This is a genomic window from Glutamicibacter sp. BW80, assembly GCF_002332385.1.
In the GTDB taxonomy this organism is placed as follows: Bacteria; Actinomycetota; Actinomycetes; order Actinomycetales; family Micrococcaceae; genus Glutamicibacter.
In genome coordinates, this window is record NZ_NRGV01000032.1 from 1 (window position 1) to 57671 (window position 57671).

Annotated in this window: 50 protein-coding genes; 25 read left to right on the forward strand and 25 right to left on the reverse strand. The window is 60.4% G+C overall.

Features of this window, described 5'->3' with window-relative positions; genetic code table 11:
- Nucleotides 1-318 precede the first annotated feature (318 nt).
- Both CIK76_RS10245 and CIK76_RS10250 read left to right on the forward strand, forming a co-directional pair.
- Nucleotides 319-1173 (forward strand): TdeIII family type II restriction endonuclease, encoded by an 855-nt coding sequence (locus CIK76_RS10245; RefSeq protein WP_096286072.1) that lies wholly within the window; start codon nt 319-321, stop codon nt 1171-1173.
- On the forward strand, nt 1163-1876 hold the full coding sequence (locus tag CIK76_RS10250) for a SinI family restriction endonuclease (protein ID WP_096286074.1): 714 nt from the start codon (nt 1163-1165) through the stop codon (nt 1874-1876). The genes CIK76_RS10245 and CIK76_RS10250 overlap by 11 nt, the downstream gene beginning before the upstream one ends.
- Nucleotides 1877-1930: 54 nt before the next feature.
- Here the strand turns inward: CIK76_RS10250 and CIK76_RS10255 are convergent, their stop codons facing one another.
- The gene (locus CIK76_RS10255; RefSeq protein WP_217990372.1) at nt 1931-3367 is read right to left on the reverse strand and encodes a DNA cytosine methyltransferase; all 1437 of its coding nucleotides are present in this window, start codon (nt 3365-3367) and stop codon (nt 1931-1933) included.
- Between the two features lie 518 nt (nt 3368-3885).
- On the opposite strand from CIK76_RS10255, the gene CIK76_RS10260 reads away from it, so the two are divergent.
- The 4 genes from CIK76_RS10260 (at nt 3886) to CIK76_RS10275 (ending at nt 8079) form a co-directional block, all read left to right on the forward strand.
- Nucleotides 3886-4968: a nucleoside hydrolase gene (locus tag CIK76_RS10260; protein ID WP_096286078.1), complete on the forward strand. Its 1083-nt coding sequence runs from the start codon at nt 3886-3888 to the stop codon at nt 4966-4968.
- Between the two features lie 119 nt (nt 4969-5087).
- Nucleotides 5088-5894: a glycosyl transferase family 9 gene (locus CIK76_RS10265; protein WP_096286080.1), complete on the forward strand. Its 807-nt coding sequence runs from the start codon at nt 5088-5090 to the stop codon at nt 5892-5894.
- Nucleotides 5895-5905: 11 nt separating this feature from the next.
- Nucleotides 5906-6661, forward strand: a complete 756-nt coding sequence (locus tag CIK76_RS10270) for an energy-coupling factor transporter transmembrane component T (RefSeq protein ID WP_096286082.1) — start codon at nt 5906-5908, stop codon at nt 6659-6661.
- Entirely contained in the window at nt 6658-8079 is a 1422-nt protein-coding gene (locus CIK76_RS10275) for an ABC transporter ATP-binding protein (RefSeq protein WP_096286084.1), read from the forward strand. The genes CIK76_RS10270 and CIK76_RS10275 overlap by 4 nt, the downstream gene beginning before the upstream one ends.
- A gap of 105 nt (nt 8080-8184) precedes the next feature.
- Here the strand turns inward: CIK76_RS10275 and CIK76_RS10280 are convergent, their stop codons facing one another.
- From CIK76_RS10280 to CIK76_RS10290, 3 genes are all read right to left on the reverse strand, one after another.
- The gene (locus tag CIK76_RS10280) at nt 8185-9519 is read right to left on the reverse strand and encodes an amidohydrolase family protein (protein WP_096286086.1); all 1335 of its coding nucleotides are present in this window, start codon (nt 9517-9519) and stop codon (nt 8185-8187) included.
- Nucleotides 9520-9705: 186 nt separating this feature from the next.
- The gene (locus CIK76_RS10285; protein WP_096286088.1) at nt 9706-10209 is read right to left on the reverse strand and encodes a very short patch repair endonuclease; all 504 of its coding nucleotides are present in this window, start codon (nt 10207-10209) and stop codon (nt 9706-9708) included.
- Between the two features lie 164 nt (nt 10210-10373).
- Entirely contained in the window at nt 10374-11882 is a 1509-nt protein-coding gene (locus tag CIK76_RS10290; RefSeq protein ID WP_096286090.1) for an AAA family ATPase, read from the reverse strand.
- Nucleotides 11883-12132: 250 nt separating this feature from the next.
- Between CIK76_RS10290 and CIK76_RS10295 the strand changes: the two genes are divergently transcribed.
- Nucleotides 12133-12780, forward strand: a complete 648-nt coding sequence (locus CIK76_RS10295; protein WP_096286092.1) for a 4a-hydroxytetrahydrobiopterin dehydratase — start codon at nt 12133-12135, stop codon at nt 12778-12780.
- A gap of 110 nt (nt 12781-12890) precedes the next feature.
- On the opposite strand, the gene CIK76_RS10300 is transcribed toward CIK76_RS10295, so the two are convergent.
- From CIK76_RS10300 to CIK76_RS10315, 4 genes are all read right to left on the reverse strand, one after another.
- Entirely contained in the window at nt 12891-13550 is a 660-nt protein-coding gene (locus tag CIK76_RS10300) for a GntR family transcriptional regulator (protein ID WP_096286094.1), read from the reverse strand.
- A gap of 126 nt (nt 13551-13676) precedes the next feature.
- The gene (locus CIK76_RS10305) at nt 13677-14669 is read right to left on the reverse strand and encodes a transketolase C-terminal domain-containing protein (protein ID WP_096286096.1); all 993 of its coding nucleotides are present in this window, start codon (nt 14667-14669) and stop codon (nt 13677-13679) included.
- Entirely contained in the window at nt 14670-15554 is an 885-nt protein-coding gene (locus CIK76_RS10310; protein WP_096286098.1) for a transketolase, read from the reverse strand. It abuts the gene before it with no gap.
- 51 nt (nt 15555-15605) lie between these two features.
- On the reverse strand, nt 15606-16943 hold the full coding sequence (locus CIK76_RS10315) for an MFS transporter (protein ID WP_096286100.1): 1338 nt from the start codon (nt 16941-16943) through the stop codon (nt 15606-15608).
- 245 nt (nt 16944-17188) lie between these two features.
- On the opposite strand from CIK76_RS10315, the gene CIK76_RS10320 reads away from it, so the two are divergent.
- Both CIK76_RS10320 and CIK76_RS10325 read left to right on the forward strand, forming a co-directional pair.
- Nucleotides 17189-17962 (forward strand): SDR family NAD(P)-dependent oxidoreductase, encoded by a 774-nt coding sequence (locus CIK76_RS10320; protein WP_096286102.1) that lies wholly within the window; start codon nt 17189-17191, stop codon nt 17960-17962.
- 274 nt (nt 17963-18236) lie between these two features.
- A complete protein-coding gene (locus tag CIK76_RS10325) occupies nt 18237-19310 on the forward strand; it encodes an alkene reductase (RefSeq protein WP_096286105.1) in 1074 nt (357 codons plus the stop codon).
- A gap of 91 nt (nt 19311-19401) precedes the next feature.
- Here the strand turns inward: CIK76_RS10325 and CIK76_RS10330 are convergent, their stop codons facing one another.
- The 7 genes from CIK76_RS10330 to CIK76_RS10360 all read right to left on the reverse strand — a co-directional run bounded on the left by CIK76_RS10330 (nt 19402) and on the right by CIK76_RS10360 (nt 27441).
- Nucleotides 19402-20241 (reverse strand): transporter substrate-binding domain-containing protein, encoded by an 840-nt coding sequence (locus tag CIK76_RS10330; protein ID WP_096286107.1) that lies wholly within the window; start codon nt 20239-20241, stop codon nt 19402-19404.
- 115 nt (nt 20242-20356) lie between these two features.
- Nucleotides 20357-21883 carry an ABC transporter ATP-binding protein gene (locus CIK76_RS10335; RefSeq protein ID WP_176484167.1) on the reverse strand — a complete coding sequence of 509 codons (1527 nt, stop codon included), beginning with the start codon at nt 21881-21883 and terminating at the stop codon, nt 20357-20359.
- Nucleotides 21876-22727: an ABC transporter permease gene (locus tag CIK76_RS10340; RefSeq protein ID WP_096286111.1), complete on the reverse strand. Its 852-nt coding sequence runs from the start codon at nt 22725-22727 to the stop codon at nt 21876-21878. Before CIK76_RS10340 ends, CIK76_RS10335 begins: the two co-directional genes overlap by 8 nt.
- Nucleotides 22720-23673 (reverse strand): ABC transporter permease, encoded by a 954-nt coding sequence (locus tag CIK76_RS10345; protein ID WP_096286113.1) that lies wholly within the window; start codon nt 23671-23673, stop codon nt 22720-22722. Before CIK76_RS10345 ends, CIK76_RS10340 begins: the two co-directional genes overlap by 8 nt.
- 1 nt (nt 23674) lies before the next feature.
- The gene (locus CIK76_RS10350) at nt 23675-25219 is read right to left on the reverse strand and encodes an ABC transporter substrate-binding protein (RefSeq protein ID WP_096286115.1); all 1545 of its coding nucleotides are present in this window, start codon (nt 25217-25219) and stop codon (nt 23675-23677) included.
- A 216-nt stretch (nt 25220-25435) separates the two neighbouring features.
- Entirely contained in the window at nt 25436-26719 is a 1284-nt protein-coding gene (locus tag CIK76_RS10355) for an MFS transporter (protein ID WP_096286117.1), read from the reverse strand.
- Nucleotides 26720-26949: 230 nt separating this feature from the next.
- The gene (locus tag CIK76_RS10360; RefSeq protein ID WP_096286119.1) at nt 26950-27441 is read right to left on the reverse strand and encodes a very short patch repair endonuclease; all 492 of its coding nucleotides are present in this window, start codon (nt 27439-27441) and stop codon (nt 26950-26952) included.
- A 228-nt stretch (nt 27442-27669) separates the two neighbouring features.
- On the opposite strand from CIK76_RS10360, the gene CIK76_RS10365 reads away from it, so the two are divergent.
- Nucleotides 27670-28731 (forward strand): 2,3-butanediol dehydrogenase, encoded by a 1062-nt coding sequence (locus tag CIK76_RS10365; RefSeq protein WP_096286121.1) that lies wholly within the window; start codon nt 27670-27672, stop codon nt 28729-28731.
- Nucleotides 28732-28861: 130 nt separating this feature from the next.
- On the opposite strand, the gene CIK76_RS10370 is transcribed toward CIK76_RS10365, so the two are convergent.
- Entirely contained in the window at nt 28862-30214 is a 1353-nt protein-coding gene (locus CIK76_RS10370) for an APC family permease (protein ID WP_096286123.1), read from the reverse strand.
- Between the two features lie 45 nt (nt 30215-30259).
- A complete protein-coding gene (locus tag CIK76_RS10375; RefSeq protein WP_096286125.1) occupies nt 30260-31138 on the reverse strand; it encodes a carbon-nitrogen hydrolase family protein in 879 nt (292 codons plus the stop codon).
- Nucleotides 31139-31217: 79 nt separating this feature from the next.
- Between CIK76_RS10375 and CIK76_RS10380 the strand changes: the two genes are divergently transcribed.
- The 3 genes from CIK76_RS10380 (at nt 31218) to CIK76_RS10390 (ending at nt 34681) form a co-directional block, all read left to right on the forward strand.
- Nucleotides 31218-31991 (forward strand): FCD domain-containing protein, encoded by a 774-nt coding sequence (locus tag CIK76_RS10380; protein ID WP_096286127.1) that lies wholly within the window; start codon nt 31218-31220, stop codon nt 31989-31991.
- A 518-nt stretch (nt 31992-32509) separates the two neighbouring features.
- The gene (locus tag CIK76_RS10385; protein WP_096286129.1) at nt 32510-33169 is read left to right on the forward strand and encodes a dihydrofolate reductase family protein; all 660 of its coding nucleotides are present in this window, start codon (nt 32510-32512) and stop codon (nt 33167-33169) included.
- A 141-nt stretch (nt 33170-33310) separates the two neighbouring features.
- Nucleotides 33311-34681: an NAD-dependent succinate-semialdehyde dehydrogenase gene (locus CIK76_RS10390; protein WP_217990373.1), complete on the forward strand. Its 1371-nt coding sequence runs from the start codon at nt 33311-33313 to the stop codon at nt 34679-34681.
- A gap of 65 nt (nt 34682-34746) precedes the next feature.
- On the opposite strand, the gene bcp is transcribed toward CIK76_RS10390, so the two are convergent.
- Nucleotides 34747-35226, reverse strand: a complete 480-nt coding sequence (gene bcp / locus CIK76_RS10395; protein ID WP_096286133.1) for a thioredoxin-dependent thiol peroxidase — start codon at nt 35224-35226, stop codon at nt 34747-34749.
- A 277-nt stretch (nt 35227-35503) separates the two neighbouring features.
- Here bcp and CIK76_RS10400 point away from each other — a divergent pair, with 277 nt between their 5' ends.
- Nucleotides 35504-37237, forward strand: coding sequence for an ABC transporter ATP-binding protein (locus CIK76_RS10400; protein WP_096286135.1), 1734 nt, complete (start codon nt 35504-35506; stop codon nt 37235-37237).
- Nucleotides 37238-39325, forward strand: a complete 2088-nt coding sequence (locus tag CIK76_RS10405) for an ABC transporter ATP-binding protein (protein WP_096286137.1) — start codon at nt 37238-37240, stop codon at nt 39323-39325. It abuts the gene before it with no gap.
- A gap of 278 nt (nt 39326-39603) precedes the next feature.
- Here CIK76_RS10405 and CIK76_RS10410 read toward each other — a convergent pair whose 3' ends face one another.
- The 4 genes from CIK76_RS10410 to CIK76_RS10425 all read right to left on the reverse strand — a co-directional run bounded on the left by CIK76_RS10410 (nt 39604) and on the right by CIK76_RS10425 (nt 43228).
- Entirely contained in the window at nt 39604-40899 is a 1296-nt protein-coding gene (locus CIK76_RS10410; RefSeq protein ID WP_255248431.1) for a Fic family protein, read from the reverse strand.
- A gap of 258 nt (nt 40900-41157) precedes the next feature.
- Nucleotides 41158-42006: a nucleotidyl transferase AbiEii/AbiGii toxin family protein gene (locus CIK76_RS10415; RefSeq protein WP_096286141.1), complete on the reverse strand. Its 849-nt coding sequence runs from the start codon at nt 42004-42006 to the stop codon at nt 41158-41160.
- On the reverse strand, nt 42003-42587 hold the full coding sequence (locus CIK76_RS10420) for a type IV toxin-antitoxin system AbiEi family antitoxin domain-containing protein (RefSeq protein ID WP_255248432.1): 585 nt from the start codon (nt 42585-42587) through the stop codon (nt 42003-42005). The genes CIK76_RS10415 and CIK76_RS10420 overlap by 4 nt, the downstream gene beginning before the upstream one ends.
- A gap of 347 nt (nt 42588-42934) precedes the next feature.
- The gene (locus tag CIK76_RS10425) at nt 42935-43228 is read right to left on the reverse strand and encodes a DUF4287 domain-containing protein (RefSeq protein ID WP_096286143.1); all 294 of its coding nucleotides are present in this window, start codon (nt 43226-43228) and stop codon (nt 42935-42937) included.
- Between the two features lie 314 nt (nt 43229-43542).
- On the opposite strand from CIK76_RS10425, the gene aqpZ reads away from it, so the two are divergent.
- The 5 genes from aqpZ (at nt 43543) to CIK76_RS10450 (ending at nt 49533) form a co-directional block, all read left to right on the forward strand.
- Entirely contained in the window at nt 43543-44295 is a 753-nt protein-coding gene (gene aqpZ, locus CIK76_RS10430) for an aquaporin Z (protein ID WP_096286145.1), read from the forward strand.
- Nucleotides 44296-44445: 150 nt separating this feature from the next.
- Nucleotides 44446-45219, forward strand: coding sequence for a type II CAAX endopeptidase family protein (locus CIK76_RS10435; RefSeq protein WP_096286147.1), 774 nt, complete (start codon nt 44446-44448; stop codon nt 45217-45219).
- A gap of 1 nt (nt 45220) precedes the next feature.
- Nucleotides 45221-46405 carry an MFS transporter gene (locus tag CIK76_RS10440; protein ID WP_096286149.1) on the forward strand — a complete coding sequence of 395 codons (1185 nt, stop codon included), beginning with the start codon at nt 45221-45223 and terminating at the stop codon, nt 46403-46405.
- 150 nt (nt 46406-46555) lie between these two features.
- A complete protein-coding gene (locus CIK76_RS10445; protein ID WP_096286151.1) occupies nt 46556-48001 on the forward strand; it encodes an APC family permease in 1446 nt (481 codons plus the stop codon).
- Between the two features lie 209 nt (nt 48002-48210).
- Nucleotides 48211-49533 (forward strand): YjiH family protein, encoded by a 1323-nt coding sequence (locus tag CIK76_RS10450; RefSeq protein WP_096286153.1) that lies wholly within the window; start codon nt 48211-48213, stop codon nt 49531-49533.
- 1 nt (nt 49534) lies between these two features.
- Here the strand turns inward: CIK76_RS10450 and CIK76_RS10455 are convergent, their stop codons facing one another.
- Both CIK76_RS10455 and chrA read right to left on the reverse strand, forming a co-directional pair.
- Entirely contained in the window at nt 49535-50359 is an 825-nt protein-coding gene (locus tag CIK76_RS10455) for a hydrolase (RefSeq protein WP_096286155.1), read from the reverse strand.
- 67 nt (nt 50360-50426) lie between these two features.
- Nucleotides 50427-51650: a chromate efflux transporter gene (gene chrA / locus CIK76_RS10460; RefSeq protein WP_096286157.1), complete on the reverse strand. Its 1224-nt coding sequence runs from the start codon at nt 51648-51650 to the stop codon at nt 50427-50429.
- 131 nt (nt 51651-51781) lie between these two features.
- Here chrA and CIK76_RS10465 point away from each other — a divergent pair, with 131 nt between their 5' ends.
- Nucleotides 51782-53122, forward strand: a complete 1341-nt coding sequence (locus CIK76_RS10465; protein WP_096286159.1) for an MATE family efflux transporter — start codon at nt 51782-51784, stop codon at nt 53120-53122.
- Between the two features lie 16 nt (nt 53123-53138).
- On the opposite strand, the gene CIK76_RS10470 is transcribed toward CIK76_RS10465, so the two are convergent.
- Nucleotides 53139-53798: a GntR family transcriptional regulator gene (locus CIK76_RS10470; protein WP_096286161.1), complete on the reverse strand. Its 660-nt coding sequence runs from the start codon at nt 53796-53798 to the stop codon at nt 53139-53141.
- A gap of 173 nt (nt 53799-53971) precedes the next feature.
- Between CIK76_RS10470 and CIK76_RS10475 the strand changes: the two genes are divergently transcribed.
- From CIK76_RS10475 to CIK76_RS10490, 4 genes are all read left to right on the forward strand, one after another.
- Complete coding sequence (locus CIK76_RS10475; RefSeq protein ID WP_096286163.1) at nt 53972-55285, forward strand: MFS transporter; 1314 nt, start codon at nt 53972-53974, stop codon at nt 55283-55285.
- Between the two features lie 40 nt (nt 55286-55325).
- Entirely contained in the window at nt 55326-56546 is a 1221-nt protein-coding gene (locus CIK76_RS10480) for an alpha-hydroxy acid oxidase (protein WP_255248433.1), read from the forward strand.
- A gap of 76 nt (nt 56547-56622) precedes the next feature.
- Nucleotides 56623-57198: a DUF308 domain-containing protein gene (locus CIK76_RS10485; RefSeq protein WP_096286165.1), complete on the forward strand. Its 576-nt coding sequence runs from the start codon at nt 56623-56625 to the stop codon at nt 57196-57198.
- Between the two features lie 41 nt (nt 57199-57239).
- Entirely contained in the window at nt 57240-57536 is a 297-nt protein-coding gene (locus tag CIK76_RS10490) for a hypothetical protein (RefSeq protein WP_255248434.1), read from the forward strand.
- The last annotated feature ends 135 nt before the right edge of the window (nt 57537-57671 follow it).

Genomic DNA, 57671 nt, shown 5'->3' on the forward strand with positions numbered 1-57671 from the left:
GCGACTTTGCGGAAGCCCTGTGGTCCTACCGAGGCTTTGAACGACAGGTTGGAGCATCTGCGGGGTTATCGCTTTGGGGTTCAAGAATTTGGCGCACTATATCGCACGGTCGCTATTGGAGACTGGTGGGTTTAGGCAGTGTTTACACCCTCAATCCTGAAGAGCCCACAAACCTCCAACAGCCTTGAGCCGGATATTTTATGCCGTTATTTGTTTCTGAAAGAATTTAGTTCTAGTTAGCTGTTACATGAGAAGCTTATAGCTGCGTGATACCATTTTGTAATCAATTTATTTTTATTAAAAAGGAGTTTCACGAGGATGGAAGCCAGCGTGCGAGACAAAATTTACGAACTTTTCACGGATTGTGTAAATAGAACTTTATCCCGGCTTGCGAACGACGACACCAATAGACCGTTCCATGCCGCATTGCTGAGCCCGGAAGTCGTTTTTTGGAGTAGGTTTGAGAGATCTTTTTCTACATCTTTTGGTCAGGCTGTCATCGAAAAAATTTCAAGAATTATCTGCGAAGGATCTGGGGCAACTGAAAGCGCTTGCCAAAAAGATACACTAGTCAGTCTTACAACTGTTCAATGGGACGAGATTGAAACAATTGCTCGTGAATCTCGGACCGGCAATTCAGGATACAAACCCAATTGGGAGAACGATCTGGAGCGCGTGTTAGTTGCCGGAAGGTATGGAACGCCTGATACGCGACGTGTCCGAACGGATCTGTTTTGGGTTAAAGACGGTGTTGAAAATTTCATGAGCATTAAAACCGTTAAGCCTAATTTAGACCAGACCGCCGAAGCTAAACGCGATTTACTCAAGATCGCGGCCGATGATTCGAGTAGAAACGTATACTTTGGATTATATTATAATCCATATGGTGAAACACGCGAATCTTACAAGTTTAGTCCACCGAAAAGACTATTTGACTTCGTTAATGATAAGCCGATTCTGCTAGGTGCCGATTATTGGAATACCCTGGGAGGCATTGGTACTTATGAGCTGATCCTTGGCATCGCTGAAGACGTAGGAATGAGCACACGTGCGCTTATCAGTGGGTATGGTATTGAAAACCTCGCGCGTACCGGAGTGTCACCAGCTGATTTGACGATTACTGCAAATGACTTGAAGGTAAACCTGTCAACAGAGCGCACCCGTGGTATCTGATTCTCCGTCAGATTTCGCTTACGCTTCGGAGCTGGTCTATTTTGACGAGAAGGTCATTGAGCGATGCATAGCACCCGTTTTGCATCGAGAACTACATACCAAGATTAGGCATCTGTTTTCATTCTTGCGAAACAATATTGACCTAATACCCAAGCCCCGTAAAAAGAGTGTTGAAATGGGCGATGAATATCACGCGGTTTCGTTGATTTCTAAATTTGTAAAAGGCCGGGAGGCTCGTTCGATCTCCCTTCCGCAGACTGAGAGTGACCCCGTAGTTTCTATCATAATGCAGCATCATTTTGGCGTTTCTATTGAACAGCTAGATGAGGCTATTGAATGGCATCGCAATGCCATGGCTTCGGAAAATGTACTTGGTTCCCTCTTGGAAATGTATATTGCAGAGAATCTGGAACCAGTTGGTTGGATTTGGTGTTCCGGTGAGACTGTTCGTGCCGTCGATTTTATTTATCCGAAACGAGATGCAACCTGGACTGCTATTCAAGTTAAGAACCGAAGTAATTCTGAGAATTCTTCTAGTTCTAGCGTGCGGAATGGGACTGATATTGAAAAATGGCACCGCTTCAACGCCAAAGACGCCGAAACATATTGGGACAAGTTAAATGAAATATCTCAGTCAAAGTCTCGCTTGCTATCAGAGGAAGGATTTGCAGAATTTGTCCGAAGGTATATTGGTGCTTATTAGGTATGTTTGCGGCAGGCGGTTCTAATTTAATTATTAGAACCGCCTGTTCGCTCGTTACTGGGCTACAACCAACGGTGAAAATTCAATTTCCGGAAAGTTTTTTTCCTCTAGATGGCGATCTGACGTGTTCTTGTATCTAGAATATGGGAATCCGTCTAGCTCGTCCCAAATTTCGTCCGCCTCGTGCGCAATCAAAGCTCTGCCTATTGCTTCGCCCAGTCGAACTGGAACCGCGTTTCCTAGTTGCTTGTACTGCGCGAGCAAGGGGCCACTTAATTGCCAGGAATCATCAAAATCCTGTAGCCGCTTGTATTCTTGCACACTCAATGGGCGTAATTCTTCAGGATGGGCTAAGTCGGTCGCTGGCATCGCAGGATGCGTCACTAAAGTTGGAGACGGTTTATCCCAGGCAAGCCGCCTCAAGAACCCGGTCTTGCCGCCACCACTGAAATAGCTTTGTCCGAGTGCTTCTTTCTGTAGATTCTCGGGTAGATGTTTCCAGTATTGACCTGAACTGAGCATTCTGTAGTATTTTAGGCGCTTTTCTGGGAATGCTAGATGATCGTGAGTTTGGATAGCTTCCGGGGTAGAAACGGCATCATTGAAGGTGCGCCATGGGGTTAGCCCAAACCCTCCGTCTTTCGAATGCGTCGGAGGTAGGTATGGAACTCTTTCCCCATCCCGAGTACAGATTACGACGACTCTTTCTCGGACTTGAGCGCTTCCGTAATTCGCTGCGTTGTATAAGTTAAATGAAACGGTATACCCCGCAGACTTTAGTTTTTGAACAACAAACGCTAATGCGCCGCCCGGTTGCTCGTCGGGTTCAAGAGCTGGAAAACCTTTGCCACGTTGATCAAGTGGTCGATGCCTGAGTGCTGCCGATAGTAATCCTCTAACATTCTCGAGTACTGCGTATCTTGGCTTGAGCTCGGCAATTAGATCTATGAAGTGCAAGAATACGTTTCCTCGTATGTCTGCAAAGCCGCGGCGCGCTCCGGCAGTGCTAAACGCCTGGCATGGAGGCCCCCCGGCAATGACATCGATTTCGTCATCGGGGCCAAGGCCGGCAGTGTCCCGGATCTGGTCAGGCGTGTACTGCCAAATATCGCCTAGGAGTGGGAGTCCGGGGCGGTTTGTCATTATGGTTTGCCGGCACCATTTGTCGAATTCGCATGCCAAAATAGTCTCTAGTCCTGCTCGCTCAAGACCAAGGTCTAGTCCCATTGCGCCCGAGAAAAAACTAAGTACCTTCATCTTTTCTGAAGGAACCTTTTCTCGTGTTTGATTTTCGGTCACAACTACAGCGCCGGTCTCACGAGCCAGTGCAGCAAGGGCTGAGCTATCAATGCACCATGTGCGGCCAATCTGAATACCAGTAAGCCGCCCCTCACGGAGATATCGTCGAATTATTTGCGGGCTTACCTTGAGCAGCTCGGATGCTTCTCGAACGCCAACGGCCTGTGATGGTTTCAAACTTGTTTCTTCCACGAAACTTATTCTATACCATTTGCTGAGGGGTGGTGTGCGTTGCCCTGCGACGGAGTTAAATTCTATCTGCAATGATCTGGGGAGAATGCCATTTCGAGATGATCGAGTCAAACCTAACCGAAATGTCACCTACTGAACGAAGGAGATAAATCTCTTTTCCGCCTCCAGGAAATAGCTTGCATGCAATACTCGACTCATGCCTCGTGTGAGGCTGCTTGCCAGTATTAGGGTTCAGGGTATCGGATGAAATATTTTTAATATTTTTAATCCTCGCTGCTGACGTTGAGCCAGGTACCGTGATACTAGGCTGATCCTGAATTTTGAGTATATGGTATTGAGGGAATTTAGGCATTGCAGGGTGCCAGGTACCATTTGAACCTGTGGCGGATTGGTTCGCACGTTCATAGGTGAAGTTTTCAATAGGCGAGGCGGGGAAGCCCCGTTCCAACCACAGAGAAGCTGAGTCAGAATTTGGTATCGAATATTCGTGTTCGATTGGAGCGAGGTGGGTAAAAATTATGAGCCAGATTGACCAACTTTTACCTGAGCATGTGCGCTTTCTGGTTGACTGCGACACCGGCATTGACGACGCACTAGCGGTGGCCTATCTCTGCGCCCTCGAGCACGTGCAAATCAAGGCAGTCACCAGTACCCCTGGCAATGTTGACGTTGACCAAGTCGCGGCAAATAATCGCGCTCTGTTGCGACTTTGCGGAAAGCCGCACGTGCCGGTGCTTATCGGTGCACGCGAGCCACTAGAAATACCTCTGGTAACCACCCCCGAAACTCACGGTCCCCAAGGAGTCGGCTACGCCACGCTGCCAGGCTCGCCCGCCGAAACTTCGCCCGATACTGATGCCGTGGACTACTGGATCGATGCAGCTCGGGCCAACCCTGGTGAGCTCACGGCTCTGCTCAGCGCACCACTCACCAATTTTGCTCTGGCGCTACGCAGTGAACCAAAGCTTCCCTGGTTGCTGCGCAAGGTAGTCATCATGGGCGGTGCCTTCAATTACCAAGGCAACACCACACCTACCGCGGAGTGGAACACCCACGTTGATCCACACGCTGCGAAGGAAGTTTTTGCTGCCTATTCAGAAGCCGCGGAACAAGGTTTGCCTTCCGAGAAACTTCCCATCGTGTGCTCACTGGATACCACTGAGCGGTTCGAAATGCAGCCGGAATTCTTGACTCACTTGGCGGTGGAAGCCGGGTGCTCGGAGCCCGAACTTGTATTGGCAAGCGACCCGGAAGGAACTCTGAGCACTGCATCCAATCCGCTGGTGCGCTATCTGTCAGATGCCCTGCGGTTCTACTTCGAGTTCCACCGGCACTACGAGCAAGGCTACATTGCCCATGTCCACGACTACTTTGCCGCAGGTGTAGCCGCTGGAACTCTCGACTATCAAAGTCGACCCGCCACCGTGGACGTGGAAACTGAATCTAAGCTCCTCTTCGGAACCACCGTGGCCGATTTCCGAGGGCTGTGGGGCAAGCCAGCAAATGCGCACGTAGTCACCGGCAACGATCCGGAGGCCGGGTTTGCCGAACTCATTACGCGTTTGGGGAGCTTAGCGCGGAAATTGAAAACGGACTCCTGAACTCAGCTCAGGCTGAGCTAGAATTGTCTACCGGGCCGAGGTGACATTAGGCCCCGCACTCGCACGCACCCAGTAGTACTTGGGTGCACAGCCACATTCGTACCGAGGAATGCTTTTCTATGTCACCGAATCTGCTTTTGCCCGATGAAACCAGCTCCCAAGTTCTGCGTCGCAGGCTTTTGGCCGGCGCTGGCACCCTGCTCCTAGTCGGCACCTACCTGGCCCTAGTCATTACCCAACCCACGGGCATAGCCGAAGGACTGGGACAGGGCGTCGCACTGGTTACCTTTGCTGCCTACTTGGCTGCCGCCGTCATGCTTTTGGTCGCAGTGCTTCCGGACTTGCCGGTATCCACTCTCACGCTGATCCCAGTAGCGCTGGCCCTGAACATCGTTTTGGGGCAATTCGTTGGATCCGTGATGGTCCCGCTCTACCTCGACTCGATTGGCACGGTGCTCGTAGGGTTCTTGGCGGGCCGCCGGGCCGGTGCAGCCACCGGTGTGCTCAGCACACTGATCTGGTCACTGTTCGCCCCCACCGTCTTGCCCTTCGCAGCTGGTGCTGCATTGGTCGGCTTCCTTGCGGGAACCGCCGCTCGTTTCGGTGCGCTGCGCCGCCCGTATCTTGCCCCAGTGGCAGGTGTCGTGGCAGGTGTTCTGGTCGGCGTGGTTTCAGCTCCGGTGGCGGCCTTTGTCTTCGGCGGAACTTCGGGTGTAGGCACCGGCGCAGTGGTTGCGGCTTTCCGCTCCATGGGCGACTCGCTGCTTTCGGCCGTGACCAAGCAGGCCTTGATCTCAGATCCGGGGGACAAGGCCATTGTCTTCCTCATTGCTGCTTTGCTGATTTACGCCCTGCCCAAGCGTTTGAGCGGAAGTTTTGACTTCATCCGCCGTTACCGGGTGCTAGGCCAGCGCGGAACCAAGTAAGCCCATCTGCTATGCCCAAGTCCATCAACTTGCACCCATTTACCGTACTGGCTCTGGCGGCAGCCGTCGTTACGATGACCACCGCCGCTGCCCTCTGGTGGTTGAGCTGCGCGGTCATCACTGCCTGCGTACTGGTTGCCGGTTGGACAGGACATCTGCGACGGCTGGCGGTCCTCAGTGCTGCCATCCTGATTCCTACGTTCGCGTCCTTGCTCTTGATCCATGGGCTCGTCTCCCAGGAGACGTCCGGGCTCATCGCTGCGGCCGGCCCGTTCAGGGTGACTGAAGGAGGGCTGGAAACAGCCATGGTTTTGGGTCTGCGCACTGCGGTGCTGGTGGTGGCAGGGTTGCTCTGCACCTTGCTGATCGATAAGCATCAGCTGGTGGCAGCCATAGACCTGTCTCCGGCACCGCCGCAGGTGGGGTACCTGCTGGCGGCCTCACTGTTCCTCTTGCCACATATGGCCGAGAAGCAGCGCACCATCGGCCAAGCGCAGGCACTACGCGGAGCGGGAACTGGACGCGGCCTCTCGGGCTGGTTCCAACGGTTGCGGTTGCGGGCGGTCCCGCTAGTGCTTGCCTCTCTGCAGGATGCCCACGACAGGTCGGCGCACCTGTCAGCCCGCGGATTTCCTGCAGCCAGATCCCACACCAGACTGCGAACCGTAGCAGATTCTGTCACCCAGCAACGTGTCCGGTGGATTGCCCTGCTCGGCGCCGTGCTGGGCCCGATAGCAATATTGGTACCCTTCTGGGGGAGTCCATGATAGAGAATCAAGAGAACTCACGCACGGGGAATTCTGTGCTGTTCGACCTCAACATTGAGCGCTTCCGCTATGCCGGCGCCGAGCTTGATTCCTTGCGGCGCATTAATATGAATTTGGCTCCGGGCTCATTGACAGTCGTTGTCGGGGAATCCGGTTCAGGCAAGTCCACGCTAGGCGAGGTGCTGGCAGGAATCTTGCCGCGGCAGGGCGCAGACCAATGCCTGGGAACAATAAACCTGGCTGGGCAACGGATCGAATATGCCGATCTGGAAAGCCAGCGCATTAATGTGGCCGGGTGGGCCAAGCACGTCGGTTTGCTGCCGCAGGAAGCTGGGCACTATCTTTCACGGATCCGTGAAACGGTGGCCGAGGAACTCGTGTTCTCACTCGAGAACGAGGGCATGCCACGAGATGCGTTGCGCCAGCGCATCGCAGGGCTTTCCAAGCACCTGAACTTGGACCATTTGCTCGAACGCGATCCTGCGAAACTTTCCGGCGGACAGGAACGACTCGTCGCCTTGGCTGCCTTGGCTATTTCGGAGCCTTCTGCCATGATTTTGGATGAGCCGCTGGCGGGTTTGGACTCCGAAGCGACGGTCGCAGTCACCGATATGATTTCCCGGCTTCGCGCTGACGGCACCGCAATGGTGGTCTTGAGCAGGACTGCTAGGCCGTGGGTCGACAACGCAGACGCATTGATGAAATTAGCGAATGGGCAGCTGAGCAAGTATTCGGCAGAAGATCAATTGCGGGACTCCGTCCATGTGCCAACCCAACGCCGTGTCATTCCTGCCATGACAGAGGTTCTCTTGGACTTCAGCGAAGTCCAACTGGGTTACGCGGGTGCCGAGCAGCTTGTTCTCGAAGGACTGGACCTGCAAGTGCGGGCCGGTGAATGCGTTGGACTGGCGGGTGCTAATGGGTCGGGTAAAACCACGGTGCTCAAAGCCGCCGCAGGGCTGCTGCAGCCAAATTCCGGCACCCTGGCGGTATCAGCTCCTACCGGGATGCTTCTGCAGAATTCCTCCGACCAGCTATTCGAACGCACCGTTTTGCGCGAAGTATCTTTCGGCCTTCCCAAGAAGGGAACACAACGACTGAGTGTCCCCGAAGTCCTCACGCGACTCGGATTGGAAGCTTTTGCCGAGACTCATCCCTATGAGTTGCCGGCGTCGGCTCGCCGACTCGTAGCCCTAGCGACCGTTCTGGTCCGCGAACCACAGATCCTCCTCTTGGATGAACCAACTGAGGCCTTGGATTCGGTGGGTATGGCGCGCTTGCAAGAGGTCATCGACTCGGTGCTGCTGCGTGGGGGAGCGGTGCTCCTCTCCACCCACGACAAGGATTTCATGCGCAGCACCACGCACCGGATCCATCAAATGCCCGGGAAGCCCGAGCCAATAGCCCGGCTTTCCTAGTCTCGGCAACCTTCGCTCAACTCAGGTCACGTGCAAATTGTGAGTCGAGCTAGGAGGTTGTCCAACGGCAACGTGCAGCGCTGTGCGGTGACCGGGCCCGGCGATTCAGTTCAACTCGTTGCGTACGATCTTCCCCTGTGCAATGACCACCTCTACCTTGGAGAGGGCCTGTGTTCCTTCGAGCGGGTTCGATCCCAGGATCACTGCATCCGCCACGCCCTTGCGAAGCAGCCGGCCCACGCCTTGGCGCTCGACGCCGATCAGCTTCGCGGGACGGGTGGTCACCGATTGCAGCGCCTGCAGCGCAGAGAGTCCGGCGTCTTCCAACGCCTGTGCCTCGACTCCGATCGGCATGACATCCGTGCCGAACGAGTCGGTCCCGGCGACCACCAGCACTCCAGCCTCATTGGCAGCGCGCACGGCCTGCGCCAGTACCGGGCCGAACTCGCGGCCGCGCTCGGCGATCACCGGATCCGATGAGTTGGCCATTCCGGCCACCCCGGCCAGGGTCGGAGTGAATGCGGTGCCTCGGCGGGCCATCTGGCCGATGGTCTGTTCATCCACGAAGACTCCGTGCTCAATGCTGGCCACTCCAGCGCCGACGGCTCCGGCAATGCCCTTGGCGCTGTAGGCGTGGCAGAGCACCCGGGCTCCGCGGGCCGCCTTCACGATGGCCGATAGCTGCTCCCGGTCGTAGACCAGCTCCAACGGGTCTTGCTCGGCCAGGCCCGCGCGCGGATTGGCGCGCGTCTTGATGACCGTTGCGCCGCGGCGCAGATTCACCCCGGTCAGATAGGCGAGATCCTTGACGTCGCGGATGTTGCCCTCCAAGGCGGCCAGCGGAGCCAGCTCGGGATCTGCGAGGATCGAGTCGCCTTGTTCGGGGGAGACGAACAAGCCTGCCGGATGCATGCGAGGCGAAAGCCCAGGATTCCATTTAGGCAGCGAGGCAAGCGCAATGTCCTGGTAGAAGGTGGATGATCCGCTGCGCACCGTGGTCGCCCCGCTTTGCAGGATCAGGCGGACGTCCTCCAGCCCATTTGCGTGCACGTGGGCATCCACCATCCCGGGGATGATGAACTTGCCGGTGGCATCGATGCGAGTTGCCTGCCCGGCCGCGTCCTTCACCGCCTTCCGGGTGGCCTCCCGGGTTCCAACGGCTTCGACCTTGCCGTCGCGCAGCACCACCACGCCGTCTTCCACTGTGTCTCCGGTGGCAGGATCGATGAGCGTGCCGCCCTCGATGATGATCGGGACTGTTTTCAACGCCGAGCCGTGGTAGCTCGCTGCAAGTGCGCCGCGCTCGCCGGAATCCGCCGAAGCGGGTGCCGCGAAGCCAAGCGCGCCCAGGCCCGCCAGCGCCGCCGCTCCGGCCATCACGCTGCGCCGGGCGAGGACTTGGTTGGGGACCGGGCCAGCGTTGTGGTCGTGTTCGCACATGGGTGTGATTGCCTTTCGACAAGGGAGGTTTTCCTGAAACTCTATAGCAGGGCATGCTGACCTGAGGTGCAAGTCACATTGTTAACGTCGGGAGCTGCCTCGGGTTTTGCGCGTCTTGGATTTCCCGGAGATGCCGCGCAGCAGAAGGCGTGGGCAGGCGAACGCGAGTGGAATCCGGGCCGTCAGCTAGCGACCGGTTTGAGGAGAAGCTGCCGTGCGCGGAGGTCCGAGGAATCCGGTGGTTTTGCGCAGTACCTCGTCGACCGAATGCAGTTCGCATTCCCAGAGCGTTAGCGATTCCCAGCCCAGAGAAGCCAGGGCATGGCGGTTGTGGAGATCGCGGGCGATATTGGCGTCCAGCTTCGGGTTCCAATACCCGGTATTGGACGAGGGACGGCGGCTACCCACGGGGCAGTCATGGCCATGCCAAAAGCAGCCGTTCACAAAAATCACCTTCTTCTTGGCCGTGAACACCAGATCCGGCGAGCCAGGCAGCTTGCCACCGCGCAGGCGGATGTCTGGATGCTCCGCACGGATTGCGGCTGACTTCCGCGCCGGCAGCGCGCCATGCAACTGGTAGCGGTAGCCTGCGGCATGCAGCAGTCTGCGCAAGGCAAGTTCAGGTTGGGTATTCTTGCTCGCAATGCGCGACATCATCCGCGAGCGCTGCTCGGCCGATACGGTGTCCATAATCCATTGTGCGCGCTTGCTTGCGGGGCGAGCCAGCTCGGTTGGCTGGCCACAGCGATTTCAAATTTGACCTGCCCAGCGTTGGAGCAAGGACAACGAAGCAAGAGGAACAATTGGCAGGATTTCACCTACCAATTCCCACTCGGCGCGACCCAAGCAACGGACTAGTCGTCTTTCGCTTCAGGCGACTCTTCGCCAGAAAGCGATTCGGTATCGGTGACAAATCCGAAGTCCCTCGTGTCAGGCAGTGGCGACCAACCGAAGGATCCATAGCTTTCCTCGTCCGGTTCCCCGCCGTTCAGATCTGGGTCTTCGGTGCCGCCGAGGAAGTTCCGGGTCAACGTCGCGGAATCGTCCATGAGGTCCGCCGCTGAAATGCGCACGTGCCGTTCGGTGACCGGCACTCCGGCGATGGACGCGGTCAAGATGGCCCGGCGGATTACCTCGCGGGTGAATGACGCGGTAGTGCCCTCGGTCAGCTGAGCCACCGAGTCCACCGTTTCCTGGGACAACTCCAGTTTTGAACCGTAGAGCCGCAGCAGCGCCTTGCGCCCGTCAAAATCGGGCCGGGGTATCTGGACCGCCAGATCGATACGTCCCGGACGCTGGACTAGAGCCCGTTCCAAGGATTCCACCCGGTTGGTGGTCAGCACAAATGACACGTCTGCGTCAGGATCCAGTCCATCCATTGAATCCAAGACCTCAAAGAGCAAGGGCTGCGGTCCATGGCCAAAGCTGCGGTCTTCGGCAATCAGATCGCAATCCTCGAGCACCACGATGGATGGCTGCAACGCACGAGCCATGGCTGAGGCCTGCGAAACCAAGGACAAGGTATTGCCGTTGAGCAAGATGACCGTATGATCCTTAGCCGCCGAAGCCAGATAACGAACCGTGTGGGTCTTGCCCGTCCCCGGCGGGCCATAAAGCAGCACCCCGCGTTTGAGATGGGAACCGTGGGCCAAGAGGGCATCACGGTGAATTCCGATGCCCAGAACCTGCTCTTCGATTCGTTCTCGCAGACCCGTTGGAAGGATCAGCTGCTCGTCACTGATTTCTTCGCGCTGGTGGAAGGTGATGCCGGCATTTGATTCGGAGTACTCGCTGGACTTGAAGGAGATGACTTGTCCGCGGTAGATGCTGGTGGTGTGCAGTCCCTCGCGGAAATCGGCGAGGAAGGAATCGACAAGCTTCTCATCAGTGCACAAGACTTCCAAAGTCGCTTCCGGTTTGCCGTATTCCGGGTTTGCCTGGCGCAACAGGATGACCATGGGTGTTTGCCCGGTGGTGAATAAGTGAATGCCAAAAGACAGGAATCGTTGCTGCCTTCCAGGACCCACCGCTAGCGTGGTGTAGGAAGGTTCGCCAAGGACGCCGAAGTTGCCTTGAACGCCAACCAAGTCGCTCAGGTCAAAATGATGCCGTTCCTGGCCTGCCAAACCGATGACTCTTGCCTGCGGATCAACGCAGATCAATCGTTCCAGGACAATGTTCGCGTCGGCCAAGCGGTGGGACGCGAAGTTTTCAACAACGAGGGAGAGCGTGCCAGGATCTAATCCTAGATGTTCAGCCAGTACAGGGGCCAGGAGCTGCCCCTTGTGGTGCTCTTGGTATTGGTCGGCGAGTCTCGCTAATTGAGCGAAAGACTTCATGAACCCGCGCAATTCTTCATCCATGAGCCGAGAATACCAGTGGATGCGACCAATGAACCAGAGCCTGACTTGGCTGGTTAATCAGTACGCCGGGATCCGCTGAGCGTTTACCTGATCCGGTGACCGGGGAACGCTGCCGGCCGCTACCGCAGTGAAGTCTGATTGAATCCGGCCAGCTCTTCACGCCTCGCCATGATGGTGGGAGACTATCGGTATGCGAGAGTCGTAGTTTCGCGGTGACCGCGAATTCGTGAATGCACGAGAGGCGAGGACCATGTCGGACAAAGAAGTCTTGGATCAGGCAACCCGAGAAGCCAAGCTATCGCAGCTGCCGCACTGGCGATACGTGCTGGGAGTTCTGCGCACGGCCTTCAAATGCCCCTCAGCTGCCGTCGCCTTGGAGTTCTTCGCCGAAATCGGCGCGTTGGCGGAAGCATCCAACCATCATCCGGATGTGGACTGGCGCTATGACACCCTGTTCGTGTCACTGGTCTCCCATGATGTCGGGGGAGTATCGCTACGCGATACCCAGCTGGCCGAAAAGATCTCTGAGCTTGCCGAGAAGCACGGTGCCCCGGCGAATCTGAATCTCATTCGGCCGGTGGAAATCGCCATCGATACCGATGACCGGGAACAGATCTCCGAAATCTGGCGCACGGCGCTGGGCTACAAGGAGCAGAGCGACGGCAGCCTCACCGACCCCTACGGACGTGGACCGGCCATCTGGTTCCAAAGCACCGATACCCCCAATGACAACCGATTCCACGTGGATGTCTCGGTGCCGCACTCCCACCATTGGGATATCATCGATGGGCTCAAGCTCGTCGGAGCCAGGCTGAACCACGACCATGCGCCGAGCTTCGTGGTGGCCACGGATCCGCAGGGAAACAGGCTCTGCGTTTGCACCGAGATGGGCCGCTAGGTAGGTCTGCCTTCACGCCGGTCACCCTCGCCTTCGCGTGGCGGGGCACAGGTTTACTGGACGGCTGCGCTATCGAGTTCTGACCAAAGCTGAGCGAGGCTTGAGCGCCGCTAGTCCATCAGGGTTTCGGCGGCAATGCGCATATGCTCGGCAATTTCCGCATTCACCGCAGCGCTGTCGCCGGCTTCGATGGTGTCCACCAATTTGAAGTGTCGCGCGACATCCATGTTGCGCACCCCGCGCTCGAATCCACCGAACATGATGGACATGCGGATGGAACCTTCGAGCTGTTCCCAGGCATGCAGCAAGGTGTCATTCTCTGAAAGCCGGCACAGAGTGCGGTGGAATTCGAGGTCTGCTTCGATCCGCTCCTCGATTTCGTTGCCTGCCAACCGGTCCATGTTGCTCACCGCCGCGCGCAGTTGGGCAAGGGCATCGGCCAGATCCTCGCGCTGCAGCAGTGTGGTGGCCGCGAGGCTTTCGAGCGAGGCGCGGACCGCAAAGATGTCTTGGATTTCCTTGTTGTCCAGGTGGCGAACCGACAGCCTTCCGCGTTCGCCGGCGGACACGAGGCCCTCTTGCTCGAGCTGGCGCAGTGCTTCCCGCAAGGTGCCTCGGCTGATTTGCATCGAGGCAGACAACTCGGTTTCCACCAGATGGGTACCCTGCTGCAACTCGCCGGTGGTAATGGCACGGCGCAACGCAATCAGCGCCTGCTCGCGCAGGCTCTTCTTGCGAAGCCCTACCAGGGAAGAATCGGCGATGGCCATTGAGTGCCCCTAAAGCTTGGAATCCAACTGTTGATTGTTAACTGTTGATTTTAGCGCGTTGGCTGGGTGCGGTGGAAACACCGCACCCACCCAAAGGCACATCAACCTGCTGGACAACTCGGTGAATCAGTCGAGCTCTGCCAGAACCTTGGTGACAATCGAGTTGATCGACAGCCCGTAGCGTTCGTGGAGGGTGGGCAAGGCGCCTGCATCCAGGAACTCATCGGGCAGGCCAATCGGCACAACCGTGGAGGAGACTCCGCCGCGAATCATGGTCGAGGCCAAGGTCTCGAACAACCCGCCGATGACCGAATGGTTTTCCAGCGTCACCACCAGACGGTCTCCGGCGACCTCCTTCAAGACCGTTTCCGAATCGAAGGGCTTGATGGTGGGGGAATGCACCACGGCGACATCCACATTGTGCTTGGCTAGTTCCTTCGCTGCGTCCAGCGCGCGCATGGTCATCAGCCCGCTGGATACGAAGACGACATCGTTTCCGCCACGCAGGACCTTGGCCTTACCCAGTTCAAAGGTGTAGCCGTATTCGTCCAGGACGGTGGGTACCTTGCCGCGTAGCAGGCGCAGATACGTCGGGCCTGCACAGGCGGCAAGTTGCGGCACCGACTGTTCGATATCGATCGAGTCGCAGGGGTCCACGATAGTCAGATTCGGCATGCCACGGAAAATGGCGATGTCTTCGGTAGCTTGGTGGCTTGGGCCGTATCCGGTGGTCAGGCCCGGCAATCCACCAACAATGTTCACGTTGAGGTTGGGCTCTGCCGCGTCCAGGCAGAGGAAATCATAGGCGCGGCGGGCAGCGAAGACCGAATAGGTCGAAGCGAAGGGTACCAGCCCTGTTTCGGCGAACCCCGCGGCGGCCCCGAACAAGAGCTGCTCGGCCATGCCCATCTGGAAGAAGCGGTCCGGATGCTGCTGGGCAAAGATATGCATATCGGTGTATTTGCCCAGATCGGCCGTCAGCCCCACGATGCGGGGGTCATTTTCGGCAGCCTTGGCCAAGGCATGGCCAAAGGGCGCCGCGGCGGTTTTCTGGCCGGGCTCCGCGAATGAGGCGATCATCGCGGAGGTTTTCAGGCGTGGTTTAGCGGTGGCAGACATTTAGTGGTTGCTCCTTTCGAAGCCTTCGGTCAGTTGCTCGCGGCAGATTTGCCATTCGTTCTCTTCGATGCGCATGAAATGTGCCTTCTCGCGGTTTTCCAGCAGGGGTACTCCACGTCCCACCTTGGTGTCGCAAAGGATGACCGAGGGGCGGCCGGTAATGGAAGCCTGGGCTTCGATATTGTCGAAGGCCTGCAGCAAGGCGCGCGGGTCGTTGCCGTTTACCCGTTGCGCATACCAGCCGAATGCTTCCCATTTTTCCGTCACCGGCTCGGTGCGTAGCACCCCTGCGGTAGCGCCATCGGCTTGCAAGGCGTTGATGTCCACCATCGCGATCAGGTGGCCCAGCTGATGGTGTGCGGCGCCCATGGCGGCTTCCCACGTGGAGCCCTCGTCTAATTCGCCGTCGGAGAGGAAGTTGATGATTCGCTGGTTCTTGTGCTGGTGGCGCAGCCCCAACGCCATGCCCACCGCGATGGACAGGCCGTGGCCCAGCGAACCACCTGAAATTTCCATGCCAGGGGTGTACGTGGACATGCCTGACATCGGAAGCCGGGAATCATCCGATCCGTAGGTTTCCAGCTCTTCTACGGGAACGATTCCGGCCTCGGCCAGTGCGGCGTAGAAGCCAATGGCGTAGTGGCCGGTGGAAAGCAAGAAGCGATCCCGGTCCTCCCACTCGGGCTCCGCGGGGCGGAAAGCCAGCTGGTCGGCATAAACGGAGGCGAACATATCTGCTGCGCCCAATGCCTGCCCCACGTAGCCCTGGCCTTGGACTTCGCCCATATTGAGCGCGTGATGGCGGATGCGGTACGCGGCGTCGCGTACTTTTTTGGTGCGCTGATCGAGATTCAACGTCTTGTCCTTGATGGCTGTGATTGCCACGGTATGTCCTTTCAGAAGTTATTTAGCATAGGCCCTGGTCGAATGGAGTTATTAGACGCTGCTCGTCTGCGGGTGGGCTGCGACGGCTTCGTCGGCTAGCTGGCGCTCACGAGGACCCCAGGTTTCCTTGGTGATCAATGCCGCCCAGAGGCCGATGGCCGCGTAGCCGATAAAGAGGGTTGCCGGGCCCATCCAGCCGAACTGGATGAACAGCAGCGTGGTGATGAACGGGGTGAAGCCGGAAACCATGGCTGAAATTTGGTAGGCCAGCGAGGCGCCGGAGGAGCGGGTTTTGGCTTGGAAGAGCTCGGGGAACCAGGCGCCTTGGGCTCCTGCCATCGAGTTTTGGCAAACGGCGTAGGCGATGACGATCGTGGCGATGATCATCAAGAACGAGCCGGTGTTCACCATGAGGAACATCGGGATGCCGAAGAGCGCCGCAAAGCTGCAAGCCAGAATGTAAACGGATCGCCGGCCTACCCGGTCGGTCAGCCTGCCCCAGCTGTAGGTGGCGAAGATGCCGATGGCCGAGGCGATGCTCAAGGCGGTGAGGGTCTCCCAGTTTGCCGCCAAACCGGTGGTGTGCAGGTAGGAGATCATGTAGGTGATGGAGACCGCGTAACCGGCGGTTTCAGCAATGCGCAGCCCAATGCCGCGCAGGATATTGCGCCAATCGGTGCGGATGACTTCCTTGATGGGTGACTTGACGATTTCGCCGGCCTTTTTGACATCGTCAAAAACCGGGGATTCCGGAACCTTCGAACGAATGACCAGTCCCACGATGACGAGCAGGATGCTGGCCAAGAATGGCACTCGCCAACCCCAGTCGCCTGGCAGTTGCACGCTGACCAGGAATACCAGGTTTGCCAGCAACAGCCCTACCGGGAAGCCGGACTGGACGATGCCGGTGAACCTTCCCTTGTGCTTCCACGGGGCGTGTTCGTAGGTCATCAGAATAGCTCCGCCCCATTCGGCGCCGAAGGCCAAGCCTTGGACGATGCGCACGAGGACCAGCAGGGCCGGAGCCAAGACGCCTACCTGCTCGTAGGTCGGCAGCAGCCCGATCATAAAGGTTGCCAAGCCCATGACGATCAGCGAGGTCACAAGCACCGGCTTGCGGCCGATCTTGTCGCCGAGGTGGCCACCAATAATGCCGCCCAAGGGCCTGGCCGCGAAGCCGACGCCCAAGGTGGCAAAGGCCGCGAGGGTGCCCGTCAAGGGGTCTGTTCCGGGGAAGAACGTATGGCCGAAGTAGAGGGCCGCCGCGGTCCCGAATCCGATGAAGTCATAGGTTTCAATGGTGGCTCCGACACTGGAACCTACCGCAACGCGCTTGGCGTCCTTGGTGCCGTGGATCGGACCGCGCATGTTTAGAGCTTCGCTGCTCATGAGTGGGTCCCTTCGTGGTTTGTGGGGAGAGGAAAGCATTCACTGTTGACAGTCAACACTATTAGAAGTGTGAGCGCCAGCACAAGTTCTGTCAAGGGCTAATTTAACAGTTGACTGTTAACAGTAAACTTAACTAAGGTGGTGTGCACCACATGTATCGAGGGTGCTCCGGCAAGACTGGGCCATCGCTCACTTAGGTTTTCCGAAGCATTGCAAGGAGAAGCCGAAACGAAAGCAGGAAAGCAATGAAGCAAATCCAGCGCACCGCCGTTCTGACGGGAGCCACTTCACCCCGTGGAATCGGCGTGAGCACCGCACGCCACTTTGCCAGCGAAGGCTGGGGCGTCGTGATCCTCGATCTCGACCACGCCGCATCCGAGCACGTTGCACAAGATATCGCCGAAGAATTCGGTGTTCCCGCGTTCGGCCACCGTATTGACGTTGCCGATGAAGCATCCGTAATCACCGCGCAGGCTGCCGTGGCAGCTCAGGTAGCTGCGGGAGATTTGCCGCCCACCGGAGCGGTAGTGAATATTGCCGGAATAACCTCTCCGGTCGATTTCCTCGAGACAACGCTTGAAATTTGGCACAAGGTCATGAACGTCAACGCCACCGGCACCTACCTGGTGTCCAAGGCCTTCCTGCCGGAAATGATTGAAAGCGGCTGGGGGCGGATTATCAACATGTCATCGGTTTCGGCCCAACGCGGCGGCGGAGTTTTTGGCAAGGTTCCCTATTCCTCGGCCAAGGCCGCGATTCTCGGCTTCACCAAGGCGCTGGCTCGTGAGATCTCAGCTACCGGAGTGACCGTAAACGCTATTACTCCGGGAGCGGTAGACACCAACATCCGCGTTGGCAGCACCGATGAACAAGAAGCCGCAATTGCCGCCGGAATCCCCATCGGGCGCACGGCAACCACCGGCGAAATCGCCTCGGTCATCGGTTTCCTTGCCTCGGACGGCGCCTCGTACCTGACCGGCACCACCATTGACATTAATGGTGGAAGCCACATGCACTAAGCGCGGCACCTCATCTGCAATCACCGGCATCTACCGCATCGTGACTGACGGATGCGCTCAGTATTAGTGATTCGAAACGAAGCGAGTAACGGCGCAACTTCCAGCGCCGTTGCTCGCTTTTATTCGTTGGACGCCCAGAGAAGATTCGCCACGGAAGCAGGTCTGCGCGCTGCGAAATCAGCGCGTAATCCATCTCACTTGAGGCGCCCAGCTGGAATATAGTTCCCGGCTGGCAGGTTGCACGAAGCAACTACAATCTTCAGGAGTCCTACCTATGGATCTGTTCTCGCCTCTTACGCTCGGAGATCTCAGCCTTTCCAATCGACTGGTGATGGCGCCACTGACCCGTTCACGCTCCCGCAAGGACGGGGTCCCGGACGACCAAGTGGTCGAGTACTATCGGCAGCGCGCATCGATGGGCCTGATCGTCAGCGAAGGCGTCTATCCCAGCGTGACCGGCCAGGGGTTTGTCCGCCAGCCTGGACTGGCCACGGCGGAACAGATCTCCGGCTGGAAGAAGGTGACCGACGCGGTCCATGCCGAAGGCGGACTCATTGTTGCCCAGGTAATGCATGCCGGGCGAGTGACACATCCGGGGACCACCGGGCAGGACCACATTGTCGCGCCCAGTGCCATCGCCGTGGAAGGCGAGTCACGAACCTACACCGGCAAGCACCCCTACCCGGTGCCTCGTGCCCTGGGCGCCGTTGAACTGCCGGGAATCATCGAGGAGTTCGTGCAGGGATCGCGCAATGCCATCGCCGCCGGATTTGACGGGGTCGAGCTGCATGGTGCCAACGGGTACCTGCTGCATGAGTTCCTCGCACCGAGCTCCAACACCCGCACCGATAACTATGGCGGGTCCCCGGAGAACCGCGCCCGCTTTGTCATCGAGGTAGTGAAGGCTGTGGCCAACGCGATCGGCGCGGGTAAGACCGGACTGCGCATCTCTCCCGAGCACAACGTCCAGGGTGCCACCGAGCTGGATCGAGCCGACGTCACCGCGACATACACGGCCTTGCTTGAAGGAATCGCCCCGCTAGGACTGGCTGCCTTGAGTATTCTGCATAAGGAACCCTCGGGGGACCTCGTCCAGGGTCTGCGTACCACCTTTGGCGGACCGGTGCTGCTGAATACCGGGTTCCAAACGGTTACCACTTATGAGGATGCCACCGCGGTCGCCGCCGGTGGCTGGGCAGATGCGGTTGTGGTGGGGCGCCCTGCCATCGCCAACCCCGATCTGGTGCGCCGCTGGCGCGAAGAGCTGCCGCTGAACGAACCGGATGCCTCCACCTTCTACACCGAGGGCGCCGAGGGCTACACGGACTACCCGTTCTGGCAGAACTAGCCGCTGGGCCAGCCAAAGATGGCATGAAACAAGTCGCATCTCTCCGGTATTCAACGGATGGATGCGACTTGTTCGCTTCAACCGGTATCGGCTAGCCGAACCATGGCTTCTCTGCGGCGGCAAGAGTGCCGTCATTCTTGGCCATGTTCAGCCACTGATCAACATATTCTTGGAATTCGTCGTCACCCAGCGGCAGCAGATAGGCCTTCTGCGAGAAATTAAATGGCTTATCCGGATGCACCGCGCACAGCTCGGGGTGCTCGTTGGCCACCCAACGCGTTTCCGAGGCATCGGTGGTCATCACGTCCGCACGCCCGGCGATGATCTCGTCGAAGATCGTGTTGTTGTCTTCGAAGCGGATGATTTCCCCTTCCGGATAATTGGCCTCCGCGAATTTTTCGTTGGTCCCGCCAATGGGGGTGATCGAGCGGACGCCAGGCTTGTTGATTTCCTTCACGGTGTCGTATTTTTCGACGTTTTCACACAGCGTGATCGGAGTCTTGCCTTCATCCAACGTGGCTTCGCTGTAGTAGGCCTGTTGGGCGCGTTCCATGGAGATGGAGACACCGCCCACGCCGATATCGCACTTGGAAAGGAAGTCCGGCATCAGGTCTTTCCACGTGGTCTGGACGAACTCGGCTTCGACATCCAGCGATTCGGCCAGATCTTTGGCCATGGTGATGTCGATGCCCGACCATTCGCCGGTGTCCGGATCCAGGTAGGTGAACGGACGGTAGTCGCCGGTGGTGCACACCTTGAGGATTCCCGATTCGCTGACGCTGGCCAGCCGGGTATCAGTTGCCGCGGGCGCCGCAGCATTGCTCTCACCCGGATTCGGGGTGGAGCATCCCGTGGTGAGCAACACCGCGCCGAGCGCGAACACCGGCAGGAGACGAGTTACGGACTGCGGCCTGGAAAAAGTTTTGGTCATAGCCCATCAATCTATAAGCCGACCTAGTCAGCGCGCAAGAGTTATGGAGAGTTCTCCGGTTGCCTTGCTTCTGCGTTTTGACATGGTGCCGACCAAGCGGAATAGGTGACGCTGTTTAAACCCCGCTCGTAGCACTGAGCGCGGCCACCAGATCCTGGCTGTGTTCATGTTCGGCGGAGGACAGGAACTCGTCAAGGCTGCGATGCTCAACGAGTTCGCCTTCGTAGAAAACGGCGACATTGTCGCTGACATAGCGGATCACGTCCATGTCATGGGAAATGACCACCAGGCACAACCCCAGCCGATCGCGCAGCTCCAGCAAGAGGTCCAAAATATGGCGCTGGGCCACGGAATCCAGCGCAGAGGTCGATTCGTCACAGATCAACACCTGCGGGGCGACCAGCAAGGCGCGGGCTATGGCTATGCGCTGCAATTGGCCGCCCGAACACTGGCCAGGCTTCCGGTCCAGCAGCTGCAGGGGAAGCCCAACCTGGGTCATGGCATTCTCAACGATTTTCGTGGCCTCTAGCACCGGCAATCGGTGCACCGCTGCACTAAGGCTCTTGCGAAGCGTCAGGGCAGGATCAAAGGAGGAAAAGGGCTCTTGCGCTATGACCTGAACGGCATTGGGGGTGAAGTGCTCATGATGAGTAAGGATCTGGCCGCTGGTTGGCTTCTCCAGGCCGGCGAGCAATCTGGCGAAGGTGCTTTTGCCTGAGCCCGAGCGGCCCACCACGCCAAGGATTTCACCGGCATGCAAACGCAGCGTGGTGGGTTCAAGGGCCGCGCGGCCCTTGGACCGGCGCGTGTAGTTCTTGCCGGCCGAACGGGCTTCAAGGATGCACCCGGAACTAATTTCGCGTCTCTGCCGCGGCCCGGCTTGGGTGGCATCAACCAGTTCACGTGTTTTGGCGTGCCGGTCCTTGGAGAAGATCATGGCAGTGGGGCACTGGTCAATGATTTCGCCGTCGCTGACCACCACGATTCGATCCGCAATATGCCGGACGCTGGCGATGTCGTGGGTGATGAGCAAAATGCCCAGTCCGCGTTCTTGCTGCTTGCGACGCAGCAATTCCAGGACCTCGGATTTCAGGATGGAATCCAAGGAAGAGGTGGGTTCGTCGGCCAGGATGAACTCCGGGTTCCCCGCCAAGGCAATGGCCAGCATGGCTCGCTGAGCCATGCCACCGGAAAGCTGGTCGGGACGCTTGCCGGCGATCTCCGCGGCTGGGGCGAGCCCCACCTCATGGAGCAAGGATTCGACCTGGGCCTCATGCCTGCGGGCCTTGCCGGCGCCGTGCGCGCCGAGGGCCTCGAGCAGGTGCGCGCGGACGGTGAGGCGCGGGTTCATGACTCGTTTGGGCTGCTGGAAGAGCATGCCGATGCGCCGCCCGCGCACGGCATCCATGCCTCGGTCATCAAGCTGGTCAATGCGTTCGCCGCCGAGCAGGATTTCGCCCTCGGCGCGCAGCTGGGCCGGCAGAAGACCCATGATCGCCTTGGTCAACAGAGTTTTTCCGGAACCCGAGCGCCCGACCACGGCAACGAGTTCGCCGGCACGAACCGAGAAGCTGACCTTGGAAAGCAGCGATTTGCTTCCGGCGCTGACCGATAATTCGATGATTTCAAGTTCTTTAGTCATTAAGATCTGCCTTGGCCTCGGCTGCGAGGACATCTTGCCCGTTGAGCGTTTGGGTAATGCGGTTGCCCAGCAGGGTCACGCAGAAACTCACCAAGAATATTGCCGCACCCGGTGCGATCAGTCCCCAAGGTGAACGCGTTGCATGGGGTTGCGCGTCGGCGAGCATGGACCCCCAGTCCGACTGCGGCGGCTGGACGCCGATGCCCAGATAGGACAGCGAGCCGAGCAGGACAAGCAACAGGCCAAAGCGCAACGCGGCCTGGGCCAGCACGGGACCGACGACAAACGGGAACACATGGTGGCGCAGGATGAACCAGCGCGAGGCACCCACATGCTTGGATGCTTCCACATGGTGGGTGGAGAGTGCCTGCACCGCCAGCGAACGCACCAAGCGTGCCGTAGGAGTCCAGGCCACCACGCCCACCGAGAGCACCATGGTGGTGAATCCGGGGCCCATCACCGCGATGATCAACAGTGCAATCACGATCTCCGGCAACGCCAGCAGCAGGTCGTTGACCCGCAGGAAGATCTCGTCGAGCCAGCCTCCGCGCAGTGCGCTGAGCAGGCCCAGACAGGTACCCACCAGCAAGGAGAACAGCGTGGTGATCAGCGCTACGGCCAAGGAGAAGCGTCCACCGTGAAGCACCCGGCTCAACGTGTCGCGTCCCAACGCATCGGTGCCTAGCAGGTGTGCCCAGCTCGGCGATTCAAGACGTTCGGAGAGGCTTTGCGCATCCGGGTCAAAAGGTGAAATCCACGGCGCCGAGATGGTCGCGAACAAAACGATGAGCAGGACGATCACCGGCGGGTTGAACAACAGCCCGCGAAGAGATTTTTTAGTCATGGCGTACTCCAATGCGCACATTCGGGTCGCTGAGCCGGTGCACCAGATCGATGATCCCCGTGGCCAGCACGGCGCAGGCCACGACCACCACAACCCCGCCCTGGGCAACCGGGATGTCGGCGTCCACGATGGCGTCGAAGATCAGCCGTCCCATTCCCGGGATGGCAAAAATGACTTCCACGATGACCGAACCGCCCAGCAGTCCCGCGAACCACACCCCGACCATGGTCCACAACGGAAGCAGGCCATGGGGGATGACGTGGCGGATCAGCGCCTGGCTTCGGCTCAGGCCGCGGGCCCTGGCGGCCAGCACATGTTCAGAATCCAGCGCCTGCTGCACGCCCGAGCGTACCGCCACGCTGAAAAAGCTGATCGGCCGCAGTGCCAGCACGAACACCGGAAGCACCAATGATGCGGGGGATTCGAATCCGGCCGACGGAAGCAAGGACCAGCGCACCGCGAAGAGCAAGACCAGCAGCGGAGCCAGCGCATATTCGGGAATGGCAATCAGCGCGTGGGTCACCGAGGTGATGATCCGGTCCGGCCATTGCCCGGCACGGGTGGCCGCAAGCACACCCAGCACTATGGAGACCAGGATGGCCACCAGCAGGGCGCAGCCGGCCAAAGCCAGGGTGACGCCAATGGCGGGCAGCACCTGGTCGACCACCGGAGTTCCGCTGACAAAAGAGACCCCCATGTCGCCGGTGAAAAACCGGCCAAGCCAGCGACCGAACTGCACCAGCATCGGGTCATGCAGGCCAAATTGCTGGGCATAGGCTTGCACCGCCGCCTCATCCGCGGCTCCGATGTCCATGCGCGCTCTGAGCAGCGCGCGCACCGGATCTCCGGGGGAGACAAAGGGTACGAGAAATACCGCGAAGGACGAAAGCAGGACCGCTGCGCCGAGTCCTACGACTCGGCGCAGCGCCGATGAGAGGGATAGCAACTTACTTGGTCTTCGCCAGATCCTTGGTCAACACGTAGCGGGTGAGCGGGTCCTGGACGTAGCCCTGGACCGAGTCGCCGACGGCGTCGATGGACTGTTCGTTGACCAGCCACACATTGGCCGCATCCTCGGCAAGGATGTCTCCCGCCTCGCGGTAGAGCTGGTGGCGCGTGGCCTCGTCGGTTTCGCTGGCCGCCTTGGCAATCAGTGCGTCGTAATCCTCATTGCAGTAATGGCTCAGGTTGTAGCCGCCCTGGCAGGTGTAGTCCGCCTGCAGGAACCCGATGGGGTCTGCAATATCGATCATGCGATTGCGCTGGCTCAGGATCATGTCGTACTTGCCGGCCAGTACATCTGGTTCGGCGGCGCCGTAGGACTTGGTGACCACGTTGGCCTGGAGGCCGATCTGCTTGAACTGCTCCTGGATGATGGCGCCGACCCCGGCGAATTCAGCGCGTTCGGTGATCGCGATAATCTCCAGCGGCTGATCTTGCGCATACCCGGAATCGGCCACCAGCTTCTTGGCTTCGTCCAGATTCAGCTGGGGGACGGCCAAGTCGGGATTGGCCCAGCTTTCGCTTGGCGCGAAGGGGCCGGTGGCGGGCTGCGCGGCACCCTCGTAAATGCTTGCGGCGATGGCGGGCAGGTCTAGCGCCATGGTTGCCGCTTTGCGCAGCTTGACGTCATTGAACGGTGCCCGTGAGTTGTTCAGGTAGAGCGTCGCGGTGCGTGGAGAATCGGTTTTGAGCACGCTCACCGAGTCATCCGATTCCAAGGTGGCCAAGCTGGTGGCCGGAATCGACATGGAGATGTCGGCTTCTCCGGTCTGGACCTGGGTTGCGCGCGTGGCGCCCTCGGTGATGTAGCGGATTTCGCCGCCGGCCAGTTTCGCGGTGCCGTTCCAGTAGTTCTCGTTGCGGTCCAGGGTCAGTGACTGGCCGGCCTTTTCGGAGACCGGGGTGAACGGTCCGGTGCAGTGGCCAAACGGGTCTATGCCCTTGGACGTATAGGCATTAGGGGAGAGGATACCGGCATTCACGCTTGCCATGCGGTAGGGCAACAGCGGATCAGCAGCTGGCGTGGTGACGCGGACGGTGTCGGCATCGAGAGCGGCGACCTTGCTGATGGTCTTGGGGTTGATGGCGCGTGCCGGCGCGGCGGCTTCGAGCACGTGGCTCAACGATGCGGCCACGGCCTTCGCATCCAACGCGCTGCCGTCCTGGAACTTCACGTCCGGGCGGAGCTCAAAATCCCACTGCGTATCGGAAGACTGCTTCCATGATGCCGCAAGCATCGGCTCGACTTTTTTCTCGGTCTGGTCATACCGGGTCAGGGTTTCCAAGCACCCGGAGATGGACAGCACATAGGCATCATCGCTTTCCAGCGCCCAGTTGGACACCGGCGCGCGGAAATTGGCCACAACTACGCGAGCGTCTTGATCCGCGGCCTGCTCCGGTGCGGCATCCTGCGTGGAGGTACTGCAGGCGGTCAGCGCGAGTGCAACGGCCGCGATTCCGGCGGCTGCGCTCAAACGTCCAAAGTTCATGGAAATCCTTCGGCATTACGTAATGAATAGGCTTCTAAAGCATTAGGGCCTTGGTAAGCGTACCCTAATTAGCCGCACCGAGAGGCTGTCCTGGGCCCATAGAAAAAGCAGAGTCAAAACAGAGCTGTTTGATTGGAAGCGAGATAACAGCCTGAGTAGTGCGGAGTTGATGATTGGCGTGGAAATTCTGCGTCGTTTTACCTAATATGTCGTAGTTCACGAATGCCGGGCGGAGGTGCCGACTCGACGCGCGATGCGCGACGCACAAATGGAGGCCAAGACCAGCGGAACAACCAGAACCATCCATGGCAGGTATCCGGGCAGCAGCTCCTGGCCGGCCCGAGTCAGCAGCAACCCGATGAGCATATTTCCCAGCAGTACCGCCAGCCCGCCGCAACTGGACAGCAAGCCGAAGTAGGAACCGGTGGCACGTGTGCCGGCAAATTTCGGGACCAGGCTCAGCGCGGTGGGATGCACGCTCATATGTCCCAGCGTCAGCAGGGTTACCGCGCACATGATCCGTGCCGCTCCGGGTTCGCCGCCGAAGGCAGAGGCGGGAGCGAACGCGAGTACCGCGAACCCGAGTGCGCTGAAGAGATACCCGAACCGCAAGGTTATGAACGGACCTAGACGGGTGGCGAGCCACGCAACGGGCAACTGCAAGGTCAGCGTCAAAATGGAAATCCAGGCGAAGACCAGGCCCAGCCACTGGGTGGGCAAGTCCATGCGCGCCAGCTCCAGAGGAATGGCCAGGTAGAGCTGGTTATAGGCCAACAGGTCCGATGCGTGCAAACCGCAGAACGCCACAAATCTGCGGTCTTTCAGGCATGCACGCAGACTGCTCTTCGGGATGCTTCGCTGCACCGAATCATTGCCAGCGCCCCGGGGGGAAATCCCTGGGGCCTCCCGGCGCAGGTTGGCCCATAAGAACAGGCCGATGGCGACGAAGAAGACCGCCCCGAATCCTGCGACGGTCGAGAAGCCCCAGCCCCATAGCGCCGCCCCGACCAGCGGTCCGGTGACCGCTCCGATTTCGCCGGTAATGCTCAGCCAGGCAAAGAGCGTGGTGCGTTTGGTTTCGGCCGGCTTTCCGCGTTCTCGGGCTGCTTGGGCTGCGGCCACCAGGACATTGAGCCCGGGAGAAAAAAGCGCTCCGCCAAATCCGGTCAGCAGGGTTCCGAGAATGAACATCCAAAGCACCGGGTTGCTGGCCCACAACGAGGCGGCCAGGGTGAAAAACCCGGCCGCGCGAACCGCGCAGCCGATGAGGATCATTTTTCGTGCGCCAAAACGGTCCGCCAGGCTGCCGCCGGCGAGGAAGAGTCCCTGCTGGGCGAAGGTGCGAATCCCCAGAATGAGTCCCACCGCGGTGCCGGCCAGCAGGAAATCATTGGTGAGGACCACGGCAAGAAATGGAACCACCGCGTAGAAGCCGATATTAAACAGCGTCTGGGTTCCGAGGAGAACGGGAACTTCGAAGCGAGGGGAGCTAGTTTTCATGGACCTTAGGGAACGCGTTGGGCCGCTTCGATATTCTGGCGATGATCAGATCCTTCGGTTTCTTAGGTTTTCGTCGGCAGTATGGCCACCGGATTGCAATTTTAGCCAGCAATAACCCGATTGTCAGAAAGCCGCCGCCGCTAGCCGTAACGGCGGGGCGGATTGTTGGCTGCTCTCGGGGTCTTGGGCAAGCCAATCGACAGCAGGGCAGAGGCGGATAGCCGCTCGAACTACATGCTCCGCGGATTGCGTGGAGGCCCCAGGAATTCCGCAGCTCTGCGCAGGACCTCGTCCATCGATTTCAGTTCGCATTCCCACAGCGTCAGCGAATCCCATCCAAGCAATGCCAAATCTTGCCGTTTGCGCTTGTCCCGGGCGATGTTGGAATCCAATTTCGGGCTCCAGTATTCAGCATTGGATGAGGGGCGGTGTTGGCCCGCAGGGCAATCGTGACCGTGCCAGAAGCAGCCATTCATGAAAATCACTTTGTTCCGGGCGCTGAAGACGAGATCCGGCGAGCCAGGCAGCTTGCCCCCGCGCAAAAGGATTTCCTGGTGTTCTTTGCGCAGCGCGGCCAACTGCCGGACAGGCAATGCTCCGTGCAACCGGAAACGGTAGCCAGCGGCATGCAGCAGACTTCGCAAGGCGAGTTCCGGGCGGGTGTTCTTGCCGGGGATCCGCGACATGAGCCGCGAGCGCTGCCCAACAGTCATGATGTCCATGGTCCATTGTGCGCACGGATCGGCTCTGCACGCCACGGTTCCACTGCAGACTATCCACGAGAGGCAGCTGGAACTCGAGGTCGGTCTGTTCTGCTGGGGCCGGGGTATGTCATTGAAACCTATTGCAACGGTTTACAAGACCCGGGCGCGCCAGTAGGTTGGGCCTCGAGAACGGCAATTCGTCGACCGTTGGCCCGGGCAGCACTGAAACCACTAAGGGGAAACTCAATGAAAGCAGCACGATACTACGACCAGCGGGACATCCGGATCGAGGACATCGACGAGCCGGAACTGAAGCCGGGCACGGTGGCCATTGACGTGGCCTGGTGCGGTATCTGCGGGACCGACCTGCACGAATACCTTGAAGGGCCGATCTTCATCCCGCCGGCCGGGAAGCCTCACCCGATCTCGGGTGAAAGCGCACCGGTCACCATGGGCCATGAATTCTCCGGAACCGTCACGGCCCTGGGGCCAGGAGTCACCGGACTCGAAATCGGCGAAAACGTGGTGGTAGAGCCCTATATCGTTCATGAAGACGTGGACACCAGCCAGGGACAGCCCTACCAGTTGTCCGAGAATATGAACTTCATCGGCTTGGGCGGCCGCGGTGGCGGACTTTCGGAGAAAATTGTGGTCGAACGCCGCTGGGTGCACCCCATCGGCCGGATCCCGCTTGATGAAGCCGCACTAATAGAGCCGCTGTCGGTTGCCCACCATGCGTTCGTCCGATCGGGGGCCAAAGCCGGGCAGGTTGCCATTGTCGGTGGTGCCGGTCCGATCGGATTGCTGACCGCTGCGGTGCTTAAAGCCAAGGGGCTTCAGGTCTTCGTCTCGGAGCTTTCCGAAGCCCGCAAGGCCAAGGCCCGCGAAACCGGGGTGGCCGATGATGTCTTCGATCCGCGGGACGGGGACGTGGCGCAGAAAGTGCGCGACGCAACCGGAGGTCGCGGCGCCGATGTCGGATTCGAGTGCTCCTCGGTTCCTGCGGTGCTGGACATGCTCCTGGATGCGGTGTCTTCGGGCGGGGTGATCGTCAACGTTTCGATCTGGGGCCATAAGCCACCAGTTGACATGCCCAAGCTGGTGCTGAAAGAGATCGATCTGCGGGGAACCATCGGCTACGCCAGCGATCATCCGGACACCATAGCGCTGGTGCAGGGCGGGAAGCTGGACTTGGCGCCCTTCATTACCGGCCGGATCGGACTTGACGGGCTGGTGTCCGAAGGTTTCGACCAGTTGATTAACAACAATGAAGAGCATGTGAAGATCATCGTGAATCCGCGCGCCTGATCTGGCTGTTGTCGGCGCCGGCAGAGCAACCGACCGGCAGAGCTGGAGGACTGCTCTGCCGGTCGGGCTTTGCATTTGCCGTTCCCTCTGTAGGCGGGGGTCGCCACTGTTCGTGGCTCGCGGGAGGAATTTACTGCTGGACCGCGCCTTCCAGGTCATCCAGTGCCATCTGCGGTGGCTGGCGCCTGAATCCCCTGGTCGTGAAGCCCAAGATGATCCCGCCGATGACCAGCCAGATCGAGCCGATGGCTACCGCGTGCATATCCAGCTGCAAGAGCAGGAATCCGATCACCAACACGCCGATGGCCGGGCACAGGACATAGAGCAGCGGGTTCAGCTGCCTGCCGGCTTGGCGTTCTCGTGCCCAGTAGACGATCACCGAGGCGTTGACCATGATGAAGGCGATGAATGCCCCGAAATTGATGAATGACGTCGAGGTGGCCACGTCCATGAATATGGCGATCAGGCCCACCGCGGCAATGGCCAGGATCGAGAAGACCGGGGTGCTCCACCGGGCGTTCAGCTTGCCGAAGAAGCCGCGTGGAAGCACCCCGTCACGGCCCATGGCGTAGAGCAGCCGGCTGCCGGCGGCTTGGGCCGCGATGCCCGAGGTGAATTGGGCAATGACCAGGGCGGCGAGGAAAACCGCTCCAAAGAGATTGCCGCCGACCTGCTGGGCGATTTCGAAGCCCGCCGCCTCCGAATTCTCGAAGACGCCGCCCGGATGCACCAGCTGCACGGTGTAGGCCACCACCACGAAGATGCCGCCGCCGATCAGCGCGATCAGCATGATCGCCTTGGGTACGGTGCGCCGCGGCTCGACGGTCTCCTCGGTCAACGTGGTCACTGCATCGAATCCGAGGAAGGAATAGGCAGCGATGGCCGCGCCGCCGGCGATGCCAGCGGCGGTGGCATCGATTCCGGTGAACGGAGTGGCGCTGGCCAGTCCGTTAGCCCCTTGCTCGCCGACGACGCTGGCCACGGAGAGAGCCACGAAGAAGACGATGACCAGGATCTGGAAGGACATCAGGACCAGATTCACCCGGTCGGCCACCTTGATGCCCACGATGTTCAGGATTGTCGTGGCAACAATGAAGCCCAGGATCCATACCGGCATGGGTACCGCAGGGAACTGCGCCTGCAGGTAGGAACCTCCGATTAACCAGATCACCATGGGCAGGAACAGGTAGTCGAGCATGGTGGCCCAGCCGACCAGGAAACCCAACCGGCCATCGATAGTCTTGCGTACGTAGGTGTAGGCAGAGCCCGCTACGGGGTAGGCGGCTGCCATTCGCCCATAGCTGTTGGCGGTGAAAAGCATCGCCAGCAAGGCAATGAGGTAGGCGCTGGCGCTGGCGCCGCCGGTTTGCGATGCGATGACCCCGAAGATGCCCAGGACAATTAGCGGTGTCAGATAGGCCAGGCCGAAGATCACCAGCGAGGGCAACGTCAAGGTGCGTGTGAGGGCAGTGGTGGTGGACATGGAAAACTCCGTTGTTTTCAGTAGGGGAGGTGAGAGGGAAACGATCTAGGAGCGGGGACCCGGGGCCCAACGGGAGGGATCAAGCATGCCGTTGTACATAGGCAGCTTGATGGGCTGATCTCCAGGCTGCAATTGGGACCAGACCCGGTTAGTTCCGGCCGTGCCCTGCTCGCGTACGCGCTGTAATCTGGTTGGATCGACTCGCACCACGAGCGTGTCTTCGCCCAGCCCGGCTTCGCCTAGCACCATGCCTTCGGGATCCACCGCGATGCTGCGGCCCCGGCCGGCGGGGTGGGCGCAGTTCACGCTGAGCATGTAGACCTGATTCACGATGGCGTTAGCTCTGGCCAGCACCAGTTCTTGTTCGCGGTCATCGCTGGTGGTCTTCACGACGTTCACTATGGCCCCGGCGCCCATCCACGCGAGATGGCGGGAATGCTCGGGAAACCACGCGTCGTAGCAGTTGGACAAACCGACCGGGCCAAAGCCGTCCAGTGCGGCCACCACGAATTCGGTGCCCGGCTGATGCGGCTCAAAGGGCCGCCAGGGGAACATCTTGCGGTAGCTGGCCGCCAGGGTTCCGTCCGGGGCGAAGAGCAGCTGGGTGTTGTAGTAGCCGCCGGCAGCGTCGCGTTCCCCGATGCTTCCCGGGCAGAGCCAGATCCGGTGTGCTTCCGCGATCCGGCCGAGGGCCGCGACGAACGGATCATCCAGCGGGACCGCGGCGTTCACCAACGCTGCACTCCGTTCGGCTTCGGGCAGATGCTCGGTGCCGTGCAAGTGCATTTCCGGGTAGGCCAGCAGATCCATCGGTCCGAAGCGATCTAGCGTCGCGGCTACGTCCTCGGCAAAACCGTCTACCGAGCTCGACACGGGCAGCGGAGCGCGTTGGGCCAGGCCGGCAATGATTTCTTGAGGCACCATGAACTTCTTTCGGAGATATATAACTGATCAATATGAGCAGTTATATAAATGTATGTGATGCAATCGATAGACTCAATACATGACGGCAAAAAATAATCCGGGTTCGGCTAATGCCGAGAAACGTGAAGCCGAGCGATTGCTGCATGCGGCACCGGGCTCCGCAGCTGTTACTCGGCTTACGGCGATGGAAACCGTCCGTGCACGAATCCTGCTGTCGGTCGAACATCGACTGCTTGCCCCAGGCGGCAAATTGCCAAGTACCCAGCTGATCGCCGCCGGCCTTGAAGTCAGCGTCATCACGGCTCGTCGCGGGCTGGAAAGCCTGGTGGCAGACGGGGTGCTCGAACGGCGTCCCGGGCGAGGCGGCGGGACCTTCGTGGTGCAAGATCCGCCGCAGCTCAATGATTCCTCGGTCCAAGCATTCCGCGCAGATGAAGGTGCGGTGCTCCGGTTGATCGACCAGCGCAGCCTCATGGAAAGCGCCGTTGCTGCGCAGGCCGCACTACGCGCCACCGAGGAGCAGTGCCAAGAGTTGGAAGAATTGATCAGCCAATCGGCACGTGCTGCAAGCTGGCATGAGCATCACATCCCCGATACCCGTTTCCACCGCCTGCTTGCCGAAATCAGCGACCTTCCCGAGGTACCTGCCTACCTCGCCGCTTACGAAGAACTGCTGAAGTACTTCGTGCCCTATCCGCAGGAGAAGCTGGAAGTTGGCCGAGGCCACCACCGGCAGCTGGTTAACGCTCTGCGGCGCCATGATCCCGTGGAGGCCATGTCGGTGACCCAGGAACATGTGGCGGCACTGAGGGGAGAGATGTTCTTCGGTCTTGGAACTGGTGGAGGGCGCTAGTGACGGCAATAGGCGGTGCGCTGCTTGCCTGTGCTCCGCTGCCTTTTCGCCGGCGAGGAAGTGTCCCTGCTTGTCGAAAGTTCGAATCCCCGGCATAAGTCCCACAGTGGTGCCGGGCGGAAGGAAATCATTGGTGAGGACGACGGCAAGAAATGGAACCACCGCGTAGAAGTCGATGTTGAACGGCCTTTGAGTTCCGAGAAGCACGGGAATTACGAAGCGAGATGAGTTAATTTTCATTGACCTCGGAAACGCGCTGGTCCGCAACGGCAATCCTGAGATGGTGAAATACCGTGCATCGCGATGCTCGCCGGGAAGGGCGGGATACCGGACCTAAATATTAGCCGGAACTTTCTTGCGACCAATGTGCTGCCGAACCGGTAGCATCGCTGGCCCATGCATCCTTTCGGTCGCGTGCTCCAAGTGGCAGACTGTGGGCACAACCTCCGGCCGCCTGGCTGACCAGCCCCGCGGTTGCCTGAAACGACATTAACCCACTGAGACGGGAAGGACGCGTCATGGCAAAACTCAGAGCGCATAATTTGAGCATTTCGCTAGACGGCATGGGCAGCGGGGTGAACCGCAGCCTCGAAGAACCCTTCGGGCATGCAGGGGAGCGACTGCACGAATGGTTCATCCCCACCCAGACCTTCCAATCGCTGGTGGGCAACGAAATGCGCGTACCTCTGGACGAGGCTGCAGCCGAGGACGACGTTTTTGCCCGGAGGGCGTTTGACGGTCTTGGTGCCGAAATCATGGGTGCCGGAAAGTACGGTCCTCCGAGGTGGGAAGAAGACCCCAGCTGGTCCGGCTGGTGGGGAGATGAACCACCGTTCCATTCTCCGGTGTTCGTGCTCAGCCACCGGAAGCGTGAATCCCAGACGGTGGGGGAGACGACCTTCCATTTCATCGATGCCTCCCCGCAGGAAGCCCTGGAAGCAGCCGTCGCGGCCGCCGGCGGGCTGGACGTGCGCCTCGGTGGCGGCGTGCTCAGCGTGCGGGAATTCTTGCGCGCCGGACTGGTGGACTATCTGCACGTGGCGCTAGTTCCGATCCTCTTAGGACGCGGTGACAGGCTCTGGGAGGGTCTTGAAGGGATGGAGCGAAACTACTCGATCGCATCCACTTCGACGAGCAGCGGGGTGACGCATCTGGAATTCACCCGGATCGAGTCCTAGCGAACCGAATGTGTAGCTTCGTCACGCGCCGTCTTGCCTTCGGGCGGGGCGGTGCTGGCAGACTGGGGTCAAATGCCATGGGATCGGCACCCCGGAGTATCCGGGCATGGCAGAAAAGCCACCAAGCGAAGGAGCATGAATATGTACGCAGTAACGAATCCTGCCACCGGAGTCGTGGAAGCAACCTACCCCATCGCCTCGGACGCGCAAATCCAGACCGCGATTACCACCGCCCATCAAGCCTATGGGCAATGGTCCGTCTCTGCGTTGGCCGAGCGCGTAGCACTGCTTGAACGCGTGGCAGATATCTATGAGGCGCGTGCCGAAGAGCTCGCCGGAATCATCACCCGTGAGATGGGCAAGCCGATGAAGCAGTCGCTCGGCGAAATCGGCATCGTGGTGTCCATCTACCGCTACTACGCCAAGAACGGTCCGAAGTTCTTGGAAGATGAAGAACTGGAAATTGCCTCGGGCGGCAAGGCGCTGGTGCGCAAGGAAGCGGTCGGCGTGCTGCTGGGCATCATGCCGTGGAATTTCCCGTACTACCAGGTGGCGCGCTTCGCGGCGCCCAACCTGATGAACGGCAATACGATCCTGCTCAAGCACGCACCTCAGTGCCCCGAATCCGCGCTGGCCATGGAGCAGATCTTCCGTGAAGCCGCAGCGCCGCACGGCGCCTACCTGAACATCTTCGCCACCAATGAGCAGGCGGCGGACATCATCGCGGACCGCCGCATCCAGGGCGTCTCGCTGACCGGCTCCGAACGCGCGGGCGCGGCGGTGGCAGAGGTCGCCGGGCGCAACCTGAAGAAGGTGGTCCTGGAACTGGGCGGTTCTGATCCGTTCCTGGTGCTGCCCGACGTCGATGTGGAACGGACCGCGAAGCTTGGCATGCGGGCCCGCTTCGGCAATACCGGGCAGGCCTGCAACTCGGCCAAGCGGTTCATCGTGGACTCCACTGTGTATGAGGACTTCTCCCGGGCGCTCGCCGAACAGGTGTCCGCCATCAAGGTCGGCGATCCAACCCAGGCCGAGACCTTCCTCGGCCCGCTGTCTTCGGCGGCGGCCCGCGAAGGCCTGGCGGAACAGGTGCAGGACGCCATCGACAAGGGCGCCACGGTGCTCGCCGGCGGCAAGCGGATCGACGGCGTCGGTGCCTACTACGAACCGACCATCCTGGCCGATGTCACCCCGGAAATGCGTGCCTTCTCCGAAGAGCTCTTCGGGCCGGTGGCGGTGCTCTACAAGGTGGACGGCGAGGAAGAAGCTATCGCGTTGGCCAACAACTCCGACTACGGCCTGGGTGCCTCGGTCCACACCAAGGACCTGGCGCGCGCCGAGCGTATCGCCGCGCGGCTGGAAAGCGGCATGGTGGCCATCAACGAACCTTCGGCCTCTGCCGCCGAATTGCCCTTCGGCGGGGTGAAGCGCTCGGGGATCGGCCGGGAGCTGGGCAAGTACGGCATGACCGAGTTCATCAACCACAAGCTGGTGAAGATCGCTGGGCGCTAGCCGCCTGGTGCATTTGGCAGCGGGCCTGTTTCGCAGAAATCTCTGGGAAGCAGGCCCGCTGGTGGTTAAACGCCCAGCGCCTCGCGCAGCCTGGACACATGTCCCTTCGCATCCACGGCATATTCGATCTGGCTGATCGTGCCGTCCGGAGCAACCACGGCGGTGGAGCGCAGCGTGCCGACAAAGGTCTTTTCTCCGAAGCTCTTCTCGCCGAAGGAGCCGTAGGCCTTGGCCACGAGGTTCTCCGGGTCCGAGAGCAGCGGGAAATTCAGCGACTCGTCGGTGGCGAACTTCGCGATCTCGGCGGGCTCGTCCGGGGAGATACCCAGGACTGAGTACCCGGCGCTCTTCAGCGAGTTGAGATTGTCGCGGAAATCGCAGGCCTCGGTGGTGCACCCTGGGGTGGCTGCCTTGGGGTAGAAGTAGACGATGACGTTCTGGCCTGCGAAGTCGGACAGCGAAACCTCTTCGGACTGCGCGTCGCGCAGGGTGAATTCTGGTGCCGGCTGACCCGGAACCAATTTAACTGCTTGTTCTGACATCATTCCAACTTTCGTATAACGATAATTAATTTCCATCATATGAGGTTTAGTCGCCCAAGGCTAGGGCGATTTCACCCACCACTTCATTCGGCGCCGGCGGCGGCTGTGCGCAATTATTCACCGGAATTTCGGAAGAAATTAATGATTGGCAAAAATCAATCGCAAGGATGATCTTCACTGTCGGCAGCACGGGCTAGACTGACAATCGCGCTCGAAACACCCTGCCTTTAATCCGAAGGTGCAGGATGCTTCGGTGCAGATGGAGTAAGGACAATACCTCATGCTTCTGAAGATCATCCTCAGACACAGCAAACCCTACGCCGGCTGGATCGCCGCCGTAGTCATCTTGCAGCTGGCCACCACGATCGCCACGCTGTATCTACCCAGCCTGAACGCCAAGATCATCGACACCGGTGTGGTCAATGCCGATGTCGACTACATCTGGCGGACCGGCGGAATCATGCTCGTGGTCGCCTTCATCCAGGTTGCCACGGCGATCGGCGCCGTGTACTTCGGGGCCAAGACCTCGATGAGCGTTGGCCGGGACATCCGTCAATCGGTGTTCGAGAAGGTCTCCACCTTCTCCGCCCAAGACGTGAACAAATTCGGTGCCGCCACGCTGATCACGCGCGGCACCAACGACGTGCAGCAAGTGCAGATGCTCACCTTGATGGCGCTGAACTTCATGATCACCGCGCCGATCATGTCCATCGGCGGCGTGGTCATGGCCATCCGCGAGGATCCGGGATTGTCCTGGCTCGTCTGGGTTGCAGTTCCCCTGGTGCTGGTTGTCGTCGGCATCCTGGTGATCAAGCTGATGCCGCTGTTCCGCGATATGCAGAAGCGCATCGACGGGATCAACGGCGTGCTGCGCGAGCAGATCACCGGTATCCGCGTGGTGCGTGCCTTCGTGCGCGAGCAGCATGAAACCGAACGCTATGCCGATGCCAACCAGAAGCTGACCATCCTCGGGGTTAAGGTCGGCAATCTGTTTGTGCTGATGTTCCCCGCCATTTCGATGATCCTGCACCTGTCCACCGCGGCCGTGCTGTGGTTCGGCGGGCATCGCGTGGACAACGGCCAGGTGGAAGTCGGTGCGCTGACCGCATTCCTGCAGTACCTGCTGCAGATCCTGATGGCGGTCATGATGGGTACCTTCATGGCCATGATGGTCCCGCGTGCGATGGTTTCGGCAGACCGCATCGGCGAGGTGCTCGACAGCGATCCGAGCATGGTCGACGCGGCGAACAACGGCATCGCGCTGCCCACCCCGGGCACCGTCGAATTCCGCAACGTCAGCTTCGGCTACCCCGGCGCGGACGCCCCGGTGCTCTCTGACGTGTCATTCCTCGCCAAGCCCGGTGAGACTACCGCGATCATCGGGTCCACCGGCTCGGGCAAGACCACATTGCTGAACCTGATCCCGCGGCTCTACGACGCCACCGAGGGTCAGGTGCTCATCGGCGGCATTCCGGTGCGCGAACTTGGCCGCGAGCTGCTTTCGGAGAATATTTCGGCAGTTCCGCAGCGCCCCTACCTGTTCTCCGGAACCGTGGCCAGCAACCTGCGCTTCGGCGCCCAGCAGGCCACCGAGGAAGAACTCTGGGAAGCGCTGCGCATCGCCCAGGCGGATGATTTTGTCGCCGCCCGCGATGAGCAGCTCGACTCGAAGATCTCCCAGGGTGGCACCAACGTCTCCGGCGGCCAGCGCCAGCGCCTATGCATCGCCCGCGCGTTGGCCGCGAAACCGAACACCTACCTCTTCGACGATTCGTTCTCCGCTTTGGACGTGAGCACCGACGCCAAGCTGCGTGCGGCGCTGGACGAGCCGACCAAGGACGCCGCGGTGATCATCGTTGCCCAGCGCGTGTCAACCATTACCGGGGCAGATCAGATCCTGGTGCTGGAGCATGGGGCAATTGTTGCCCGAGGCACCCATGAGGAGCTTCTCCAGTCCTCGGAAACCTACCAGGAAATTGTTTCATCCCAGCTCAGCGCGGAGGAGGTGGCCTAAATGGCAGCGAAGAAAAAAGGCGGCGAGAAGCTCGCCGAAGTTGATGCGGACCTCGCCGAGGTAGACGAGTTCGAGGTGGCCGCGGCCTCCGGAGGCTGGGAGGAAACTCCGGTGCGCAAGGCCGAGCACTTCTGGCCTTCGGCCAAGCGGCTCATCGGCCTGATGGGCCCCTACAAGGTGGGCATGAGTCTGGTCTTCGCGCTGATCACCGTGTATGTGGTGCTCTCGGTGATTGCACCGCGGATCCTGGGCCGCGCCATGGACGTGATCTTTGCCGGGCTGATCGGCAAGGACATGCAACTGCCCGCGGGAACCACCGCCGAGCAGGTCATCCAGGGGATGCGCGACGCCGGGCAGGACTCCCAGGCGGACATGCTCTCCCGGGTGGATTTTGTCCCCGGGCAGGGCATCGATTTCGCCCAGCTCTCGCAGTACATCCTGATCGTGCTGGCCATGTACTTCGTGGCCTCGATCTTCTCCTGGGTTTCGGGCTGGCTGCTGAACAAGCTGGTCATGAAGGTGGTCTACACCCTGCGCAAGGATGTGGAAGACAAGATCAACAGGCTTCCGCTGAACTACTTCGACAGCCGCCAGCGCGGGGACCTCCTCTCCCGCGTGACCAACGACGTGGACAACATCCAGAATGCCTTGCAGCAGGCGCTGAGCCAGCTGGTCCAGGCGCTGATGACCGTCATCGGCATCGTGATCATGATGTTCGTGGTCTCCTGGCAGCTGGCGCTCATTGCCCTGGTGGCGCTGCCGCTGTCCGGGGTGGGCGCCGGCATTATCGGCTCCAAGGCGCAGAAGCTGTTCACCGCGCAGTGGAAGAACACCGGTGCGCTCAACGGGCAGATCGAGGAATCCTTCTCCGGCCATGAACTCATGAAGGTCTTCGGCCGCGAGGACGACATGGTCGAGCGCTTCACCACGCGCAACGAAGAGTTGTACAAGGCAAGCTTCGGCGCGCAGTTCGTCTCGGGCATGATCATGCCGGTGATGAACTTCGTGTCCTACCTGTCCTACGTGGGCATCGCGGTAGTCGGCGGGTTGCGCGTGGCATCCGGGACGATGTCCCTGGGCGATGCCACCGCATTCATCCAGTACTCGCGAGAGTTCACCCAGCCGCTGGGCCAGATTGCCGGCGTCGCGAATATGCTGCAGTCCGGCGTCGCCTCGGCCGAGCGCACCTTCGAACTGCTGGACGCCGACGAGCAGGATCCAGAAGATGCCCAGCGCCAGCTTCCGGAACGCACCGACGGGCACGTCTCCTTCGAAAACGTGAGCTTCTCCTACAATCCGGAGCAGCCGCTGATCGAGGAGCTGTCCTTCGACGCGGACCCGGGGCACACGGTGGCCATCGTCGGTCCCACCGGCGCGGGCAAGACCACGCTGGTGAACCTGGTGATGCGATTCTACGAGCTGAACTCCGGACGGATCATGCTGGACAACGTGAATATCACGCACCTGTCCCGTGCTGATCTTCGCTCGAAGGTCGGCATGGTGCTGCAGGATGCGTGGCTGTTCGGCGGATCCATTATGGAAAATATCCGCTATGGCCGCCTGGACGCCACGGATGAGGAGGTCATCGAGGCCGCGAAGGCGACCTTCGTGGACCGCTTTGTGCGTGCCCTGCCGGAGGGCTATGACACGCTCATCGATGAAGAGGGCACCAACGTGTCCGCCGGCGAGAAGCAGCTGATCACCATCGCCCGCGCGTTCGTGGCCAATCCGTCGCTGCTGATCCTGGATGAGGCTACCAGCTCGGTGGATACGCGCACGGAGGTGCTGGTGCAGCGCGCTATGGCTGCCTTGCGCAGCGACCGAACCAGCTTCGTGATTGCCCACCGCCTGTCCACCATCCGCGACGCGGACACCATCTTGGTGATGGAAGCGGGCCAGATCGTGGAGCAGGGCAACCACGAGGCGCTGTTGGCTACCCAGGGCGCCTACTACAACCTGTACCAGTCGCAGTTTGCCGGGCCGGCCGAGGACGTGGATGCGAATCCGGATACCGCCGCGGTTCCGGTGACCGGTGGCATACCTGTTGCCGGCGCCCCCGCGCCGCAAGAGGGCAACGAAGCAAACTAGTACCAGCTAGGCACGAGTCATGCCGCGACGGAGGGGAACTAATCCCAGCCGTCGCGGCATGACTGTTTTCTGAGTGGTCTGCAGGAATCTTAGGACTGCGCACTATGTTTTCGAAGCGAGTGGCGCCACGTTTTCAGAAGAGTTATCAACTCTGAACAGCGCCGCGCAGTGTCGTCGAACTATGCCTTGTGATCTCCACGGGGGCGACTTATCGCAGGGTCAGAGGCTGGCTTTGGAATTGACTATGAGAGCAAGCTACCCACCGGAGGCAGCGTGAATTAGTTCTGGGCTGTTCCAGTCGTTCGCCGCAGAGATTTCGCATATTCATCTAGTATTTTCAGCACCCCGTCGTGCTGCCAAATCCGGTTCCTGCTTCGTCCGGACTTCTCGGCCAGCACACCGCGTTCGGTCAGGACACTGAGCGCACGTTGGATTGCAGCGTCGCCCAATCCGAGCTGTTCTTTAAGATGCCGGGCATTGACTACAGGTTGGGAAATCAAGCGTGGCAGTATCTTCCACGCGGCGGAGCTTGAGCGCAGGCCAACCAGCTTTGTGGCGGAGTCATCGAGTTGTGCAGCCAGTGAGTCGATCAGATCCTTACCTGTGTTAGCCGCAAAGATTGAGGCATTGATGAAGGTCTGGATGATCGGGGCCGCGTCCCCGGCACGGAATGCTTCCAGCGCTTCAAAATAGCTAGCGGTATCACGGAGGATTCCCGCGGAGATCGGTGCCGTGGTGTATTGAGAAATTCTTCGGTGACGCAGTATCGAGTGGACCAAAGCCCGGCCTGTACGCCCGTTGCCGTCCACGAATGGATGGATCGTTTCGAACTGAGCGTGCGCGATTGCTGCTTGGACGATGGCAGGTAAATCGGTGCGTGAAATGAATGCAACTAGGTCTTCGACTGCGTCACGAATCAGTTCATGGCTCGGTGCAACAAAGCTGGCTCCGCGGGGTCCTGCGTTATCTGTTCCCCCGATCCAGACGAGTTCTCCCCTGAATTTACCAGCTTCGTCTTCCATGCCAGATTGTTGATTCATCAAATTTTGATGCATAGAGAGAATGCTATTCAGACTGATCTGCGGGGCGAGGGCGAGCGCAGATTCCATTGCGTGGACATTGCCTACAACTGTTCGAGCGTTGGCTTTATCGCCTTCATCGATCTCCGCCAGCGCGAGTTGGCGAGCCGTTGTGGTGAGCTGCTCGATCTGGCTACTAGAGGTGCTCTCGGTCCGGAGCAAAACGCTGGACATCGGTCCGAGCTCAGGGTTTTCATTTCCAAGTCTCAGCAGTGAGTAGACGTCAAAATCGTGGAGGGCATGTATGGCTTCTTCAAGCCCGGTGATCACTAACGAATCTGGCTGGGGATACCAATTGGCGATTCGCGCTGGCAACGCGGAGGCATAGGGTCCTGTTTGCCTCTGAACTTCGGCCTTGGAGAAGATATGCGGATTTGTGGGTTTCCAGAAATGGGTTTCGTACTTCACGGGAGGGAAGTCGAACGAAGCAGAAGCGTTTTGGGAATCAGCCATGACGTTCCTCCAAAGTGATAATAAGAAAAATCTTACTATCACTTTCCTAGAAAGCGATAGTAAGGAATCTTGTTACTATCACTTCCGGGCTTTGCACACAGTGATCTTCTTTGCCTCGTTAGGTCTCAACTCTTTTCCTACTTTAGGGGTTGACGGACCCGAAAGTATCTGCAGAAGATACTTTCGGTGGCATACCAGTAGATGCCAGATCTGGCATCCGGTTGAAAAAAGGCACCGGCCTGATCTGCAGCAGGCGGCTAAAGGATGGTATTGTTCCCCGGGGCTCTGCAGCGCGTGATATCAGTCTTGTTCCGCGGTGAAGGCAGGATCGAGAATTGCCGCGACGCGAAGCATCTGATCATCCAAGCTATCCTCACACACTCCAGCCAGCCCCTGCTTGCGCCTCCAGGCGGCCCACTTCGGCTGGCCAATCAACCCGTAGCCTTCCAACACAGGGCCGATCCGCTGCAATTCAACACCTCGGTAGTCCGCAACAGCACGCACGGCCCGAAGCAGTTCCTCACGGTCAAGGCCAGTCTCGCCGAGGGCGACGATATCGACGTAGTCGCGCCAACGGGTGCTGGTGATTCCTCGTTCAAGAATCGTGACACCCTTTTCAGCCACGGTCGATTCCGGCGCGTACCCGATTAGGACCAGTGGTTCCCCCAGGATCCGTTCAAGGGTCACTTTTCTCGGTGCGGGCACGATCGGGTCACCTGTCGAGACATCCCACGCGACAGCCCCGTTCCAGGTAGAGATGGAGACGTTCACGTGGAGGCGCATCCCTGGGTAGTCAGCGTCATCGCGGATCGCGTCGACTGTGAGAGTGTCGAGGTCAAAGACCACTCCGTCCTTGGTTGCGATGCCAGCTGCATCGCGGACAACTTGCTTCAGGTGCTCTGGGGTGACGTCGGCGCTGATCGCGTTGGAGTCGGCGTCTTTGGTAGGGCGGCGCACACCATACGCCCCCAGTAGTAGGCCACCTTTCAGCACGAAGTCGAGGCGGTGCGGTGTGCGGTTCAGGCGGTCCAAGAAGGATTCCAGGGCATGCCGAATCAAATACTCCTGCGTCGGCACCTGAATTCCCTGCTGCGCAACAGCGGAGCGGGCTGCTTTCTGGATCTGCCGGTAGATCTCATCGGCATTCATGACAGCAGCTCCAGGGCATTGAGGACTAACGATTTGGCCCGCGGCAGTTGAGTCGCGATCTGCATCAACTGAGCAGGTTTCCCGCCTCGGCGCAGCCATTCTTTCGTCGTGTCCCGGGCAATCTCATAGCCAATGGAAGATCGCAGGCGGAAGCAATCGACGATAGTGCGTTCGGGACTATAGATCCCGATCAACTGAGTGCTACCCGGGATGATGATTTCTTCCCGACCCAGCTCAAAGGTGCTCTTATCGAAATGGTGCCAGCGAATCGCACCCTGGGTTTGGGGCGTACGGGCGCCGCGCGGGATCGCCATATCCAATGCATCGGGGATCTCGTCAGTGAGGTCATAATGGGCCAGTGCTGAAATCAGACAGATGGTGGCATCAGGGCGGCGTGTGGCAGCTTCCAGCTGGTCCCAGTCCGTCGGTGGAGCATCGGACGGCAGATAGATCCCGCGGGCAATACGTTCCCAACGTCCCGCTTTTACCCCGCGAGACAATGCACTGCGTGAGAAATCCTCAAGCGTGGAGGACTTGATCGCAGGCATCCCGGCAGATGCGCTGGTCTTTTTTGCGCTCATTCCCGGTCCCTCCTACGCAACAAAACGTCTACAGATAATATTACTTGTAGACGTTTTGTTGCGCAACCCTGAGCGCTATGCCTCTCGCTCACTTTTATATCTGGATCCTTATGCATGGGTCGCACCGGACGCCGCCCGCGTAAAGCCACCGAGATATTGCGGCTAGTAGACGCGGGAAGGTGAAAGCGTCTCTCTCGCCCGGACGCGGCCAGCGCGACCATCACCAGCACCACGACAGAAACCATGGTCATGACAACCATCATCACGACCACGACTATCATCACCGACGCCACCAAGCCCTTCGAGCCCTACCGGCGTGCTCCGGGGCTTTGAAGAGAATGAGTTCATTAAGTGGCGTTAGGATTTGTAGCTTTGCCATCTAGCCACAAAGTATTACTGGCATCTGCGTGGACTGTGCCGCTAACAACATGCTTATCGCTGATCTGCGTACCTTTGGTGATCACATGAACAATAGCCATGGCATGGCCACGCCCCAAACCATGTTCTTCCTTGAGCCACTTGATTATTGGAGTCGCTTTGGTGGCGGAACCGAATCCATGATCAGTTGCCTGTGCTAACAGCTGCCGTGGGGTGAGCCCTGTCTTGGTTTCAATCGTATCGAGATAGGCCTGAAATGACATGTGGTTGCCTTCGCAGCGAAGAGGAACGTGGGTTATCAACCTATACCGAGGAAATATGGACGACAAGGGCTAAGCCCTCGCAGCCATTCCTCATAACGATGTGCGCGCTTTTTGACCGGTTCATAGCATTTCCTCTTGGCACCGTCCTCCGTAACTGTTGCGCCCAGGCCAAGGGGCCGCGCCCCCGTATTTCCGAATTCTGCTGGTGCACCAGAACGATTCGTCGATTTTTTGCCAATTGTTTCTATAATTTGCGCAAACCAAAGCATAGACTGTGGCTATCTAGCGGTAATTCCTCCTAGAAAGAGACAAACATGTCACAGCCATCATCACCCACCATGGGCTCGCGGTTGACCGCAGAGTTCCTGGGCACCTTCGTTCTGGTCTTCGGCGGATGCGGTTCGGCGATCTTCGCCGCCCAGGTCCTCGACGGGGACACCATCAATATGGGAATCGGCTTCCTCGGTGTTGCCCTTGCCTTCGGACTGACCGTGCTGGTCATGGTCTACGCGGTGGGCCATATTTCCGGTGGGCACTTCAACCCAGCGGTCACTCTGGGCGCTGCACTGGCCAAGCGGGTGGAGTGGAAGGCGGTTCCTGCATACATGATCACCCAGGTCATCGCCGCTTCGGTGGCCGGCGCCGTGCTTTTGGCCATTGCCTCCGGAAAAGACGGATTCAACGCCGCCGAGTCGGGGTTTGCCTCAAACGGCTATGCCGACCGCTCGCCGGACGGCTACTCGCTGGTCTCCGCGCTGGTTGCCGAAATCGTGCTGACCGCGATCTTCCTGTACGTGATTCTCGGATCAACCGACCGGCGTGCGCCGGCAGGTTTCGCCGGGGTTTCCATCGGCCTGTCGCTGACCCTGATTCACCTGATCTCCATCCCGATCACCAATACCTCGGTCAACCCGGCTCGGTCCTTGGGTGTTGCCTGGTTTGCCGGGCCGGAAGCCCTGGGCCAGGTTTGGCTGTTCATCGTGGCCCCGCTGATCGGCGCGGCCATTGCCGGGGTGAGCTACTCGAAGATCTTCTCCGATCTGGTGACCGCCGAGGCAGCGAAGTAACTCCTCGAATTACGCCGGCCGGCCACACCAAAGTTTGGTGTGGCCGGCCGGTGGCGTTTGCGGGTAGATTGAGTCGCTTTTCATAGGAATCAACGGCGAACCCAGGCCGTGAATGCAAGGGGCGGTGCGCTCACTGGATAGGCTAGGAACATGCAGCAGCCCCCGCCCTACCCACAGCAGTATTTCCTGCCACGCCGCAAGCAACGGGTATTCGACCCCGGAGCGATGACCCGCGGTGACTGGTGGACGGTGGGTTCCTACATCGTGTTCTTCGTCTTCGGCGGAGCGGCACTCATTGGGCTGATCCCGGGCTACTTCACGGCCTTCGAAACCGAAGAGCAAGCCCTCTTCGGAATCAACCTGATTCTCTACACCAGCTTCTTCATCCTGGCGATGGTCCAGTGCGGAGCGCACTTCTTCGACTCCTTTAAAACCATGAAGTACTACCCGTGGGCCAAATGGCTGATGCTTCCCGGTGGTTGGCTGCTGACGATCATCTTCTCCGCCATCGTGACAACGATCTTTGGCGGACCGCAGATCAGCGAAAATCAGGAAGCCCTGCAGGGCATGACCACCGCCGTCCCGCTCCCGGTGATGTTCGTAGTCACCGCGGTTTTCGGGCCCTTTGTCGAAGAGTACCTCTTCCGCCACCTGCTGATCGGCAAGCTTTCGCGCAAGCTCAATATCTGGGTTTGCGCGCTCATTTCCACCCTGGTTTTCGCCGGAATCCACTTCCTCAATGGAGGCGGAATCTCCTCGATCGTCCAGGTTCTGCCCTACCTGATGCTCGGCATTCTGATGTCCCTGGCCTACATCCTTTCGGGCAAGTCGCTGGCCTACGCCTACCTGCTGCATTTCATCAACAACGCCATGGCCCTGCTCATGCTCTACTTGGTCTACCCGCTGCTTCCGACCGGCGTCTAGGTTGAGTTTTACCGGGCACGAACCGCATTCGGTTCCCTACCGCGGCATGCTGCTGGCCCTGTTCGCCAGCGGCGTTGCCACCTTCTCCCAGCTCTACTCGGTGCAGGGCCTGCTGCCGAGCATCGCCGGTGAGCTGAACATCAGTTCATCCCAGGCGGCCTTGACCGTCTCCGCGGCCACCCTTGGCCTGGCGCTCGCCGTCACTCCGTGGGCCATCATCTCCGACCGCATTGGCAGGAGGCGGGTCATCGCGATTGCGTTGCTCGCCTCGGTGGTCCTCGGCCTAACCAGCTCCATGATGAGCGGTTTCGAACCGCTGCTCGTGGTCCGCTTCCTCGAAGGCATTGCGCTGGCCGGTGTTCCGGGCAGCGCCCTGGCCTACCTTGCCGACGAGCTGACCCCACGCGCGGTTGCCCTGGCCAGCGGTACCTACATTTCCGGCACCACCCTTGGCGGGTTGGCCGGACGCTTGGTGGCCAGCTGGGTGGGGGAACCAGCCGGATGGCGTTGGGGCGTCGCAGCGGTCAGCGTCATGGCGGCCGTAGGCACGCTGTTCTTTCTGCTCAAGGCCCCTGCAGCGCTCGGATTCATCCCGACCGAGCAACGCGGGCTGCGACCGATCCTCGGCAAATTCAAGCGGGCGCTCGGCGGAGGCATGCCGCTGCTCTACCTGCAGGGCTTCTTGCTGATGGGCGGATTTGTCGCCGTCTACAATTTCCTGGCCTTCCGGTTGGAGGCACCTCCATTCATGGTGCCGGTGTCGCTGGCCTCCCTGGTCTTCATCGCCTACCTGTCCGGGACCTGGTCTGCGGTGGCCAGCGGCCGACTGGTCACCAAAATAGGCCGGCGCGGGGCGCTGCTGCTGAGCATTGTGCTGAGCATGGCCGGACTGCTGCTGACCCTGCCCGGAAACCTGGTGGTGATCATCGTGGGGATGGTGGTCTTCACCGCTGGATTCTTCGCCGCACATGCGGTGGCCAGCGGTTGGGTGCCGTTGCTTGCGCCCGCCACCCGGGCCCAGGCCGCGAGCCTCTACAACCTCTTCTACTATGTGGGTTCTTCGCTGCTCGGCTGGCTGATCGGGGTTCCCTTCATGCACTACGGCTGGACCACGTTGGTGCTGTGCGTGGTGCTGTTGCAGATGCTTGCCGTCATCTTCGCCTTGGCGCTGAAACACAAGAAGTAATCCGGAGTATCAAACCTCCGTTTATCGCGTTTAATCTACCGTTCACCGTTTGGGGTTACCCTGATTTTGTGAGCTGTGGAATGCGCGCCTGTGATGGGCCGGACAATGGCTAACGATCCTTACTTCGTTCCATCAACACGGAAGTGCAACATGAGCAGACATACCGCCGACTCCTCGGCATCGCCAACCACCCTGGCGAAGACCTTAGGCAACTGGGACGCGCTGGCCCTGGGCTTTGGCGCCATGATTGGTTTCGGGTGGGTAGTGCTCACCGGAGGCTGGCTTGATAACGCCGGCACCATGGGCGCCATCTGCGCGATGCTCGCCGGTGGCGCCATCATGGCCATCGTGGGCCTGACCTACGCCGAACTCACCGCGGCCATGCCCAAGGCCGGTGGAGAGCACAACTTCATACTCCGCGCCTTGGGCGCGCGCACCTCGTTCATTGGCTCGTGGGGGATCATCGGCGGGTACGTGACCATCGTGGCCTTCGAAGCGGTCGCCTTCCCGCGGACCGTGGAATACATTTTCCCCGGCATGAGCCAGATCCCGCTGTGGACCGTGGCGGGGTTCGAAGTGAACCTCACCTGGGCGCTGGTGGGTGTGGCCGCCGGCGTGCTCGTCACCTGGATTAATATCCGTGGCGTGAAGCAGGCCGGCATCGTGCAGACCTTCATCGTGCTCTTCCTGCTGGCCATCGGCGTGCTGATGATCTTCGGTTCGGCCACCAACGGTTCGGCGGAGAATATGGAGCCGTTCTTCACCCCGGGCATGAGCGGCTTCTTCGCGGTGCTGGTTGCCGTGCCGTTCCTCTTCATCGGCTTCGACGTGATCCCGCAGTCGGCCGAAGAGGTGAAGATCCCGGCCAAGCAGATCGGCAAGCTGGTGGTGATCTCCGTGGTGCTGGCGACTTTGTGGTACGTGATGGTCGTGTTGACCACCGCCTCGGCCATGCCTGCGGATCAGCTGGCAGGCGCGGACATTGCCACTGCAGATGCCTTCGGCGCGCTATTCAATTCGGAGATCATGGCCAAGGTGCTGATCGCTGGTGGTCTTGCCGGAATCCTGACCTCGTGGAACTCATTGCTCCTGGGCGCCTCGCGGCTGGTCTACTCGATGGCGCGCGGCGGCATGCTTCCAGCCTGGTTCGGCAAGCTGCACCCGAAGTACCAGACTCCGGCCAATGCGCTGATGTTCATTGGCGGCATCTCCTTGCTCGCGCCGTTCTTCGGAGCCGAGATGCTCGGCTGGCTGGTGGATTCCGGTGCCCCGAGTATCATCGTCGCCTACTTCCTGGTCTCGGTGACCTTCCTGATCCTGCGCCGCCGCGAGCCGAAGATGGATCGCCCGCTGCGCGTGGCGGGCAAGGGGCGCGGCGGCGAAATCATCGGCTACGCCTCGGTGCTGCTGACCGCGGCCTTGTTCATGCTCTACATGCCGGGCATGCCCGCCTCACTGAGCTGGGAACCGTGGCTGATCTTCGGTGCCTGGTGGGTGCTGGGCGCGGTGTTCTTCGTCAAGGTTCCCGGCGGCATCAAACCGGGTCCGCAGGCCGAAGAGGAGATCCTGGCACGGGTTGCGGCGCGCAAGCGCTAGAGATCTTCACAATTTGAATGGCTCAGGGCGCACCCAGAGGGGTGCGCCCTGAGCCATTTCTCTGCGGTCTCCGGTTCTGCCTGCAAAGTCTGGGGTCTCGGACAATTGGTGAGCTGCGGGTCACATTTTCGAAGCTGGATCGGGTGTTATTGATACTTGACCCGAGGCAGCGGTGTGCTTCCCTCCAGCCAACGAGAAACAGGTCTGCCATGGCATCCGAATCAGTGACTACGCAACCCGCGCGGTTCTCCCACGTCACCAAGTTCATCGTCTTCAGCCTCATCGGCATCATCATGTTCTTTGTGCCGATTACGCTCAACGGCACGAGCACGATTCCCCTTGACCATCTGGTGACCTTCATCCGCAATTCGCTGGGGCCCGCGGTGCCGTACTACATCCTGGCGCTGCTGCTGGCGGGAACCATCCTGCCCTTCAGCAACGGCGGGTGGAAGGCCTCGAAGCTGCGCATGGTTTTTGCCTTCGCCAACGTGGTGGGACTCGCGGTGGGCGCGGTGCTGATCTTCGGCGGGGGACCGGGGTGGCTGACCGAGGAGAGCATGGGCCCGTTCCTGCTCAATAAGCTGGTCATCCCCGTGGGGCTCATCGTTCCCATCGGCGCGATCTTCTTGGCGCTACTGGTGGGCTACGGACTGATGGAATTCCTCGGGATCTTCTGCCAGCCGGTGATGCGCCCGCTGTGGCGCACCCCGGGACGCTCCGCGGTGGACGCGGTTGCCTCCTTCGTGGGCAGCTACTCGCTGGGATTGCTGATTACCGACCGGATGTACCGCGGCGGACGCTATACCGGGCGCGAGGCCGCCATTATCGCCACCGGCTTCTCCACGGTTTCCGCCAGCTTCATGATCATCGTGGCCAAGGCGCTGGACCTGATGGAGCACTGGAGCCTGTACTTCTGGCTCGCCCTGGCGGTCACCTTCACCGTCACCGCGATCACCGTGCGCATTCCGCCGCTGAGCAGAATCAAGGATGAGACCTACCTGGGCGTCGAGTACCTGGCGGAGCAGAAGATCTCCGGGCGGCGCGCGGCCACCGCGTGGAAGGAAGCGCTCGCCGCGGTGGGCCGTGCCCCGAGCTTTGGCAAGAATATGCGCGAGAACATCTGGGACGGGCTGAAGATGGCCATGGCCATCCTGCCCTCGATTCTCTCCGTCGGGCTCGCCGGGCTGCTGCTGGCCCGCTACACCCCGATTTTCGACTGGCTGGGCTACCTGTTTGCGCCTTTCGCCTGGGTGGTCGGCCTGGAGGATCCGCTGCTGGTCGGCAAGGCCTCGGCGACGGGGATCGCGGAGATGTTCCTGCCCGCCACGCTGGCCGCCGGGCAGGAGTCCATCGAGCTGCGCATGGTGGTCGCGATCGTCTGCGTCTCGGCGATCATCTTCTTCTCCGCGCTGGTTCCCTGCCTGCTGGCCACCAGTATTCCGCTGCGCCTGCGCGACATGGTTATCATCTGGTTCATCCGCGTCGCGCTGACCATCTTGATCGCCACCCCGCTGGTGCGCCTGCTGCTGTAGCTCAGGTCATCGAATCGTTGCTGCCGCTGGCCCAGGCAGCGTAGCGTGCGGCGGAGAACGCGACGATCTCCCCGGCCCGCGCGGGCACGACGCTGGCGAAGTTGTTGTAGAGCCGTTCGAATTCCAGAGCGGCCAGCTGGGTGGCGATGCGGCGCACCACCGGCCCGGAGAGCGGGATCCGGTTGGGATAGCTGCGCAGGAAGGTGACATTTCCATCCGCCACCGGAAAGACCCCGTCCCCGGCCAGCAGCACCCCGAGGCCCGCGGCTCCCGCGGCCCACAGGGCCACGGTGCTCCCGGGGAAGTGCCCGCCGATCTGCTCGAGCCGGATCCCGGGAATCGGTTCGAAGGGCTCGGACCAGACCTTCGCATTCGGGCTAGCGCGTTGGACCCAGTTCTGGTCGGGAGCCGCGATGTAGATGGGCGCGTTTCCGAAGGCGCTGCTGTAAGCGGTCTGCACGCCATACATGTGCGGGTGGCTGGCCACGATCCCCTGCACGCCGCCGCGCTCGCCGATCGCTTCGAAGGTCCGCTGGTCGAGCAGCCCCGGCACCTCGAAGAGCAGGTTTCCGTTCTCGGTTTGCACGAGCAGGGCGCTTTGCCCGATGCCGATATCCGGGGAACTGAACGAGGTCAGCCCGGGTTCCAGATCATGGATTTGGATCTGATGCCCGGCTGCCAAGAGCTCGGCGCGGTGAGTCCAGCGTTGGATTCCATCCGGTACGTACTGGCGTTCGTCGACGCAAATGGGGCAGAAATCCGGCGGCTCAGCCGCCGGCTCGAATTCAACGGCGCAGGCGGCGCACTGCCAATCGATCAGTTCCATAGTTCTACTTCCGGTCCAGGGCGCAGGGGTGTCCCAGCCTAACCGGCTTAGCCGTTGCTGCACAGGGTCAGAGCAGAGCCCAACCGATCACGGCGCTGGAAATCACCAGCATCCACGGCGGGATTCTCCAGGAGTGCAGGGCCAGGAATCCGGCCGCCGCGAGCACCAGCGTGGGCACGGTGGAAGCGCCCTGCAAGAACACCGGGGAGTAGAGCGCGGCGGCCAGCAGCCCCACCACCGCGGCGTTGATCCCGGACAAGGCCCGCCGGGCCGTGCGCGAGCTGCGCAGGCGCTGCCAGAACGGGAGTGCGCCGGCGACCAGCAGGGCCGAGGGCAGGAAGATCGCAAACAAGGCGATGCCCGCTCCGAGTACCCCGCTCGGTCCTGTTTGGAAGACCATTCCCAGATACGCGGCGAAGGTGAAAAGCGGTCCCGGCACGGCTTGGGCTGCTGCGTAGCCGGCGAGGAATGCGTCATGCTCCACGAGCCCGGCGCCCACCGTTTGGGTTTCGAGCATGGGCAGCACCACGTGGCCCCCGCCGAAGACTAGCGCGCCGGTGCTGTAGAAGATCTCGGTCAGCTGCAGCGCCGGGTGGTCGAAAACCGCGGCGGCCACCGGCAAGCCGATCAGCAGCAGGGCAAAGACGGCTAGGCAGATGACCGCGCTGCGCCGCGAGTGGCGGGCGAAGCTGAAATCGCTGTGCTGCGAATCTTCGGCCCCGTTCCGCAGCCAGAGCAGGCCGAGCAGCCCCGCGGCGAGGATCACCGCGACCTGGATGAAAGGGGAAGGGAACAGCAGCACGACTCCCATCGCTGCCACCGCCAGCGTTGCGCGCGGTGCGTCCGGAGCCAGCGTCTTGGCCATCCCCAGCACCGCGTGCGCCACCACCGCGACGGTCGCCGCCTTGAGCCCGGTGATCCATCCGTCCCCGATCAGCGAATCCAGGCTATTGGCCGCCAGGGCGAATAGCACCAGCAGGATCGCCGAGGGCAGGGTGAACGCGGCCCACGCGGCGAGCAGTCCCCAGGTGCCCGAGCGCTGCAAGCCCAGTGCCATGCCGACCTGGCTCGAAGCCGGGCCGGGCAGGAACTGGCAGAGCGCCACGAGGTCCGCGTAGGCGCTTTCGCTCAACCATTTTCTTTTGACCACGAACTCTTCGCGGAAGAAGCCCAGGTGCGCGGTGGGGCCGCCGAAGGAAGTGAGCCCCAGCTTGAGGAAAGCGGCGAAGACCTCGCGGACCGGCGCTGCAGGGGGCGGGCCGGCGGGAGCCGCACTCGGGGAAGAAGTCATAGCAGAAGTATTTCAGCTCGGGAATGCGGGCGCCTAGTTGCCCCGCAACGCACAGGTAAACCAGGGGTGAACCCTTGGTGCGCAGACGGGGGAATCGCCGTGAGCGCCGATCAGTTCGTAGAGTAGGACTCGTGAACGCAGATAAGTCCCGGACAGCATCCCCCTCGCTAGCCAAGCAGATCCTTGTGCTGGCCATTCCCGCCTTGGGGGCGTTGATCGCCGAGCCGCTATTCCTGATGGCGGATTCGGCCATCGTGGGACACCTCGGTGTTTCGGAGCTGGCTGGCGCGGCCCTGGGCACCACAGTGCTGCATACCGCGGTGGGCCTGATGATCTTCCTGGCCTACGCCACCACCCCGGCGGTCGCTCGCGCTCTCGGCGCAGGGCAGCAGGCGCGCGCCATGGCGGCCGGACGCGACGGCATGTGGTTTGCGGTGGTTCTGGGCATCGTCTTATCGGTGGCGGGCTTCATCTGTGCCGAACCGCTGGTGCGGCTGCTGGGCGGCGAAGGCCAGACCCTCGAGTTTGCGGTGGACTACATTCTGTATTCGATGCCCGGTCTCACCGCCATGCTGCTGGTCCTCGCGGCAACCGGCGTGCTGCGCGGAATGCAAGACACCAAAACGCCGCTGGTGGTCGCTACCGCGGGATTCGGGCTGAATATCGTACTGAATTTCGCCTTGGTCTACGGGCTGCACATGTCCGTGGCCGGTGCCGCCTTGGGCACCTCGATCGCGCAGTGGCTGATGGCGCTGGTGTATTTGTGGATGCTCGTGCCGCGCATCCGGGCCGCCGAGATCCACCTGCGTCCAAGCTGGGCGGGATTCATTTCCACCGGCCAGGTGGGTTCCTGGCTGATGCTGCGAAACCTGACCATGCGCGTGGCATTGCTGCTGACGGTGGTGGTGGCAACTAACGCAGGAGAGCTGACGCTGGCCGCTCACCAGCTGGTCTTCACCATCTTCTCCTTCCTTGCCTTTGCCCTGGACGCACTGGCCATTGCCGCCCAAGCACTCATTGGCAAGGAGCTCGGCGCAGGAGGCGCATCCCAGGTTCGCCAGCTCACCGGGATCATGAGCCGGTGGGGGATTTACTTTGGAATATGCACCGGACTATTGCTGCTGGCCACCTCATGGGTGTTCCCGATGATGTTCACTCCGGACACCGAGGTCCACCAGCTGACCACCATCGGGTTGTGGATCTTGGCGCTCTCCCAGCCCCTGTGCGGATTGGTATTTGTCCTGGACGGCGTGCTGATCGGCGCCGGGGATGCGAAGTACCTGGGCATTGCCGGAACCATCAACCTGCTCGCCTATCTGCCCATGCTGTGGGCGGTGCAGCACTTCGCGATTGGCCCGCAGGCGGCGATCTTGTGGATCTGGGTGGCCTTCGCCATCGGCTACATGCTGGCGCGTGCCATCACCCTGGGGCTGCGCGCCCGCGGTGATGCGTGGATGCGCCTAGGGCAATGAGGGCCACAGCGACCGGCTAGCCCCATAGCGAGTCCGGGTCTTGATGCTGTCCGAGCATGGCCCGGTGGATGGACTGCAGATGCGTGCGCATCGCGTTCTCCGCAGCTTGTGCATCTGCCGCGCCGATGGCCGCCAAAATGGCTCGGTGCTCGGCGAGCTCGGCGGACTGGGACATATAGGGCTGCATGCCCGGCAGTACGTAGTGCGCCCTGGCTGTCTCGGCGAAACACTTGGTCAACGTGGCGGTGATCCGCGAATTGCGATTGGCCGCCGAGAGGCCCTCGTGGAAGCGGCGGGCGGCGAGCATCGAGGCAATGGGATCCGCCTCGGCCAGGTGCTCCTGTTCGGCGAGGTGCCCGCGCAGCACGGCGAGGGTTTGCGCCGAATGGAAGCGCGCGACATTCCGCGCCGCCCGCGGTTCGAGCAGGATGCGCAGTTCCAGGACTTCATGGATGTCCTCCATGCTGATCGCCCGTACCAGATAGCCCTTTTTCGGCAGTAGCTGCAGCAGGCCTTCGCTGGTCAGCTGGCGCAGGGATTCACGGACGGGAGTTTTGGACACCTGGAACTCCTCGGCCAGCGCCGGTTCGATCACCATGGTGCCCGGGGCGAGCAGGCCGGTAGCGATCCGTTCGCGCAGCTCCAGCGTGAGCCGCTCGGAGAGTGAACTAGCCATGGATCCTCATTTCTCTGCTTATACCCTTAGGAATCGCGCGTAACTTTTGGCGCGGGACTTTCCCGGAATCATGGAACAGTCTAGTCTTGGCTGAAATATATTTCAGGTATCTTACGTTGGCTTGCCACGAGCCAACAAGGACTTTTCGCATCCGTGCGGAGGAGAACGAACCGATGGAAAAGACAACGACACTGGGTTCCGACCCGCTCCGCGTGCAGCGCCGCCGGGCTATTTCGGCCTCCCTGATCGGCACCGCCATTGAGTGGTACGACTACGCGCTCTATGGGGCGGCGGCCAGCGTGGTGATCGGCCCGCTGTTCTTCTCCGGAGCCGGAAGCTCGGCGGCCTCCATCGCCGCCTTCGCGACCTTTGCCGTGGGATTCGTGGCCCGCCCGGTGGGCGGGGCGGTCATTGGGCATCTCGGGGATAGATTCGGGCGCCGCCCGGCAATGCTGCTCTCGGTCATACTGATGGGCATCGCCACGGTCGGCATAGGTTTGCTGCCCACCGCGCAAACCTGGGGCGCATGGTCCATCGGCCTGCTTGTGCTCTTCCGACTGATTCAGGGCTTCGGCGCCGGTGCGGAACTCACCGGAGCAATGACCCTCGTGGCCGAATATGTCGAGCCGAAAAAACGCGGCCTGTACACCTCGCTGATTCTCTCCACCCCGCCGCTGGGCATCGCCTTGGCGACCATCTGCTTCTTCTCGGTTTCCCTGCTCGGGGACGAAGCGCTGCTCAGCTGGGCCTGGCGTATTCCGTTCCTCGTTTCCGCCTTGCTCTTCCTGGTGGCCCTCTACATCCGCAACAAGTTGGAAGAAACTCCCGAGTACACGCAGGCCATGAGCAAAGCCCAGCAGCTGGCAGGAGCAACTAAATTGCCGCTGCGTGAGGTCTTCGAATCCCACTGGCGCCGGGTTTTGCTGGGCTTCTTCGCAATTACCGGGCATAACGCCACGAACTACATCCTGGCGGTGTTCTCCATCAGCCTGATGGTTGGCTCCGGCATGGCGCGCAGCCAGGCACTGCTTGCGGTGACTCTCGGCTCGCTCGTCTCGGTAGTGCTCACCCCGGTGGGCGGCTGGCTAGCTGACCGGTACGGCGCGGCCCGCATCCTCGCGGCCGGAAACATCGCCGGGCTGCTGCTGGCCTTCCCGATCTTCTGGATGCTGGCCACCGACCAATTCATCTTCGGCTTCCTGGCCATCGCCTTGGGCTACGGGATGGTCATTCCCTGCACTTCCGGGGCGCAGGGAGCCTTCCTGACCGAACTGTTCCCGGTATCAGTGCGCTTCAGCGGCATCGCGATTGCCCGCGAAATGAATGGCGCCATCGTGGCGGGACTCTCGCCACTGATCGCCGCCGCGCTTTTGGAGCTCGGCAACGGCTCGGTCAGCCTGCCGGCAGGATTCCTCGCCTTATGCTGCCTGAGCTCGGCGATCGCCATCTACCTCGGAGCCCAAGCGAAGAGCCGAATCCGCTACTAGATAACCGCTATTCAATTGCACGAGAAGCAAAGGATCAATTTTGGGTAACCTCAAGCGTCAATTCCCGGATTTCGGCGAACTGGTCAATCTGATGAAGTTCAAACTGCCATCCACCGATCGCCGGGCCGCGCGGCTGGCCCAGGCGGCGGACCTGTGGGACCTGCGCCGCATTGCCAAACGGCGCACCCCCACCGCGGCCTTCGACTACGTGGACGGCGCCGCCGGAAATGAAATTACCGCAACCCGCGCCCGCAAGGTCTTCGACTCGGTCGAACTGCTGCCGCGCATCCTGCACGGAACCGCAGCAGCGGACCTGTCCACGCGGATCGCCGGAGCGCCATCCGCGCTGCCCTTCGGCATTGCGCCCACCGGGTTCACCCGGTTCATGCAGTCCGAAGGAGAAATCGGCGGCTCCCGTGCCGCCGCGCGGGCGGGCATTCCCTTCAGTCTCTCCACCATGGGCACCCGCTCCATCGAGGAGGTCGCCCAGGCCGCACCCGAGGGGCGCAAGTGGTTCCAGCTGTACCTGTGGAAGGACCGCGAAAAGTCCGCGGCCCTGGTCAACCGGGCCCAGACGGCGGGTTTCGACACCCTCCTGGTCACCGTTGACACTCCCGTGGCGGGCCAACGCCACCGGGATACCCGCAACGGCATGAAGATTCCGCCGGAGCTGACCTTGAAGACCGTCCTCGATGCTTCCTACCGCCCGGAGTGGTGGTTCAACTTCCTGACTACCGATTCGCTGAAATTCGCTTCCCTCTCGGATTCTTCCGCGGATCTGCCCAGCATCATCAACTCCATGTTCGACCCTTCGCTGGACTTCGAAGATCTTAAATGGATCCGCGAATTGTGGAAGGGGAAACTTTTCGTCAAGGGCGTGCTCACCGCGGAAGATGCGGCGAAGGCCAAGGCCGCAGGCGCCGACGGGCTGGTGGTCTCAAACCACGGGGGACGCCAGCTGGACCGGGCGCCGATCGCCTTCGAAGCGTTGAGCGAAGTCCGTGCCGAGGTCGGAGAGGGCATGGAGATCATCATGGACTCGGGCATCATGTCCGGTGCGGATATCGTTGTGGCCCTATGCGCCGGGGCGGACTTCGTACTGATCGGCCGCGCATATCTCTACGGGCTGATGGCCGGCGGGGAAGAAGGGGTGAGCCGCGCCATCGAATTGCTGGCCAAGGAAGCAGAAGTTGCCATGCAATTGATGGGCGCGGCAACGATTGCCGAGCTCAATGAGAGCCTGATCCGCCGTCGCGGCTAGCTCTCCGGCGCACCGGTAAATGTGACTTAGCTTTGACTCGGCTGATTCTTTGTTCTATCGCCGGTAGAATGGGGGTGTGCCAGCACCAAAAACCACCCCAGCCCAAGCCCAAGACGTCTTCCGCCCGGTATTCCTGCGCGGACTCGGCGCCCTGGTCTACTCGCTCATCTCGATATTCTGGATCAACGCGGATCAGACCGTGCTGTCCTACGCGACCGGCGCGCTGCTGGTGGTGACCGGTGTTTTCATGTGGCAGTACGTCACCGTGCCGACCGCTCCGGAGAAGTCCCGAGGGGCCTACGCGCTAGGTGCCGGGCTCATGCTGCTGGCAGGAATTGCCTGCCTGTTCGCCACCACCCCCATGTGGGTGGCGTATCTCGCGGCCTTCGCATTCTTCGTCACCGGTGCGGTTGAGCTTTACGTCTTTGTCAAAATGCGCGCGCAGTTCCCGCCGTTCCGCAACCAGCTGGTCACCGCCGCGGTTTCGATGATCCTGGCCATTGCCCTGCTCTTCGGCACGTCGCTGGATGCTCACGGCATGTTCGGCCTGATCGGTGGCGGCACCATAATTTTCGCGGTCTTTGAACTGATCGCCGCGTTCGGCCATCGCCATGACGCCAAGGCGGCGGCGACTGAAACCGAAAACAACTAATACTTTTTAGGTCAACAGGAAAAGTAGAAACGGAGTTCCTGGTGGGAAACAACTCGCAGAAGAAGCAACCGTGGAGCCATTCAATTAAAGGCCCGCTGAGCTTCTCGCTGTTGCTGGCTGTCGTTGCCGGAGTGGTCGGCATGATCTCCTCGACCGGAGGCTCGCAAAACCCGATTCGTTTTGACATCGGGCTGGTCTGCTTCGGGGTGGCCTTTGTCGCCAGTTTGCTGATCATCTCGGTGCTCACCATGGCAGGCAAGGAAAACGATTCTGAGCTGGGTAAGGGCACCGGTGTGAACCGGTCCTCGGCCGACCCGAAGAAAAAGTTCGAAGACTAAACATCGCGTCGACAACGCGCTGGGCCCGCCGTGAAGGCGGACCCAGCGCGTTGTCGTTAGCTTGGCGGTCAGCGCACCGCACCGAAAAAGAACGCCATTTTCAAGGATTGACACGTGAACAACACGAAGCAGACG

What these genes read in the sequence shown, in the direction of transcription:
- CIK76_RS10245 (WP_096286072.1), top strand. Translation starts at nt 319, where the DNA reads ATGGAAGCCAGCGTGCGAGACAAAATTTACGAACTTTTCACGGATTGT.
- CIK76_RS10260 (WP_096286078.1), top strand. Translation starts at nt 3,886, where the DNA reads ATGAGCCAGATTGACCAACTTTTACCTGAGCATGTGCGCTTTCTGGTT.
- CIK76_RS10265 (WP_096286080.1), top strand. Translation starts at nt 5,088, where the DNA reads ATGTCACCGAATCTGCTTTTGCCCGATGAAACCAGCTCCCAAGTTCTG.
- CIK76_RS10270 (WP_096286082.1), top strand. Translation starts at nt 5,906, where the DNA reads ATGCCCAAGTCCATCAACTTGCACCCATTTACCGTACTGGCTCTGGCG.
- CIK76_RS10275 (WP_096286084.1), top strand. Translation starts at nt 6,658, where the DNA reads ATGATAGAGAATCAAGAGAACTCACGCACGGGGAATTCTGTGCTGTTC.
- CIK76_RS10280 (WP_096286086.1), bottom strand. Translation starts at nt 9,519, where the DNA reads ATGTGCGAACACGACCACAACGCTGGCCCGGTCCCCAACCAAGTCCTC.
- CIK76_RS10285 (WP_096286088.1), bottom strand. Translation starts at nt 10,209, where the DNA reads ATGGACACCGTATCGGCCGAGCAGCGCTCGCGGATGATGTCGCGCATT.
- CIK76_RS10290 (WP_096286090.1), bottom strand. Translation starts at nt 11,882, where the DNA reads ATGGATGAAGAATTGCGCGGGTTCATGAAGTCTTTCGCTCAATTAGCG.
- CIK76_RS10295 (WP_096286092.1), top strand. Translation starts at nt 12,133, where the DNA reads ATGTCGGACAAAGAAGTCTTGGATCAGGCAACCCGAGAAGCCAAGCTA.
- CIK76_RS10300 (WP_096286094.1), bottom strand. Translation starts at nt 13,550, where the DNA reads ATGGCCATCGCCGATTCTTCCCTGGTAGGGCTTCGCAAGAAGAGCCTG.
- CIK76_RS10305 (WP_096286096.1), bottom strand. Translation starts at nt 14,669, where the DNA reads ATGTCTGCCACCGCTAAACCACGCCTGAAAACCTCCGCGATGATCGCC.
- CIK76_RS10315 (WP_096286100.1), bottom strand. Translation starts at nt 16,943, where the DNA reads ATGAGCAGCGAAGCTCTAAACATGCGCGGTCCGATCCACGGCACCAAG.
- CIK76_RS10320 (WP_096286102.1), top strand. Translation starts at nt 17,189, where the DNA reads ATGAAGCAAATCCAGCGCACCGCCGTTCTGACGGGAGCCACTTCACCC.
- CIK76_RS10325 (WP_096286105.1), top strand. Translation starts at nt 18,237, where the DNA reads ATGGATCTGTTCTCGCCTCTTACGCTCGGAGATCTCAGCCTTTCCAAT.
- CIK76_RS10330 (WP_096286107.1), bottom strand. Translation starts at nt 20,241, where the DNA reads ATGACCAAAACTTTTTCCAGGCCGCAGTCCGTAACTCGTCTCCTGCCG.
- CIK76_RS10335 (WP_176484167.1), bottom strand. Translation starts at nt 21,883, where the DNA reads ATGACTAAAGAACTTGAAATCATCGAATTATCGGTCAGCGCCGGAAGC.
- CIK76_RS10340 (WP_096286111.1), bottom strand. Translation starts at nt 22,727, where the DNA reads ATGACTAAAAAATCTCTTCGCGGGCTGTTGTTCAACCCGCCGGTGATC.
- CIK76_RS10350 (WP_096286115.1), bottom strand. Translation starts at nt 25,219, where the DNA reads ATGAACTTTGGACGTTTGAGCGCAGCCGCCGGAATCGCGGCCGTTGCA.
- CIK76_RS10355 (WP_096286117.1), bottom strand. Translation starts at nt 26,719, where the DNA reads ATGAAAACTAGCTCCCCTCGCTTCGAAGTTCCCGTTCTCCTCGGAACC.
- CIK76_RS10360 (WP_096286119.1), bottom strand. Translation starts at nt 27,441, where the DNA reads ATGGACATCATGACTGTTGGGCAGCGCTCGCGGCTCATGTCGCGGATC.
- CIK76_RS10365 (WP_096286121.1), top strand. Translation starts at nt 27,670, where the DNA reads ATGAAAGCAGCACGATACTACGACCAGCGGGACATCCGGATCGAGGAC.
- CIK76_RS10370 (WP_096286123.1), bottom strand. Translation starts at nt 30,214, where the DNA reads ATGTCCACCACCACTGCCCTCACACGCACCTTGACGTTGCCCTCGCTG.
- CIK76_RS10375 (WP_096286125.1), bottom strand. Translation starts at nt 31,138, where the DNA reads ATGGTGCCTCAAGAAATCATTGCCGGCCTGGCCCAACGCGCTCCGCTG.
- CIK76_RS10380 (WP_096286127.1), top strand. Translation starts at nt 31,218, where the DNA reads ATGACGGCAAAAAATAATCCGGGTTCGGCTAATGCCGAGAAACGTGAA.
- CIK76_RS10385 (WP_096286129.1), top strand. Translation starts at nt 32,510, where the DNA reads ATGGCAAAACTCAGAGCGCATAATTTGAGCATTTCGCTAGACGGCATG.
- CIK76_RS10390 (WP_217990373.1), top strand. Translation starts at nt 33,311, where the DNA reads ATGTACGCAGTAACGAATCCTGCCACCGGAGTCGTGGAAGCAACCTAC.
- bcp (WP_096286133.1), bottom strand. Translation starts at nt 35,226, where the DNA reads ATGATGTCAGAACAAGCAGTTAAATTGGTTCCGGGTCAGCCGGCACCA.
- CIK76_RS10400 (WP_096286135.1), top strand. Translation starts at nt 35,504, where the DNA reads ATGCTTCTGAAGATCATCCTCAGACACAGCAAACCCTACGCCGGCTGG.
- CIK76_RS10405 (WP_096286137.1), top strand. Translation starts at nt 37,238, where the DNA reads ATGGCAGCGAAGAAAAAAGGCGGCGAGAAGCTCGCCGAAGTTGATGCG.
- CIK76_RS10415 (WP_096286141.1), bottom strand. Translation starts at nt 42,006, where the DNA reads ATGAATGCCGATGAGATCTACCGGCAGATCCAGAAAGCAGCCCGCTCC.
- CIK76_RS10420 (WP_255248432.1), bottom strand. Translation starts at nt 42,587, where the DNA reads ATGAGCGCAAAAAAGACCAGCGCATCTGCCGGGATGCCTGCGATCAAG.
- CIK76_RS10425 (WP_096286143.1), bottom strand. Translation starts at nt 43,228, where the DNA reads ATGTCATTTCAGGCCTATCTCGATACGATTGAAACCAAGACAGGGCTC.
- aqpZ (WP_096286145.1), top strand. Translation starts at nt 43,543, where the DNA reads ATGTCACAGCCATCATCACCCACCATGGGCTCGCGGTTGACCGCAGAG.
- CIK76_RS10435 (WP_096286147.1), top strand. Translation starts at nt 44,446, where the DNA reads ATGCAGCAGCCCCCGCCCTACCCACAGCAGTATTTCCTGCCACGCCGC.
- CIK76_RS10445 (WP_096286151.1), top strand. Translation starts at nt 46,556, where the DNA reads ATGAGCAGACATACCGCCGACTCCTCGGCATCGCCAACCACCCTGGCG.
- CIK76_RS10450 (WP_096286153.1), top strand. Translation starts at nt 48,211, where the DNA reads ATGGCATCCGAATCAGTGACTACGCAACCCGCGCGGTTCTCCCACGTC.
- CIK76_RS10455 (WP_096286155.1), bottom strand. Translation starts at nt 50,359, where the DNA reads ATGGAACTGATCGATTGGCAGTGCGCCGCCTGCGCCGTTGAATTCGAG.
- chrA (WP_096286157.1), bottom strand. Translation starts at nt 51,650, where the DNA reads ATGACTTCTTCCCCGAGTGCGGCTCCCGCCGGCCCGCCCCCTGCAGCG.
- CIK76_RS10470 (WP_096286161.1), bottom strand. Translation starts at nt 53,798, where the DNA reads ATGGCTAGTTCACTCTCCGAGCGGCTCACGCTGGAGCTGCGCGAACGG.
- CIK76_RS10475 (WP_096286163.1), top strand. Translation starts at nt 53,972, where the DNA reads ATGGAAAAGACAACGACACTGGGTTCCGACCCGCTCCGCGTGCAGCGC.